Raw genomic sequence first — 55,813 nt, forward strand, 5'->3', positions numbered from 1 at the left:
CTGGGTCACCGCACTGGGTCCTCTGAGTTTCGCCTTGGCCATGCCAGTCAAGAAACCGGATGACGCTGAAACTCAAGTGTTCCAATTCTCTCTCGGCCAGACGTTCTAAGCGTCTGACCCAAGATAACGACAATGAATTTTGTAGGGGTGCATCGTGCGTAAGTTGACTCAATTGGTTCTCCTGGCCAGCGTACTGGTCGCTGGTCCGGCGTTCGCCGACATGAAAATTGCTGTTCTGAACTATCAGATGGCTCTGCTGGAGTCCGATGCGGCCAAGAAATACGCCGTGGATGCCGAGAAGAAGTTCGGTCCTCAGCTGACGAAGCTCAAGACGCTGGAAAGCAGCGCCAAGGGCATTCAGGACCGTCTGATGGCCGGTGGCGACAAAATGCAGCAGGGCGAGCGCGAGCGTCTGGAGCTTGAATTCAAGCAAAAGGCCCGTGACTTCCAGTTCCAGTCCAAGGAGCTGAACGAAGCCAAAGCCGTTGCCGACCGTGAAATGCTGAAGCAGCTCAAGCCGAAACTGGACAGCGCTGTGGAAGAAGTCATCAAGAAAGGTGCTTTTGACCTGGTCTTCGAGCGTGGCGCAGTGATTGATGTCAAGCCTCAGTACGACATCACTCGCCAGGTTATCGAGCGCATGAATCAGCTGAAGTAACTATGACAGCGACTATAAAGCTCGGCCAATTGGCCGAGTTCCTCGGCGCCACGCTACGTGGCGACCCGGAGAAAGAAATTACTGGGCTAGCCACTTTGCAAGAGGCTGGCCCAGCTCAGTTGAGCTTTCTCGCAAACCCTCAATACCGTAAGTACCTGGCAGATAGTCAGGCCGCAGCTCTGTTACTGAAGGCTGCTGATGCTGAAGGTTTTGCCGGTAATGCGCTGATGGTGCCTGATCCGTATCTGGCCTACGCGCGCGTTTCCCACCTGTTCGATCCAAAGCCGAAAGCGGCTGCCGGCATTCACCCGACAGCCGTTGTGGCCGAGGACGCGGTGGTTGACCCGGCTGCGAGTATTGGTGCCTTTGCGGTGATCGAAAGCGCGGCACGTATTGCTGCGGGTGTGACCATCGGTGCGCATTGCTTCATCGGTGCCCGTTGCGAAATTGGCGAAGGCGGCTGGCTGGCCCCGCGGGTCACGCTGTACCACGACGTGCGCATCGGCAAGCGTGTGGTCATTCAGTCAGGTGCCGTGCTTGGTGGCGAAGGTTTCGGTTTTGCCAATGAGAAAGGTGTCTGGCAGAAAATTGCCCAGATCGGTGGTGTGTTGGTCGGTGACGATGTGGAGATTGGTGTGAATACCGCTATCGACCGCGGCGCATTGGCCGATACCGTTCTCGGTAATGGTGTGAAGCTCGACAACCAGATCCAGATCGCCCACAACGTTCAGGTCGGTGATCACACCGCCATGGCCGCCTGCGTCGGGATCTCCGGCAGCACCAAAATCGGCAAGCATTGCATGCTCGCTGGCGGTGTAGGGCTGGTGGGGCATATCGAAATTTGCGACAACGTTTTCATCACCGGGATGACCATGGTGACCCACTCGATTACCGAAAAGGGTTCCTATTCTTCCGGAACGGCAATGCAGCCAGCAGCCGAATGGCGCAAAAGCGCGGCTCGCATCCGTCAGCTCGATGACATCGCGCGGCGCCTGCGACAGCTGGAAAAGCGTGTAGGGGAAGTGACCCCTGACGGTAATGCTTCATCAGATGGCTGATACCATTTCCATATCAAGTGTGCACAGCCGTTAGACTGCTTGCTTGATTTGCTAGAGGGGCGTGTGTCAGTCGCGCGCTCCCAATCTTTACATAGGCTTCCCCCCGAAATGATGGACATCAACGAGATTCGCGAATACCTGCCTCACCGTTACCCGTTCCTGCTGGTGGACCGGGTAGTGGAGCTGGATGTTGAAGGCAAGCGCATTCGCGCCTACAAGAATGTCAGCATCAATGAACCGTTCTTCAATGGTCACTTCCCTGCGCATCCAATCATGCCGGGCGTATTGATCATCGAAGCAATGGCTCAGGCTGCCGGGATCCTTGGTTTCAAAATGCTCGACGTGAAACCGGCTGACGGCACGCTCTATTACTTCGTCGGGTCCGACAAGCTGCGCTTCCGCCAGCCGGTTTTGCCGGGCGATCAGCTGATCCTTGAGGCCAAGTTCATCAGCTGCAAGCGTCAGATCTGGAAGTTCGAGTGCCAGGCTTCGGTCGATGGCAAGCCTGTCTGCTCGGCTGAAATCATCTGTGCGGAACGCAAGCTATGAGTTTGATTGACCCTCGTGCAATCATCGATCCGACAGCCGTTCTGGCTGACGGCGTCGAGGTCGGCCCGTGGTCGATCGTCGGCGCAGGTGTGGAAATCGGCGAGGGGACAGTCATCGGGCCGCACGTGATTCTCAAGGGCCCGACCCGAATCGGTAAGCACAATCGCATCTACCAGTTTTCCTCGGTGGGCGAAGACACACCCGACCTGAAGTACAAGGGCGAGGAAACCCGCCTGGTGATCGGTGATCACAACGTCATCCGTGAAGGCGTGACGATTCACCGTGGCACCATCCAGGACCGCTCGGAAACGACCCTGGGCGACCACAATCTGATCATGGCCTATGCCCACATAGGCCACGACAGCGTTATCGGCAACCATTGCATCCTGGTGAACAACACCGCACTGGCGGGCCATGTGCATGTGGAAGACTGGGCGATCCTTTCCGGTTTTACCCTGGTTCACCAGTATTGCCACATTGGCGCCCACAGCTTTTCAGGTATGGGTACAGCGATCGGCAAGGATGTTCCTGCGTATGTCACGGTGTTCGGCAACCCTGCCGAAGCCCGGAGCATGAACTTCGAGGGCATGCGCCGTCGGGGCTTCAGCGAAGATGCGATTCACGCGCTGCGTCGTGCCTACAAGGTGGTGTACCGCCAGGGCCTGACCGTGGAGCAGGCGCTCGCCGAACTGGCGGAGCCTTCTGCGCAGTTCCCGGAAGTAGCGGTGTTCCGTGACTCCATCCAGTCTTCGACCCGCGGCATCACCCGCTAACCATGGCCAATCTGCGTATTGCGCTGGTAGCAGGTGAGGCTTCCGGTGACATTCTGGGTGCGGGTCTCATGCGCGCGCTCAAGGCTCGCCACCCGGCGGTCGAGTTCATCGGTGTCGGTGGTCCGTTGATGCAGGCTGAAGGCCTGACCTCGTATTTTCCGATGGAGCGTCTGTCCGTCATGGGCCTGGTGGAAGTGCTGGGCCGATTGCGCGAGTTGCTGGCTCGGCGCAAGAAGCTGGTCGCCGACCTGATCGACGCGAAACCCGATGTATTCATCGGTATCGACGCGCCGGACTTCAACCTCAATATCGAACTCAAGCTGCGCCAGGCCGGGATCAAGACGGTGCATTACGTCAGCCCGTCGGTTTGGGCCTGGCGTCAGAAACGCGTGCTGAAGATTCGCGAAGGCTGCGACCTGATGCTCACGCTGTTCCCGTTCGAAGCCAGATTCTACGAAGAGAAAGGCGTGCCGGTGCGTTTCGTCGGCCATACCCTGGCCGATGCCATTCCACTGCAAGCCGATCGCGCTGCTGCGCGGGCCGAACTCGGTTTGCCTGACGGGCCGCTGGTGGCGTTGATGCCAGGCAGCCGTGGCGGTGAAGTTGGCCGGCTCGGTTCATTGTTTCTCGATACGGCGCAGCGCCTGCGTGCGTTGCGCCCGGGGGTGCGGTTTGTCATGCCGTGCGCCAGCGCGCAACGTCGCGCACAGCTCGAAGAACTGTTGGCCGGTCGCGATCTGCCGCTGACCCTGCTCGACGGGCAATCTCATCTGGCCCTGGCAGCGTGCGATGCGGTGTTGATTGCCTCCGGTACCGCGACGCTTGAAGCGTTGCTGTACAAGCGACCGATGGTGGTCGCCTATCGCCTGGCGCCGCTGACGTTCTGGATTCTCAAGCGCATGGTGAAAAGCCCCTACATTTCGTTGCCGAACCTGTTGGCCCAACGTCTGTTGGTGCCCGAGTTGTTGCAGGACGATGCCACGGTCGAAGCGCTGGCCCAGACCTTGTCGCCACTGATCGAGGATGGGGAAGAGCAGACCCGCGGTTTTGACGAGATTCACCGGACCCTGCGTCTGGATGCCTCCAACCAGGCTGCGGACGCAGTGCTGAACCTGATCGGCCAAGTAAAATGAGTAAAACGAATATGCAGATGGGGCTGGATTTCACCTTGGTCGCTGAAATCGAAGAGTTGGTTGCCGGTGTCGATGAGGTGGGTCGCGGCCCGCTCTGTGGTGCGGTGGTGACAGCGGCGGTGATCCTCGATCCGAACCGCCCGATCCTCGGCCTGAATGACTCGAAGAAGCTCACCGAAGCCCGTCGCGAAAAGCTCTACGACGAAATCTGCGAAAAAGCCCTGAGCTGGTGCATCGCTCGCGCCGAAGTCGAAGAAATCGACGAACTGAATATCCTGAACGCCACCATGTTGGCCATGCAGCGCGCGGTCGCCGGGCTGCACGTTCAGCCGAAGCTGGCGATGATCGACGGCAATCGTTGCCCGAAACTGCCGATGCGCTCCGAAGCCGTGGTCAAGGGCGATAGCAAGGTTCCAGCCATCGCCGCCGCATCGATTCTGGCCAAGGTCAGCCGTGATCGTGAAATGGCCGCGTTCGAATTGATCTACCCGGGTTACGGCATCGGCGGGCACAAAGGCTACCCGACGCCTGTTCATCTGGAAGCGCTGGCACGGCTTGGGCCGACCCCGATTCATCGGCGTTCGTTTGCCCCGGTGCGGCTGGCGTATGAGGCGCTAGAGAGCGCCGTAGAGAGTTAGTCGCAAGGCTGATTTTTTTTACCAAGGCCCGGTACAATCCGGGCCTTGTTGTCTTCATGTTTATAGACAGGATCACTATGCCGGCTTCATTCGTTCACCTACGCCTGCACACTGAATACTCCCTGGTCGACGGTCTGGTGCGGATCAAACCGCTGGTCAAGACCCTGGTGGGCATGAACATGCCTGCCGTGGCGGTCACCGACCAGAACAACATGTGTTCCCTGGTCAAATTCTATAAAAACGCCATGGGTGCCGGGATCAAGCCGATCTGCGGCGCCGACCTGTGGCTGTCGAACAAGGATCCGGACAACCCCCTGAGCCGGATCAGCCTGCTGGTGATGAACGCCGAAGGCTATCGCAACCTCACCGAACTGATTTCCCGCGGCTTTATCGATGGTCAGCGCAACGGCGCGATCATCATCGAGCGCGAATGGGTTGCTGAAGCCAACTCGGGCTTGATCATGCTGTCGGCGGCCAAAGAAGGCGAGATCGGCCAGGCCATGCTCAGCGGCAACCCCGCCGAGGCCGAAACCCTGGCCCGCGAATGGATGGACGTGTTTCCGGATCGTTTCTATCTGGAAATCCAGCGCACCAACCGCCCCAACGATGAAGAACAACTGCACGGCGCCGTGGCCCTGGCCGAGAAGCTCGGTGCGCCGCTGGTGGCGACCAACGACGTGCGTTTCATCAAGCAGGAAGACTTCGCTGCCCATGAAACCCGCGTCTGCATCGGTGAAGGCCGCGCCCTCGACGATCCGCGGCGTTCGAAGAATTACAGCGATCAGCAGTATCTCAAAAGCGCCGAGGAAATGGCCGAGCTGTTCAGCGACATTCCCGAAGCGCTGGAAAACACCGTCGAGATCGCCAAGCGCTGCAACATTGAAGTGAAGCTGGGCACGCACTTCCTGCCCAACTTCCCGATCCCTGATGGCATGACCATCGACGAATACTTCCGCAAGGTGTCCTTCGACGGCCTGGAGGAGCGCCTTGCCGTTCTGCTGCCCAAGGACACCACTGAAGACTACGAGGCCAAGCGCCAGGTCTATGTCGACCGGCTGAATTTCGAGCTGGATATCATTATCCAGATGGGGTTCCCCGGTTACTTCCTGATCGTGATGGACTTTATCCAGTGGGCCAAGAACAACGGCGTGCCGGTGGGGCCTGGCCGTGGATCGGGTGCCGGGTCGCTGGTGGCCTATGTGCAGAAGATCACCGACCTCGACCCGCTGGAATATGACCTGCTGTTCGAACGTTTCCTCAACCCGGAACGGGTATCCATGCCCGACTTCGACGTCGACTTCTGCATGGACGGTCGCGACCGGGTAATCGACTACGTAGCCGAGAAGTACGGCCGCAATGCCGTGAGCCAGATCATCACCTTCGGTTCCATGGCGGCAAAGGCCGTGGTCCGCGACGTGGCGCGGGTTCAGGGCAAGTCCTATGGCCTGGCGGATCGCCTGTCGAAGATGATTCCGTTCGAAGTCGGCATGACCCTGGAAAAGGCCTATGAGCAGGAAGAGATCCTGCGCGATTTCATCAAGGTCGATGAAGAGGCCGCGGAAATCTGGGAGATGGCCCGCAAGCTCGAAGGCGTTGTGCGTAACGTCGGCAAGCACGCCGGTGGTGTGGTAATCGCCCCGACCAAGCTGACCGACTTCTCGCCGATCTATTGCGACGAAGCCGGTGATGGCCTGGTAACCCAGTTCGACAAGGATGACGTCGAGGCGGCCGGCCTGGTGAAGTTCGACTTCCTCGGCCTGCGGACCCTGACGATCATCGACTGGGCGCTGAAAACGATCAACCGCGACCGTGCCAAGGTCAACGAACCGCCGCTGGATATCGCGTTCATCCCGCTGGATGACAAACCGACCTACACCTTGCTGCAAAAAGCCGAAACCACGGCGGTGTTCCAGCTTGAATCCCGGGGCATGAAGGAGCTGATCAAAAAGCTCAAGCCCGACTGCCTGGAAGACTTGATCGCACTGGTGGCACTGTTCCGTCCGGGCCCGCTGCAATCGGGCATGGTGGACGACTTCATCAACCGTAAGCACGGTCGCGCCGAGCTGGCGTATCCGCACTCGGACTACCAGTACGAAGGCCTCAAGCCGGTACTGGCACCGACTTACGGCATCATCCTGTACCAGGAACAGGTGATGCAGATTGCCCAGGTCATGGCCGGTTACACCCTCGGTGGTGCGGACATGCTGCGTCGAGCCATGGGTAAGAAAAAACCCGAGGAAATGGCCAAGCAGCGCGGTGGCTTCATTGAAGGTTGCGCCACCAACAATATCGACGCGGACCTCGCCGGTAACATTTTCGACCTGGTGGAAAAATTCGCCGGTTACGGCTTCAACAAATCCCACTCCGCCGCCTATGGCCTGGTGTCGTACCAGACCGCATGGCTGAAGGCGCACTACCCGGCGCCGTTCATGGCCGCGGTACTCTCTGCGGATATGCACAACACCGACAAGGTCGTGACCTTGATCGAAGAAGTGCGGACGATGAAGCTGCGTCTCGACGCGCCGGACGTGAACACGTCCGAATTCAAGTTCACGGTGAACGATGAAGGCCGGATCATTTACGGCCTGGGCGCCATCAAGGGCGTGGGTGAAGGCCCCGTCGAGGCGATCACCGAAGCGCGTCTGGCCGGTCCGTTCAAGGATCTGTTCGATTTCTGCGCACGGGTCGACCTCAAGCGCATCAACAAGCGCACCCTCGACGGTTTGATCCGCAGCGGTGCGCTGGATCGCCTCGGGCCGTATTTCCACGACGAGCAGAAAGCCTACCAGGCCAACATCGACCGTAATCGCGCGGTGCTGCTGACCGCCATGGAAGAGGCGATCAAGGCGGCCGAACAGACCGCGCGCACCCAGGACAGCGGTCACTCCGACCTGTTTGGCGGTCTGTTTGTCGAAGAAGACGCCGACGTCTACGCCAATCACCGCAAGGCCAAGGAACTGACCCTCAAGGAGCGCCTGAAGGGGGAGAAAGATACCCTCGGCCTGTACCTGACCGGTCACCCGATCGACGAGTACGAAGGTGAAATCCGTCGCTTCGCCCGCCAGCGCATCATCGACCTGAAACCGGCGCGTGATACCCAGACCGTTGCCGGGATGATCATCGCCTTGCGGGTGATGAAGAACAAAAAGGGCGACAAGATGGGGTTCATCACCCTCGACGACCGCTCCGGACGGATCGAGGCCTCGCTGTTTTCCGAGGCGTTCCATTCCGCGCAGTCACTGTTGCAAACCGACGCGATGGTGGTGGTCGAAGGCGAGGTCAGCAACGACGATTTCTCCGGTGGCCTGAAGTTGCGGGTCAAGCGGGTGATGAGCATGGAGGATGCGCGCACCAATCTGGCCGAAAGCCTGCGCCTGAAGTTGCATACCAAGGACCTCAAGGGCGATCAGCTACGCTGGCTGGGTGAACTGTTGAAGCGTCACCGCGGCGCGTGCCCGATCACCTTGGACTACACCAGCCCCGATGCGAAGGCCTTGTTGCAGTTCGGCGAAGGCTGGCGAATCGATCCGGCGGATGCGTTGATTCAAGCCCTGCGTGACCAGTTCGGGCGAGACAACGTCTTCCTCCAATACCGTTGACGGTCAGTGCTATCAGATTGCCCTGACCTTGACCTGAATTTTTAATCTCGACCTCAACGCGCCTGTCCCTTAAGGTAGGGCGCGAATAGACAACCGGCCGGCCCAAGAACCCTTGGGACTCGACCCAAGACGGACGCCTATGAACCCGAATTTTCTAGATTTCGAACAGCCGATCGCCGACCTGCAAGCCAAGATCGAAGAGTTGCGCTTGGTCGGTAATGACAATTCGCTGAATATCGGCGATGAGATCTCCCGCCTGCAGGACAAGAGCAAAACGCTGACCGAAGACATCTTCGGCAAGCTGACCAGCTGGCAGATCGCACGTCTGGCGCGTCACCCGAAACGTCCGTATACCCTGGACTACATCGAACACATCTTCACCGAGTTCGACGAACTGCACGGTGACCGTCACTTCTCGGACGACGCTGCCATCGTTGGCGGTATTGCCCGTCTGGACGACAAGCCGGTGATGATCATCGGTCACCAGAAAGGCCGTGAAGTGCGCGAGAAAGTTCGCCGCAATTTCGGCATGCCGCGTCCGGAAGGCTACCGCAAGGCTTGCCGCCTGATGGAAATGGCCGAACGTTTCAAAATGCCGATCCTGACCTTCATCGACACTCCGGGCGCTTACCCTGGCATTGACGCTGAAGAGCGCAACCAGAGCGAAGCGATTGCCTGGAACCTGCGAGTGATGGCCCGCCTGAAAACCCCAATCATCGCCACCGTGATCGGTGAGGGTGGTTCCGGTGGTGCGCTGGCGATCGGCGTCTGCGACCAGTTGAACATGCTGCAATACTCGACCTACGCGGTGATTTCGCCGGAAGGTTGCGCTTCGATTCTGTGGAAAACCTCCGAGAAGGCACCGGATGCCGCAGAGGCGATGGGCATCACCGCCGAGCGCCTCAAAGGCCTGGGCATCGTGGACAAGGTGATTGGCGAGCCACTGGGCGGCGCGCACCGCGATCCGGCCGCTGCAGCCGCATCGATCCGCGCCGAGCTGAGCTCGCAACTGGCGATGCTGAAGAAGTTCGATAACGACGCGCTGCTCAAGCGCCGCTACGATCGACTGATGAGCTACGGTCTCTAAGCCGTACACGCAGTGCCCATGTGGGATCGAGCTTGCTCGCGATGAGGGTATGACAGTCGACGAATCTGTTGAATGTCAGGCCGCTATCGCGAGCAAGCTCGATCCCACATTTGATTTATGCAAGGTGATGGATATGAGTCGGTCCAATATTGATCTGCCCGCCAGACTCTTGTTGAATCTTGCCTCGTGGCGCAATGCTGCGACCTGGCGCATCGCCTTCTCCGGCGGCCTCGACTCCACTGTCCTGCTGCACCTTCTGGCAACACTCTCCAAAACCGAATACCTGCCGACGCTCAACGCCATCCATGTTCATCACGGCCTTCAAGCCGTAGCCGATACGTGGCCGGAACATTGTCGTGCCGTGTGCGCTGTGCTGGGCGTGCCGCTGCAAGTGGTTCGCGTGCAGGTGCAACCGGGTGCCAGCCTTGAACGAGCAGCTCGGGATGCGCGGTATCACGCCTTCACTGAAGCCCTTCAGGCCAACGAAGTGCTGCTGACGGCTCAGCATCGCGACGATCAGGCGGAAACGCTGCTGTTTCGCTTGTTGCGCGGAGCGGGCGTGCGCGGATTGTCCGGGATGCCGCGTCAGCGCCCTTTGGGCAAGGGGCATTTGCTGCGGCCAATGCTTGATGTCACGCGGGCTGAGTTGGAGGCTTATGCCAGTGCACATGACTTGAGCTGGATCGAAGATCCCTCGAACCAGGATCGGCAGTACTCGCGCAATTACCTTAGGCATCAAGTCTTGCCGGTGCTGATCCAGCGCTGGCCGCAAGCGGTGGCGACCATGGCCCGCAGCGCGACGCATTTGAATGAGGCGCAAGGACTGCTCGAAGAACTGGCGGACATGGATTTGCGTGAGGCCAGCTCTGCCAGTGAGTTTGCCTGGCTGGGCTTGCGGTCGCTTGAGCTGGCGCCGCTTGCGCATTTGTCTGATGCCCGGCAGCGCAATGCCTTGAGTCATTGGCTCGAACCGCTGACCCGCTTGCCGGACACTGACCATTGGTCGGGTTGGGAGGATTTGCGCGATGCCACCGGCGATGCCTGCCCGGTGTGGCGGCTGGCCGATGGCGAACTGCATCGGGCGGGCGGACGGATCTGGTGGCTGTCCGGCCACTGGCTGAGGCCTCTGCCCGGCGCCGGGGTGTGGCTGGATCCGGCTTCACCGCTGGCTATCCCGGGCAACGGCGTGCTTTCGCTGACCGGGCAAATCCCCGATGGCCCGCTGCATATCCGCTATCGTGAAGGGGGAGAGGTCATGGCATTGCCAGGCCGCGGCCATAGGGACCTGAAACGTTTGCTCAATGAAAGCGCTGTACCGTCCTTCGTACGCGGCAGATTGCCGCTGCTCTACAAAGACGGGCAACTGCTGGCGGTAGCGAACCTCAAGGGGCTCGATGGTGGTGCACTCGGCGACTGGCATTTGCATTGGCAGCCACTGAACGAAGATCAAGGTTTGAGCTGAAAGGGGCTTTCCGGTAGACTACGCTCCCTTCTTGATACAACTTCTGTGGATTCGCCTGAATTGCAGGAGTTGCCGATTACCAAGCAGTCTTTGCTGGGCGATTCCAAAAAATGTGTAGCGAGCAACGAACCGGTGTTTCATTTTCCGGTCTGTCCCAACGCGGCGGTTTTTTCGAAAGGTGCACTGTGATTAATGCAGGTGATCGGGGGCTTCGGCCTTCCTTCGCTTTCCCCGGCGGCTCGGACCGCTTTAACGCAGACTTCTAGGGTTTTTCATGACGCGCTACATATTCGTCACGGGCGGTGTTGTTTCTTCATTGGGGAAAGGCATTGCATCGGCATCATTGGCGGCCATCCTGGAGGCGCGGGGACTTAAGGTCACCATGCTGAAGCTGGACCCGTACATCAACGTCGACCCGGGCACGATGAGCCCGTTCCAGCACGGTGAAGTGTTCGTCACTCACGACGGCGCCGAGACCGACCTGGACCTGGGTCACTACGAGCGGTTCATCCGCACGACCATGACCCAGAACAACAACTTCACCACGGGCCGTGTCTACGAACACGTCCTGCGCAAGGAGCGCCGTGGTGACTACCTGGGTGCAACCATCCAGGTGATCCCGCACATCACCGACGAAATCAAGCGCCGAATCATCAAGGGTGCCGGCGACGCTGACGTGGCAATGGTCGAAATCGGTGGCACCGTGGGTGACATCGAGTCGCAACCGTTCCTCGAGGCGATCCGCCAACTGCGTTTCGAAGTCGGCGCCAAGCGCGCGATGCTGATGCACCTGACACTGGTGCCGTACATCGCCACTGCCGGCGAAACCAAGACCAAGCCTACCCAGCACTCGGTGAAGGAACTGCGTTCCATCGGCCTGCAACCAGACGTGCTGGTCTGCCGCTCCGACCACCCGATCGATGTGTCGTCGCGTCGCAAGATCGCGCAGTTCACCAATGTCGAAGAACGTGCGGTAATCGCGCTGGAAGACGCCGATACCATCTACAAGATCCCGGGCATCCTGCACTCCCAGGGCCTGGACGATTTCGTCGTCGAGCGTTTCGGCCTGCAATGCGGCGGTGCCGATCTGTCCGAGTGGGAAGCCGTGGTCGACGCCAAGCTCAACCCTGAGCACGAAGTCACCATTGCCATGGTCGGCAAGTACATGGAGCTGCTGGACGCCTACAAGTCGCTGATCGAAGCGATGAGTCACGCGGGCATCAGCAACCGTACCAAGGTCAACCTGCGCTACATCGATTCCGAAGACATCGAGAACCAGGGCACCGCGCTGCTCGAAGGCGTCGATGCCATCCTGGTACCGGGCGGCTTCGGTCTGCGTGGCGTTGAAGGCAAGATCACTGCCGTTCAATACGCTCGCGAAAACAAGGTTCCGTACCTGGGTATCTGCCTGGGCATGCAAGTGGCCGTTATCGAGTTCGCACGTAACGTGATGGGCTGGAAAGACGCCAACTCCACCGAGTTCGATCGTGCAAGCGGCCACCCGGTCGTGGGCCTGATCACCGAGTGGGAAGATGCCACCGGCGCCGTCGAAACCCGTACCGAAACCTCCGACCTGGGCGGCACCATGCGCCTGGGCGCGCAGGATTGCCTGCTGGAGCCGGGTTCCCTGGTCCACGGTTGCTACGGCAAAGACGTGATTGTCGAGCGTCATCGTCATCGCTACGAAGTGAACAACAACCTGCTGCCGCAAATCATGGAAGCCGGTTTGAAAATCTCCGGTCGTTCCGGTGATGGCGCACTGGTTGAAGTGGTTGAAGCTCCGGATCACCCATGGTTCGTCGCTTGCCAGTTCCACCCTGAGTTCACCTCGACGCCACGCGACGGTCACCCGCTGTTCAGCGGTTTCGTCAAGGCCGCGTTGGCTCAACACCAGAAGAAGGCGTAACCCCGATGGCACAGAAGATCATCCGCGTCGGCGACATCGAGATTGCCAACGACAAGCCCATGGTGCTGTTCGGCGGCATGAACGTGCTGGAAAGCCGTGACATGGCCATGCAGGTTTGCGAAGAGTATGTGAAGGTCACCGAAAAGCTCGGTATCCCTTACGTGTTCAAGGCCAGTTTCGACAAGGCCAACCGGTCTTCTGTGACCTCCTATCGTGGTCCTGGCCTGGAAGAAGGCATGCGCATCTTCCAGGACATCAAGCAAGCCTTCGGCGTGCCGATCATCACCGACGTCCACGAGCCTGACCAGGCCGCGGTCGTCGCTGAAGTCTGCGACATCATCCAGTTGCCGGCATTCCTGTCGCGCCAGACCGACCTCGTGGTCGCGATGGCCAAAACGGGCGCCGTGATCAACATCAAGAAAGCCCAGTTCCTCGCCCCCCAGGAAATGAAGCACATCCTGAACAAGTGCGTGGAAGCGGGTAACGATCAGTTGATCCTCTGCGAGCGTGGTTCGAGCTTCGGCTACAACAACCTCGTCGTCGACATGCTCGGCTTCGGCATCATGAAGCAGTTCGAATACCCGGTGTTCTTCGATGTGACCCACGCGCTGCAAATGCCTGGTGGTCGCTCCGATTCCGCCGGCGGTCGTCGCGCCCAGGTCACCGACCTGGCAAAAGCCGGTATGAGCCAGTCGCTGGCCGGCCTGTTCCTGGAAGCCCACCCGGATCCGGACAACGCCAAGTGCGACGGTCCTTGCGCCTTGCGCCTGGACAAACTGGAGCCATTCCTGGCCCAGCTCAAAGCTTTGGACGAACTGGTGAAGAGTTTTCCGACGGTAGAAACCGCGTAATCCTCAATTCTCCGGTAAAGTACCGCACGATTTAACGCTCAGGCCCTCGGGCCTGAGCCTTGTCGTCTGCAAGACTGCCCGCTGCACCTCACTTGCCGACGATCAAAGATTTCCTACAGCTGCGTCGTTTTCGTCAACTTTGGAGTGTTTACAACAATGGCTAAAATCGTCGACATCAAAGGTCGTGAAGTTCTCGACTCCCGTGGCAATCCCACCGTGGAAGCGGACGTGCTTCTCGACAACGGCATCATCGGCAGTGCCTGCGCGCCGTCCGGTGCTTCCACTGGCTCGCGTGAGGCGCTCGAGCTGCGCGATGGCGACAAGAGCCGTTACCTGGGCAAGGGCGTTCTGAAGGCCGTAGCCAACATCAACGGTCCGATCCGTGACCTGTTGAAAGGCATGGACCCAAGCGACCAGAAAGCGCTCGATCTGGCAATGATCAAGCTCGACGGTACTGAAAACAAAGGTTCCCTGGGCGCCAACGCGATCCTCGCCGTTTCCCTGGCCGCGGCCAAGGCAGCAGCACAGGACCAGGACCTGCCGCTGTACGCTCACATCGCCAACCTGAACGGCACCCCGGGTGTCTACTCGATGCCGGTTCCGATGATGAACATCATCAACGGCGGCGAGCACGCCGATAACAACGTCGACATCCAGGAATTCATGGTTCAGCCGGTTGGCGCCAAGTCTTTCTCGGAAGGTCTGCGCATGGGCACCGAGATTTTCCACCACCTCAAAGCCGTGCTGAAGGCCCGTGGCCTGAGCACTGCCGTCGGTGACGAAGGTGGTTTCGCGCCGAACCTGGCCTCCAACGAAGACGCTTTGAAAGTGATCTCCGAAGCCGTGGCCAACGCCGGTTACAAGCTGGGCACCGACGTGACCCTGGCCCTGGACTGCGCAGCCAGCGAGTTCTACGAAGACGGCAAGTACAACCTGTCCGGCGAAGGCCAGGTGTTCACCGCCGAAGGTTTCGCTGACTACCTCAAAGGCCTGACCGAGCGTTACCCGATCATCTCCATCGAAGATGGCCTGGACGAGTCCGACTGGGCTGGCTGGAAGATCCTCACCGACAAGATCGGCGAGAAGACTCAGCTGGTAGGCGACGACCTGTTCGTGACCAACACCAAGATCCTGAAAGAAGGCATCGACAAGAAGATCGCCAACTCGATCCTGATCAAGTTCAACCAGATCGGCACCCTGACCGAAACCCTGGAAGCCATCCAGATGGCCAAGGCCGCCGGTTACACCGCAGTGATCTCGCACCGCTCCGGCGAAACCGAAGACTCGACCATTGCCGACCTGGCCGTGGGCACCTCGGCTGGCCAGATCAAGACCGGCTCCCTGTGCCGTTCCGACCGCGTTTCCAAGTACAACCAACTGCTGCGTATCGAAGAGCAGTTGAACGGCAAAGCCAAGTACAACGGTCGCGGCGAGTTCCGCGGTTAAGCGGTAACTGGTAAAAAGACACCGGATTGTGTCGGAAAAATCGCTACAGCGACGTTTTTGCCACTAATCTGATGCCTTATATGCACAAGCCTGGTTCTTCCAGGCTTCGTGCTATCAGAAGCTTCACGTTTGGCATGGCTGTCTTTTTTCACTGGATACCTGATATTCGATGCGCAGTCCCAATTGGTTGTTCCTCATCCTGCTTTTGTTGCTGGCTGGCCTGCAGTACCGCCTGTGGGTGGGAAATGGCAGTCTGGCGCAAGTGGCCGAGTTGACTCAGCAGATTGCGGATCAGCAGGCTGAGAACCAGGCATTGCTGGAACGCAACCGGGTGATGGACGCCGAGGTCAGTGAGTTGAAAAAGGGCATGGAGACCGTCGAAGAACGGGCTCGTCATGAGTTGGGTATGGTCAAGGACGGTGAAACCCTTTACCAGTTGGCCCAATGATTAATTCGTTACCGGCCTTCTGGGCCGTGATTCCTGCCGCGGGCGTCGGTGCCCGTATGGCCGCGGACCGTCCCAAGCAGTATCTGCAACTGGGCGGGCGCACTATTCTCGAACACAGCCTTGGCTGTTTCCTTGATCATCCATGCCTGAAAGGTTTGGTGGTCAGTGTTGCTGTGGACGATCCTTATTGGCCGAACCTGGCGTGTGCCAGTGATCCGCGTATTGCCCGGGTCGAGGGCGGCGCCGAACGTTCCGGGTCGGTGCTCAACGCCTTGCTGCACTTGCATGCGCAGGGCGCTGATGATGAGGATTGGGTACTGGTTCACGATGCCGCACGGCCGAACCTCAGTCGTGACGATCTGGACAAACTGCTGGCTGAGCTGGCTGACGATCCTGTCGGCGGGCTGCTGGCGGTTCCTGCGCGGGATACGCTCAAGCGGGTCGACAAGCACGGTCGTGTGGTCGAAACCGTGGATCGCAGTGTGATCTGGCAGGCCTACACGCCGCAGATGTTCCGCCTTGGGGCGTTGCATCGCGCACTGGCTGACAGCCTGGTGGCCGATGCCGTTGTTACTGACGAAGCTTCGGCGATGGAGTGGGCCGGTTCGGCACCGCGACTGGTCGAAGGGCGAGCCGACAACCTCAAGGTCACGCGTCCCGAGGACCTTGAGTGGTTGCGGCAGCGTTGGGCCAATCGTCACTGATTGATTTGGGTTCAGTGTTGTCCCCAATCGCGAGCAAGCTCGCTCCCACAGGGATTGCTGGCGTTTGCAAGATTTGCGTTCGACCCCATCCACTGTGGGAGCGAGCTTGCTCGCGATAGCGGTAGTTCAAACAACAAATCCGGCACTGATTGACATCAGTTTCGGTATTCCGGCCTTTGCGCCAACCCTTCCTTCAAATAATCCACCAACTTGCGCACCTTCGGCGACAGATGCCGCTGCTGCGGATACAGCGCCCAAACCGCCGTGTTCGGCGGTTGATGCGCCTCCAGTAACGAAATCAACGCGCCGCTATTCAAATGTTCCAGCACGTAATAGTCCGGCAACTGACACAGCCCTACGCCTTGTAGCGCAGCATCCAGTACGGCTTGCCCACTGTTGCAGCGCCAGTTTCCTTGCACCCTTTGCGAAAACTCTCTCCCGTTCTGTTCCAGCTGCCATAGGTCCGAACTGCCGATGAGGCAGTTGTGGCGGCTCAGCTCCGACAGGCTGTGCGGGCGACCGTAGCGTTCAATGTAGGAGGGTGATGCACAGAGAAACATGCGTCGAGGCGCGAGGCGGGTGGCGACCAGCCGTGAGTCCTGCAAGCGCCCGAGGCGAATCGCCAGGTCGAGGCCTTCGTGCACCAGGTCAAGCTGGCGATTGCTCAGTTCGATGTCGATCCGCAGTTGCGGATACAGCCCCATGAAGCGGGTCACCAGCGGCACGATGAAGCGCTCGCCGTAAGCCACGGCGCAGGTCATGCGCAGCATGCCCTTGGGTTCGCTGGTCAAATCGCCCACCGCGCGCAACGCCTCTTCGCGGCCATCCTGCAAGCGCTGGCAATGTTGCAGGAAGGTTTGCCCGGCCTCGGTCAGCGTGACCCGGCGGGTGCTGCGGTAGAGCAGGCGGGTTTGCAGGCGCTCTTCGAGGCGTACGATTTGTCGACTGATATGGGAGGAAGAAACTCCCAGGCGTTGCGCGGCAGCGGTGAACTGGCTGCATTCGGCAACGGCGACAAACTCGTCGATCCCTTCCCAGCGATTTTCGGACATCAATGATTATCCCTGTGTGGCAATAATATTTTGCATTTGCATCGATTATTCATCGTTGAGCCATGTATTACACTCCTTGTCTCGTTTTAATTCACTGGAGAATCACCATGATCAAGTCGCGCGCCGCCGTTGCCTTCGAGGCCAAGAAGCCCCTCGAAATCGTTGAAGTCGATGTCGCCATGCCCAAGGCCGGCGAAGTCTTGCTGCGCGTGGTGGCCTCCGGTGTTTGCCATACCGATGCCTACACACTGTCCGGCGCTGATCCGGAAGGCATCTTCCCGTCGATCCTCGGCCATGAAGGTGGTGCGATCGTGGAAGCGATCGGCGAGGGCGTGACCTCCGTTGCAGTCGGTGATCATGTGATCCCGCTGTACACCCCGGAATGCCGCCAGTGCAAATTCTGCCTGTCGGGTAAAACCAACCTCTGCCAGGCGATTCGCGCGACCCAGGGCAAAGGCTTGATGCCGGACGGGACTTCGCGTTTTTCCTACAAGGGCGAAACGATTTTCCACTACATGGGTACTTCCACGTTCTCCGAGTACACCGTGCTTCCGGAGATTTCCGTTGCGAAAATCGCCAAGGAAGCGCCACTGGAAAAAGTCTGCCTGCTGGGCTGCGGTGTCACTACCGGTATCGGTGCAGTGCTCAACACCGCCAAGGTGAAACCGGGTGATACGGTCGCCATTTTCGGTCTTGGCGGCATCGGTCTGTCGGCTGTTATCGGCGCCGTAAAAGCCAAGGCTGCCCGCATCATCGCCATCGACATCAACCCGGCCAAATTCGAGATCGCCAAGCAACTGGGTGCAACCGATTGCGTGAACCCGAAAGACTTCGATCGTCCGATCCAGGAAGTCATCGTCGACATGACCGATGGCGGCGTGGATTTTTCCTTCGAGTGCATCGGTAACGTGCAACTGATGCGCGCCGCACTGGAGTGCTGCCACAAGGGTTGGGGCGAGTCAGTGATCATCGGCGTTGCCGGTGCCGGCCAGGAAATCTCGACCCGTCCGTTCCAGCTGGTCACCGGTCGCGTCTGGCGGGGTTCGGCGTTCGGCGGCGTGCGCGGCCGTACCGAGTTGCCAAGCTATGTGGAAATGGCCGAAACCGGTGAGATTCCGCTGGATACCTTCATCACCCACACCATGGGCCTGGAAGATATCAACAAGGCGTTTGACCTTATGCACGAAGGGAAAAGCATTCGCTCCGTCATCCATTTCTGAGGTCCGCCATGAGCCTGGAAAACATCTCCTGCCAGAAAAGCTTCGGCGGCTGGCACAAACGCTATCGCCATCGCTCGGAAGTGCTCGGCTGCGACATGGTGTTCGCCGTCTACCTGCCGCCGCAAGCGGAGCAGGGCGGCAAGCTGCCGGTGTTGTACTGGTTGTCCGGCCTGACCTGCACCGACGAGAACTTCATGCAGAAGGCCGGCGCCATGCGCATGGCCGCGGAGCTCGGGCTGATCATCGTCGCACCGGACACCAGCCCTCGCGGTCCTGAAGTGCCGGGCGATCCGGATGGTGCCTGGGACTTTGGCCTCGGCGCCGGGTTTTACCTGAATGCCACTCAGGAGCCTTGGTCGCGTCACTATCGGATGCATGACTATGTCGTGCAGGAATTGCCGACATTGGTCGAAGCCCATTTCCCGGCGTCGGACAGGCGCGGTATCAGTGGCCATTCCATGGGCGGCCACGGTGCGCTGGTCTGCGCCTTGCGCAATCCGGGGCGCTATCTGTCGGTGTCGGCGTTCTCGCCAATCAACAACCCGATGGATTGCCCGTGGGGGCAGAAAGCCTTTTCCCGCTATCTGGGAGAGGACCGTTCGAAATGGCGCGAATGGGATGCCTGCGCGTTGATTGCCGAGGTCGATGAAAAGCTGCCGCTGTTGGTCGACCAAGGTGATCGCGACGACTTCCTCGCCAACCAGCTCAAGCCGGAAGCCTTGCAGCAGGCGGCCAAACTGACCGCTCACCCGCTGACGTTGCGCCTGCAACCGGGCTATGACCACAGCTATTTCTTCATTGCCAGTTTCATCGATGAGCACTTGCGGCATCACGCGCATGCTCTGGTTGGCTAATGCAGGTAGAATCACGCCCTGACAAAAATCGGGGCGTTTTTTTATGCGTATTGGCCACGGCTATGATGTGCACCGTTTCGCTGAAGGCGATTTCATCACTCTGGGCGGTGTGCGCATTGCACACAGCTTCGGGCTGCTCGCCCACTCTGACGGTGACGTCCTCTTGCACGCCTTGAGCGATGCCTTGCTCGGCGCCGCGGCGCTGGGCGACATCGGCAAGCATTTCCCGGATACCGACCCGCAATTCAAGGGCGCCGACAGCCGTGCGCTGTTGCGTCACGTCGTCGCACTGGTCCATGCCAAAGGCTGGAAAGTCGGCAACGTCGATAACACCATCGTCGCCCAGGCGCCGAAAATGGCCCCGCATATCGAATCGATGCGCGCGCTGATTGCCGCGGATCTTCAAGTAGAGTTGGATCAAGTGAACGTGAAAGCTACCACCACCGAAAAGCTCGGCTTTGTCGGTCGCGAAGAAGGCATTGCCGTGCACTCCGTTGCCTTGTTGCTGCGCGCATGAACGAACTGCAATTGCTCGGCCCGCGGGCGTACGGTGAGGCCCTCGGCACGGCGGTCCTGAAAGCGATCGCCGAAGATTTCCAGGTCGACGAAGTCCTCGACATTCCCCTCAGCGGCGAGGGCGAACACCTGTGGATCTGGGTGGAAAAGCGTGGTCTGAATACTGAAGAAGCGGCGCGACGGATTGCCAAGGCTGCCGGCGTGCCATTGCGCACCGTCAGTTATGCCGGGCTCAAGGACCGTCAGGCGTTGACTCGCCAGTGGTTCAGCGTGCAATTGCCGGGCAAGGCCGACCCTGATCTGTCGGCTGCGGAAAACGATACGCTGAAGATCCTCAAGACCGCCCGCCACAAGCGCAAACTGCAACGCGGTGCCCACTCGGCCAACGGTTTTACGTTGCGCCTTACGCAATTCGCTGGCGACAAGGCTGCGCTTGAAGAGCGTCTGCAACTGATCGCCAAACAAGGCATCCCCAATTATTTCGGCGCCCAGCGTTTCGGCCATGACGGCGGCAACGTCGTCGATGCTCGCGCCTGGGCCGCGCGCAAGGCCTTGCCGGAGCAGCGCAACGTGCGCTCGCGTCTGCTCTCCACGGCGCGCAGTTTTCTATTCAATCAGGTGCTGGCCGCACGAGTTGCCGATGGCACCTGGCAGCGTGCCCAGGTGGGCGATCTGCTGGCGTTCACCGACAGCCGCAGCTTTTTCCCGGCAGGCGAAGCCGAGTGCAGCGACCCGCGCCTGGCGATTCTCGATCTGCACCCGACCGGCCCGCAGTGGGGCGAAGGTGACTCGCCGGCCACGGGTGTTGTCCATGAACTGGAGCAGGCAATCGCCGCGCGCGAAGCAGACCTTCGCGATTGGTTGATTAACGCCGGTATGAGCCACGAACGTCGCATCCTGCGGCTGCCCATTGGCGGGTTGACGTGGCATTATCCCGAGCCTGACATTCTGCAACTGGAATTCGTCCTGCCGGCCGGATGCTTCGCCACCGTATTGGTGCGCGAGCTTGTTGATCTGGTGCCGGTGGGGCAGACGGACAGCCCATGCGTATTCTGATTTCTAACGACGATGGGGTAACCGCACCCGGTCTCGCCGCGCTTTATGCTGCGCTGGCGGATTACACCGAGTGCGTGGTTATCGCCCCGGACCAGGACAAGAGCGGCGCCAGCAGTTCGCTGACGCTCGACCGTCCGTTGCACCCGCAAACCCTGGCCAACGGCTTTATCAGCCTCAACGGCACGCCAACCGATTGTGTGCACCTGGGCCTCAACGGCCTGCTGGAGCGCGAAGCGGACATGGTGGTTTCCGGAATAAACCTGGGTGCGAACCTGGGGGACGATGTCCTGTATTCCGGCACGGTGGCGGCGGCCCTCGAGGGGCGTTTCCTGAATCACCCCTCGTTTGCCTTTTCGCTGGTCTCACGCCAGGTAGAGAACCTTCCCACAGCTGCCCATTTCGCGCGCAAACTGGTTGAAGCCCATGCTGACCTGGATCTGCCACCGCGTACGGTACTGAACGTGAACATTCCCAATTTGCCGCTGGACCGCATCCGCGGTATCCAGCTGACCCGCCTGGGCCATCGCGCCCGAGCCGCGGCACCGATGAAAGTGGTGGATCCGCGGGGCAAGTCCGGTTACTGGATCGCGGCGGCCGGGGATGCCGAAGATGGCGGCCCGGGTACCGATTTCCATGCAGTGATGCAGGGTTATGTTTCGATCACGCCGCTGCAACTGGATCGCACCTTCAATGATGCCTTCAGAAGTCTGGACGGCTGGCTGGAGGGGCTGCGCTGATGGGTCGCGAACAAGACGATATGCTGCGTCGCGGCATCGGCATGACCTCCCAGCGAACCCGGGAGCGGCTGATCCAGCGCCTGTACGAAGAAGGCATCTCCAACGCCAGGGTACTGGAGGTCATTCGCCGGACCCCGCGCCACCTGTTCGTCGACGAAGCGCTGGCGCACCGTGCCTATGAAGACACCGCGCTGCCGATTGGCAACAACCAGACCATCTCCCAGCCTTATATGGTGGCGCGCATGAGCGAGCTGCTGCTGGAGGCCGGTCCCCTCGACAAGGTGCTGGAGATCGGCACCGGGTCGGGTTATCAGACGGCGGTGCTGTCGCAACTGGTCGAGCGTGTGTTCTCGGTCGAGCGCATCAAGGTTCTGCAGGATCGGGCAAAGGAACGCCTGGTCGAACTGAACCTGCGCAACGTAGTGTTCCGCTGGGGCGATGGCTGGGAGGGCTGGCCGGCACTGGCACCATACAACGGGATTATCGTCACCGCAGTGGCAACCGACGTGCCCCAGGCATTGCTTGACCAGTTGGCACCGGGAGGCCGAATGGTGATCCCGGTCGGGGCCGGCGAAGTCCAGCAATTGATGCTGATCATCCGCGAGGAACAAGGTTTTTCCAGGCATGTCCTGGGGGCTGTGCGCTTCGTGCCACTGCTCAATGGGCCACTGGCCTGAGCATTTGTTTCGGCACGCTGAATTCTCTTCGATTGCCTTTGTCTTACAGCGGCATCGTTGTGTTAAACGGGATTCATCGTCAGGCAGCAAACGTGTGCGCGGCACCGATTCGCTACATTAAAGGTAAAGCGTGCACGGCCCGTTATACTTGCGACAGTTCATGCCGGACTCCGGCATTTCACATTTTCAGCCACCACAGAGGGAGCGGCGGGTGAGTCTCACAGTCATTGCGCAGCGTATGAGTAAAACGAGCTTTCAGCGCCTGGTGACTGGCCTTGTCTTGAGCACTTTGCTGGTCGGTTGTTCCAGCAACAAGTCCAGCGATGTTCGTGTCGTGGACCGTAACAATGCCGCGGCTCAGCGTCCAGCCGTGACCACCGGGCAATACATTGTTCGGCCCAAGGACACCCTGTTCTCCATCGCCTTCCGTTACGGCTGGGACTACAAGGCCCTGGCGGCACGCAACAACATTCCTGCGCCTTACACCATCCGTCCGGGTCAGACGATTCGCTTTGATGGTCGTACAAATTCAACGTCGACGGCGGTGGTCAGTTCGTCCAGTTCAACACCTTCGTCGTCGAGTAAAACCACGGTCATCCGTCGTTCGGCAAACGGTACGACCACCAGCACAACGACGGTTGTACCGTCCGTCGCGAGCAAGCCAGCCCCTGCTCCTTTGCCACCTCCCGGGCCAGCCCCGACCGGCTGGGGATGGCCATCTAATGGCATTCTGATTGGAAAATTCTCTTCAAACGGTAGTTTGAATAAAGGAATTGATATCGCCGGAGATTTGGGACAGCCTGTTTTAGCTGCGTCTGATGGGACGGTGGTATACGCCGGGAGTGGCTTAAGGGGCTACGGCGAATTAGTGATCATCAAGCACAGTGAAACCTACGTCAGTGCCTACGGACATAACCGCAGGCTGTTGGTTCGGGAGGGGCAGCAGGTCAAGGTCGGACAGACAATTGCCGAAATGGGGTCAACGGGTACAGACCGGGTGAAACTGCATTTTGAGATTCGCCGCCAAGGTAAACCTGTAGATCCGCTGCAATTCCTGCCACGCCGTTGATCGCTACCAGCCTGTTCCGTCGCGTAGAGGGGACAGGCTCCAGCGTTGCCAGGGAGAAAGGCGCCGCTTGAGCTTGAGGTCGAACTCACCAAAGGACTATAACAATGGCTCTCAGTAAAGAAGTGCCGGAGTTTGACATCGACGATGAGGTTCTCCTGATGGAGAGCAGCATCGATACGGATTCGATGTCGAATGATGAAGGGGCGGCTCCACCTTCCGTTCGTGCCAAATCCAAACACTCCGCATCCTTGAAACAGCACAAGTACATTGACTACACGCGGGCACTTGATGCCACGCAGTTGTATCTCAATGAAATTGGTTTCTCTCCCCTGCTATCACCCGAAGAAGAAGTTCATTTTGCGCGCCTGTCGCAAAGTGGCGATCCGGCCGGGCGCAAACGCATGATTGAAAGCAACCTGCGACTGGTGGTGAAAATCGCCCGACGCTACGTCAATCGTGGGTTGTCGCTACTGGACCTGATCGAAGAGGGCAACCTCGGCTTGATCCGGGCGGTGGAGAAGTTCGATCCGGAACGCGGTTTCCGCTTCTCGACCTACGCGACCTGGTGGATTCGCCAGACCATCGAACGCGCAATCATGAATCAGACCCGGACCATCCGGCTGCCGATCCATGTGGTCAAGGAGCTGAACGTGTACCTGCGGGCCGCGCGGGAGCTGACGCAAAAACTCGACCATGAACCCTCACCCGAAGAAATCGCCAACCTGCTGGAAAAACCGGTGGGAGAGGTCAAGCGTATGCTAGGCCTTAACGAACGGGTTTCTTCGGTCGACGTCTCGCTGGGTCCGGATTCGGATAAAACCCTGCTGGACACCCTGACTGACGACCGTCCAACCGATCCATGCGAACTGTTGCAGGACGACGATCTGTCCCAGAGCATCGATCAATGGCTCTCGGAACTGACCGACAAGCAACGCGAAGTGGTTGTACGCCGCTTCGGCCTGCGCGGCCATGAAAGCAGCACCCTTGAAGACGTCGGCCTGGAAATCGGCCTGACCCGGGAGCGGGTCAGACAGATTCAGGTGGAGGGCTTGAAGCGGCTACGCGAGATCCTGGAAAAAAAATGGTCTGTCGAGCGAGTCGCTGTTCCAATAAGGCACTCACTGCGATGGCATGAAAAACCCCGACTGGCTCGGGGTTTTTTATTGCCTGGCCAGGAGACCGAGTCCCCTCGGGATTTTGGTTTCGTGCTGTAAGCCTAGGCTTACTCTTGCGTAAGTGTTCGTTATTTTTACACCCCGGCAGTCGTCCATTCGGAGCGCTGACTGCCTATATATGTTTGATTTATATTAATATTTTTTAGTATTAATGATGTGTGACACCAGAATCTCGCGCCAAGGGCCGATTGATCCCGGAGGGGAACACTCTAGTATTGAGGTTGTGTCGACGGACAGACACGTCCTTCATGGATGAGGGATATGGATATCGCAGGACGCGATTCATCAGGACGATGAAAAGGAATACAGGGAATAGGGAAAAAATGTGGGCGGGTCAAACCGCCCCTTTTTTTGCCCGCAGAAAAGCAAAAAGGCCCTTGTGGGGCCTTTTTCGCGAACGCGGGGGTAATCAGCGTTCGAGGTCTGCGATCTTGCCTGGCTTGCCGTCCCATTCTGCGGAATCGGGCATTGGATCTTTGCGTTCGGTGATGTTTGGCCAGATATCGGCCAACTCAGCGTTCAGCTCGATGAAGTTTTCCATGCCGGCCGGAACTTCATCTTCAGAGAAGATAGCCACGGCAGGGCATTCAGGTTCGCACAGCGCGCAATCGATGCACTCATCCGGGTGGATCACCAGGAAATTCGGGCCTTCGTAAAAGCAGTCCACCGGACAGACTTCTACGCAGTCGGTGTACTTGCACTTGATGCAGTTGTCGGTGACGACGAAGGTCATTTCTAATTTTCTCCTCAGGCGCGGCTTGCTGCGCCCCTTCTCGTAGGGGTCGCCAGGTTCGGGAGCGATAGTCTGCTGGCCAGGCTATTAGCCAGCAGCATCCCAAACCGCGCGAGATTCTAACAGCTTGCAAGCCGCTGCGTTAGATCCGTGTCTTTAGTGTATAGAGCATTTCGAGAGCACGACGTGGCGTCATGTCGTCCAGGTCGAGCTTGGCCAGGTCATCCAGCACCGGGTGCGGCAGGCTGGCGAACAGGTCGCTTTGTTGCGGCGCGACCGGTTTGCCTTTGGCCGGTGCCGGTGTTTCGTGGGGCAGGGCGGTGTCTTCCAGGCGGCTCAGATGCTCGCGAGCACGGGTGATGACCTCGCTCGGTACGCCTGCCAGCTGCGCAACGGCCAGGCCATAACTCTGGCTGGCCGGCCCGGGCAATACGTGGTGCAGGAATACGATGCGCTCGTTGTGCTCGGTGGCATTGAGGTGCACGTTGGCCACCAGCGGCTGGGCTTCCGGCAGGACGGTCAGTTCAAAGTAGTGGGTGGCGAACAGCGTGTAGGCACGCAGATGCGCCAGGCGCTCGGCCGCCGCCCATGCCAGGGACAGACCGTCGAAGGTGCTGGTGCCGCGCCCGACTTCGTCCATCAGCACCAGGCTGCGCTCGGTGGCGTTGTGCAGGATGTTCGCGGTTTCGCTCATTTCCACCATGAAGGTCGAACGCCCGCCGGCCAGGTCATCGCTGGAGCCGATCCGGGTGAAGATGCGGTCGACCAGCGACAATTCGCAACTGGCCGCTGGCACGAAGCTGCCGATGTGCGCCAGGAGCACAATCAATGCGGTCTGACGCATGTAGGTGGATTTACCGCCCATGTTCGGACCGGTGATCACCAGCATGCGGGTGTTGTCGTCCAGGCTCAGGTCGTTGGCCACGAACGGCGTGGTCAGCACTTGTTCGACCACCGGGTGACGACCCTGGCTGATGCGCATGCACGGCTCGCTGACGAAGCGCGGGCAGTTCAGATCGAGGTTCAGTGCACGTTCGGCCAGGTTGCTCAAGACGTCCAGCTCGGCCAGGGCGCCGGCGGTGTCCTGCAACGGTGGCAGCTGGCTGATCAGATCTTCGAGCAACGCTTCGTACAGCATCTTCTCTCGGGCCAGGGCGCGACTCTTGGCTGACAGTGCCTTGTCTTCGAATGCCTTGAGTTCCGGCGTAATGAAGCGTTCGGCGCCTTTGAGCGTCTGGCGGCGAATATAGTCGGCCGGTGCCGATTCCGCCTGCTTGCTTGGCAGCTCGATGAAGTAACCGTGGATGCGGTTGTAACCAACCTTCAGATGCGACAGGCCGGTGCGGGCCTTTTCCCGTGCCTCGAGGTCGATCAGGAACTGTCCGGCGTTTTCGCTCAGCGACTGCAATTCGTCGAGTTCGCTGTCGTAGCCGGTTTTTAGCACGCCCCCGTCACGAATGACCGCGGGCGGGTTGTCGATGATGGCTTTTTCCAGCAGTGCCGCCAGTTCCGGGTAGGTGCTGGCGATGGTGGCGAGTTGCTGGAGGTGTGGGGCTTCGAGCTCCGTCATTGCCACTTGCAGTTCGGGCAGTGCGCCGAGGGCGTCACGCAAGCGGGCGAGGTCGCGGGGGCGGGCATTACGCAGGCCGATCCGCGCAAGAATCCGCTCGATGTCGCCGATTTCCTTGAGCTGCGGTTGCAGTCTTTCGAAGCGATAACCGTCGAGCAGGCAGGTGATCGAGCTCTGGCGTGCCAACAGCACCGTCAAGTCGCGCAATGGGCGATTCAGCCAGCGGGTCAGCAGGCGGCTGCCCATGGCGGTCTGGCAACGATCCACCACCGATTGCAGGGTGTTGTCGCGGCCTCCGGCCAGGTTGGTGTCGAGCTCCAGGTTGCGACGGCTGGCGCCATCGAGCACCACGGTGTCGTCCAGGCGTTCATGACGCAAGCTGCGCAAGTGGGGCAGGGCGGTTCGCTGGGTTTCCTTGGCGTAGGCCAGCAGGCAACCGGCGGCACCGATCGCCAGGGTCAGGTTTTCGCAGCCAAAGCCCTTGAGGTCCTGGGTCGAGAATTGCTGGCACAGGCTTTTGAGCGCCGAATCGCGCTCGAAATCCCACGGCGCACGGCGACGTACGCCGCGGCGTTTTTCCGCCGGCAAGTCCTTGGGCCAGTCATCCGGGATCAGCAACTCCACCGGGTTGACCCGCTCCAGTTCCGCCAGCAGGTTTTCCCAACCCTTGATCTCCAGCACGCTGAAGTTGCCGCTGGTGATGTCCAGCACTGCCAGGCCGAACAGGCGCTCATCGCCCAGGACGGCGGCGATCAGGTTGTCCCTGCGCTCGTCGAGCAGCGCCTCGTCACTCACCGTCCCAGGCGTGATGATGCGTACCACCTGCCGCTCCACCGGCCCTTTGCTGGTGGCCGGGTCGCCGACCTGCTCGCAGATCACCACCGATTCGCCAAGCTTCACCAGTTTTGCCAGGTAACCCTCGGCGGCGTGGTAAGGAATCCCGCACATCGGAATCGCCTGGCCAGCCGACTGCCCGCGGGCCGTCAGGGTGATGTCCAGCAACTTGGCGGCCTTCTTCGCGTCTTCATAGAAGATCTCGTAGAAGTCGCCCATGCGGTAGAACATCAGCTGGTCCGGGTGCTGGTTTTTCAGGCGCCAGTACTGCTGCATCATCGGGGTGTGGCTGGATAAGTCAGAAATTGCTTTATTCATCAGTGGCTTAGCGCTGTCTGCTAAAAAGCGTGGGGCAAAAATGGGGCATTTCATCGTGAAAATGTTGATGCGCGCCATTGTGCCTGCACGGTTGGAAATGTGCCGTGAGGTTACCATACGGTGTCGCTGCGCTCACTTCTGGATGGTGGGCGGGCGATGGCGAAAAGTATGGCCGTGTGCTATCTAGGTTGAAATCTATTGATCCAGCCAGGCGCAAAAATGAGAGAAGCTTTTTCAGAGCATTTTGTAGGGGAACCGGAGCGCCAAGAAAAGCTTTGGGCGGATTGCATTTTTGTGCTGGATACGAATGTGTTGCTTGACCTCTATAGATTTTCCGATTCTGCAAGGGAAGCTCTATTTAAGGTTATGGAGTTTTTGGGGGAGCGCCTTTGGATTCCATATCAAGTGGCGGCGGAGTACTTTGAAAACCGCTTAACGGTAATCGAGGCTCAGTCCAAGGCCTATGCTGAATCAATCTCAGGGTTGAAAGTCGCGAAAGAAAAATTTAATTCTGGATCGAGACATCCTTTTGTTTCTGATGAGGTTTTTAATAATTTCATTTCTTCCTACGACCTAATGATAAAAGAATTAGAGAGCAGGCAGGAGACATACCTTTCGTACGTTGGTAATGATGTTATAAAGACAAAAATTGGTACTCTTTTGAATGGGCGAGTGGGTCAGCCATATTCCGAAGAGCGGTTGCTTGCGGTAGCTGACGAGGGTGAAAAAAGATATCTGGAAAATATACCGCCTGGATTTCAGGATTTCGGAAAAATGCCTGAGGCTACTACAAATAAACTTCGGCTAAAAAAGTTTGGCGATCTGATCCTCTGGAAGCAAGTGATTGAAAAGGCAGTTGCCGATAATAAATCGGTTATTTTAGTCACTGGTGAAAAAAAGGATGATTGGTGGCTAAAATCTAACAAAGGGTTGGTGAGCGCTTTGCCGGCATTAACTAAAGAATTTATGGATGCGGCAAAGCAAGATTTTTATCTTTATGCAACAGATAGGTTTTTGCTTAAGGCTAATGAATTTTTGGCGCAGAGCACTTCAGATGGCGTTGTAGAGGAAGTTAGAGCAATTAATAAGGCAGATGCAGATCTGAATGATAATTTTGAAAGCGCGCTGCTGGATCAGGCAATAAATGTCGCATGGCCTGAGATCCCTTCTGGCGCTTCGTGGGTCAGTGCTAAGACGTGGGCTGATAGAGCAGCAAAGTCTCCGTGGCATCAGCGTCCGACTGACCATTCTCGAAACTTTGCATTGAACTTTTCAATGAGTAAGCAGAAACAACTTCGGGATAAAATTCGTGATATGCGAGTTAGGTTGGATGACCTGAGAGCTGAGCATGAAGACTTAATTGATCTTCAAGAAAATCTGTTTGCGTCCGGCTTTACACTCGATGATGAAAGACTCCAAAAATGCAAGAAGCGCGTGTTGACAATAGAAACTATGATTTCCGCGCATGAAGTGGAGTTCGTGGCTTTGCGCGAAGAAATGCACGCTGTGAACGCTCATTATAAGTCTCTGTTAGGTGATGGTGCGGATGAGTAATGCTAGGGGCGCGTTTTCTTGCTATTAAGTTCTGTCCAGATTTTATCTAACTCTGCGGCGGACTCATCCTCCATCCATTTTGCATAGACTTGCACGAGCATGGTGAAGTCTATGTGGCCCATTTGCTTCGCAATAAAGGCTAGGTTTCCACGTGCGGTAAGGAGCCAGCAGGCGTAGGTATGCCGAGTCTGGTAGGGGCGGCGTGGGCGAATACCTGACCGCTTTTGGATGGCTGCCCATTTAGTGTTCCAAGAGGTCGGAACAAACCAGTGGTTGATGATTTTCTTTCGGGCCTGCGTTGTTGGAGAGAGCAGTGGGGTTATCGTTTCGATTCGGCTTTCGTGACGGTTTGTAAACACCTCGATCTGTCGCGGTGTGCAATTAGCCACTAGGCTCATGAGTGTTTTGCAGGCCTCAACTGCCGGTGGCATTAGAAGCACTGATCGAGACTTACCAGTCTTCGGAACTTTGAATGTTCCGTCTGCAGTGATCGCCCTGGTGATGTTGATCTGGCCAGTAGTCAAATCTACATCTTCAACGGCTAACGCGCACAACTCACCTGGGCGAAGGCCGGTGTAGACCGCCAGCGTGATCGCTGCGGAGTCCTGTGCGTGTAGGCAGCCCTTGCTGAGTAGTTGTTCGAACTCGGTTTTGGTCAACGGATCTGGTTCGCGATCGGTCATTGCAAATCGTGTGCATGCGGCGGATAGGCCTTTTCGGCAATAGCTATTGTTTTCACACCACCCCAAAAATCCGGCGAACGTCGCCAGGTAGTGATTCGCAGTTGATGGGGCGCGATCTGCGATCAGTTGAATCCTGAGTCGCTGTATGTCCTCGGGCAGGAGGATGCCTGCCAATCTGTCCGGGCCAAGCAGTTCGGTACATATGTCGAGTGCGTAGCTGTATTTCTCTTCGGTCATCGGAGTGAGGTCGACCGCCTTCAATGGTTTGTACCGAGCAACCAGAGTGGCCAGGCGCTCGTCTTTTACATTGCTGTAGTTGGTCGCATTCTTTGAGTCGGGAAAGTGCCGGCCGTAATCAAAACGGCCGGTCTTGATTTCGTGGGTGATTGCCGCCCGGAGTAGGGCGGCGTGTTTGATGTTGGCTTTGGTGACAGGGAGACCCAGTGATTCGCGGCAACGAATTCGTCGCCACATGAACACGATGCGTATGTAGCCACCGTGTATCTCCAGTCCTCTGTGTTTGGCCAGCTCGGCTTCTAGGCCGCTTCCTGCGGTGCGCTCTCGGCCCACTTGTCGTACTCCGTCATGTTGATTGCGATGCGGCCGTCTGGTGTTTTGCGCCAGATGCGGCCTTGGGCCCAGGTCCCGTTCTTCACTTTGTGACGTATGGCGTCTTCGCTGTAGCCGGTGAGTTCGGATGCTCGGTTGATCATTACCCAGCGCGGAAGGCTCATGGCGCTTGCTCCCCTGCGCGCCGGGCGACGCCCTCGGCCTGGCGTTGCTTGCTGCACGTTTCGTGGTTGCCATGTGCCCGCGACGTGTTGCACTTGTCGCAAATGGTTTGTAAATCGAGGGGTGGCATTTGCCCGTGGCGGATACGTACTGTTCGGCGAAGGGCGTTCATGCGACCTCCGCTGGCAGTTGGCCCAGATCGACGGCCTGGCGATTCATGTCAAGTTCGAAGGCTTCGCGCAGCGCGTCGCGTAGGTGTCGGTAGCCTTCGGTGTCTGCGTCGTGCGGGAAGCTGATCGAGCTCAGCTCCGGCTCGGCATAGAACGTTCCTCGCTTATCTAGCCATTCGATTATCTGGGTATCCAGTGAGTTGCCGTTGAGCGCTGCCGCGGAGCTGATGCTATCCAGCAAGCGATAAGCCAAGGTGCCAACGAAGTGGGCTTGGTTAATGGCTTTCACGCGATAAGCCTCGGTACCGGGGAATGCATCCCATGTGTCTTTAGCCAGTCTGAGGGTGGTGGCAATCTCTAGCAGCGTCAGGTGGTCGCTCTTGAGGAAAGGGGTAGCGCGTATAGCGCGGGCTTGGCGAGCCAGTTCCGCCAGTCGTTTTTGGTCGGAGCAGTGCAGGCGATTCAGATCGGCGATGTCGCTGTTCAAGGCTTCGATGCGAAGCGAATGCAGGGCATTGCGCTCGTCCAAGCCTCTGCTGTAGCTGCGGGCGAGTGCGCGCAGGGCTGCTTCACGAATGAAGTAGGCCATCAACAGCAGGCCAATGGCTGAACAAGTGGCGATGATGATCAGGTGTTGTGTTTGCATGTGCTGTGTTCCTCGGTAGAGCCCGCCGCCGGGATCATTGGTGAGAGGCCGGCGGCGGGGGGGCAGTGGTGGTTAGCCCAAGTTGAAGCTGCCGATGGTCAACTTCGCGCCGCCGCCGACTTCCTGCTGAACGACATCCTTGAATTCTTGTGCGAGGTCCTCGCGCAGCTGCTCTTCGCCAATCCAGCGCAGGCGCAGTAGGGGCTTGTCACCGCCGGTGAGGACAGCAACACGGAGTCGGATGATCTGGACCTTCAGCCCTTCGTATGGCTCGACGGTGAATAGGAATTCGGCTGGCAGGCCTTCCGAGGATTTGGCTTCGATCTGGTCCATCGCCGAACGGGATGCGCTCAGGTCGCCAACGACATGTTCGCTCTTGCGTGCTTGCTCGATGCTGATGGAGCGGATCGCGCTCGCGGCTTTGCGCAGATCGATGTGGCTATCGTCCGCTGCAAGGGCTTGGAGGTTCGACGCCCAATCCTCAATCCAGTCGCTCAGGTCTTTCTGCACGAATTGGATGGTGGCGGCACGCTCGAGCGCTCGGAAGGCGGCAGTCTTTCTCAGGTTGAGGGTGGCGGTGAAATCGCCGTGCCCAGGCTCTTTGGCATTGCCCAGGTTAAAAATCACGGTGCAAGACATGGCTTCGGCATCGACAAAACCAGATGCGACGACTTCGGCGCTTTGCTCCATCACGTAGTTGCCGAAGTCCAGCAACGAGTGGGTGGTGAGCGCGCCGCGAAAGCGACTGCGAGCGGCTTGGAATTTCTCGATGCTGTGGATCTTTTGATCAGACGGCAGCACCAGCACCGGGGTGAAGGTGCTCAGCGTTTTAGCATAGGCCAGTACGGCGGTGTCTTGAATCAGCTGAATTGCTTTGGCTTCCATTGGATCGATTTCCTTTTGGTGAGAGGTACGGAGTGGGGCGGTTTAGGACTTCGCGTGAATCGGTGCGGCATCTCGGTTGAACAACTGGCCTGCGCGTGGGGCTTCGGCAAACAAGGTCAGTCGGCCGCCCTCGTTGACATGCATCGGCGTGTCGAGGGTGGTGTCTTCGCTACGGCTGCCGCGTTTGGTTGGAACCTTGTAGGCGAGCTTGTGGTTGACTGTTACCTGGTGGCTGTCGGCAATCTGTTTCAGGGTGAAGGTCAGCGTGACGGAGCCAACCTTGCCGTTATCGACAACGCCCGATGCCACTTCGGAAAGGGCGTGGCCGATCTGGTTCGCGAAGACGCCCGCGTTGAGTTCGCCGATGAATTCGGCTGTATCTGTAGGTTTCATGTGCTGTGCCTTATTGAGTGCGAGTTGTTTGCCCCTGGACGGCAAGGGCCACCGGTAAATCAGGCGGCTGCCGTCAACGCTTGGGCGTCGAGGTAGTCGGCAAGGTCGTGCAGGTAGACCACCGGCTTGGCCCGGGTGGAGCCGTGCAGGCGTTTGACCGTGAGCTTGATGCGGCCCTTCTTGATCTCGGTCAGCAAGTGGCGATCGGTGCGGATGTGTGAGAAATAGTGTTCGCGAACCGCTGCCAGCGTCGGGCACGGTGTTGCGAACTGGCGCCGAAGCTGGTCGAGGGTGTTGCTCATGCCGCGCCCTCCCCGAACCCCTCCGATGGGGGCAGCAACTTGAGGCGGATCAATTCGGCAAGGCCTTCTTTGCTTTTACCCATGGCGGCCGCATACACGTTGCCTTGTTGGTCGGCGACCACGGCGCCGTAGGGGTACTCAGGGGATTTTGTCGGGGTGACGTAGGCGATTTGCCCCTCACTAATGACCGCGTCGACGCAGCGGAATACCTCAGCCAGCTCCGCGCTGACCGGAGGCAGCGATTCCAGCAGCTGTAAGGCTTCGGTTGATGCACCAATCAGCGTGGCGCGGCTGATGACTGTAGGGTGGTTGAGGAACATCGGGATCAGCTTCAGTGCGCCGATGGCTTGGGTAATGGCGTTCTGGCTCATGCTGCGGCGTCCTTGTGCGTAATGGTGATGTTCAGTTTCTTGGCGACCCACTCAACGCCCGCTTCTTTCACCATTACCACCGCGTAGTGGCGGTGCTGGTTGATGGCAGGGACCCAGGTACTGCGTGGGTCGGAGAACAGGTAACCGCGATCACGGTGTTTGCTGGCGAGCTCGCCGTTGTGGGTGAGGACGCCCAGCTCCCGCAACCTGGTGCGGAGGGCGCGGGGTTTAAGGCCGAGTACGGCTGCCGTTTCGTCCAGGGTGCGATTCATGGCGCGGTCCTCAGGCTGCTACGTTGTCAGGGCGGGCTGTCAGGGCGCCGAAGAACTCGTCTAGCTGTCCGAAAAGGTCGTCGAGCGCGCCCTCGTTGTGCAGCACCAGGTCGTTGTCCTGAATGCCGATGCCCGTTTCGCTGACGTGCGGATTGACCTCTGTCGCGTCAGCTCGAAGGACGTGGATCACGATGCCGCCACGCTTGCGGACAAAGTCGGCTTCGTTCTCAAAACGCAGATCACTGATGACGAAACCGGTCGCGGTGTCGTGCGCTTGGCCTAGGAATTCGAGGTTCTGTTCGGCCAGTAGCAGCCATAGCTCTGGGTGGACCATGTTGCGGCCCCATTCGGTGCCCATGGACTGCATCAGCTCGCGAGCGGAGCGACCGAGCCAGCCGATGGGTTGCTCTTTGCGATCGTCGTCAAAGTCGCACGGACTCAGGTTAAAGATGTTCATCAGGCCTTCGCGGAGTGGGTCTGCGAATGCGTAGGTCTGGAAACCGTGGATGTTGGCCAGGTGATTGGCGGCAGTGGTTTTGCCGGTGCGTGCGCGGCCGGCAAGCCCGATCAATAGTTGCTTCATGCTGCGTCACCTCCCCATGGGAAAGTGTCGGCGCTAGCGATGAGCTGTGCTGCCGCCTTGCTGCGTACATTGGTGATGACGAGCAGGCCAGTCGTTTGCTGAATGGCGATTACGGCTGCGCGGTTGGTCGCTGCTGTCGGGTGTAGATAAACGGGGCAGCGGGTGTTGCTGTGCTGTGGGGTTTGCATGGCTCGTACTCTTGGTGAGAGGTAGATACGAGTGCAAAATTAGCAACAGCTAAATAAACTTGCAATAGCAAATGCTAATTTAGTTTTGCGATGTGCAAAAAAAACCCGCACATGGCGGGTTCTTTGAGATGTGGTCGGTTACAGCAGTACGGAATACCAGAAGACTTTGCCGATCACGATGATTTCGTTTTTGAGCAGTTCGGTCGCACTGTACTCTTCATCTGGATGCTCTTCCCGGTTATAGCTGCGCATCCTGATGCCTCCACCCGGTAGCCGGTACAGCGTCTTCACTCGCAACTGGCCTCCATGATTCAGCGCGTACATTTTTCCATCGGTGATGGTTGTGCAGCCCTGGTCAACTCCTACGGTGCTTCCGTGAGGAAGAACGGGTTCCATGCTGTTGCCGTTGACCGTTACGCAGACCGCTTCATTTGCCTGGACGTTTTGCCGCCTTAGGGTCATTTTTCCGAAGCGAAGTTTTTGCTTGTGCGACTGATGTACTGCGGTTCTGCCGCTCCCAGCGGATAGTTCAACTTCCTTAAGAAACGGCACATAAACCTCGTCATCATCCAAGGGGGTATCGTCGTCCCAAACATCAATGGGGCCGAGATACTCGGCATTGCTTGGGACGATTTCATTCTCTGGCGTTTGCGGCGCTCTGGATGTGGGGGCGCGCATCGAGCTGGACGGCGCTGTTAATGTGCCCTCGGCAAGACCAATTTTCGCTTCAAGATTTGCAGCAGCTTTCTCTCCGAGCGATCTATGCCCGTTGAGCAATTGCGACAGGTATGAGGCGTCTAGGTTGTATTGGTCGGCGAACTCTTTCTGGGTTTTTTCGCCCATCAAGTCGCGCAGCACCTGAACTCGCATCTTCTTTATATCCATTCCCTAATCATCGCTTTCCGTTAGCAAACAGTAAATTACGGTTTGCTATTGCCGAAAACATTAGCAATTGCTAATCTCGGCGCTCAGAAGGAGGTGCATATGACCTTGCACGAGTATTTGAAGAGTCTTGATAAAGCCGCGTTGGATGCGTTCGCGGGCCGTTGCGGCACGTCCGCTGGCCAGTTGAAGCAGGTCGCTTATGGCAACCGTCGAGCTGGCGCCGCTTTGGCGGTCGGTATCGAGCGAGAGTCGGCAGGTTCAGTCACTTGCGAGCAACTTCGTGCAGACATTGACTGGGCTTACCTTCGCGGTTCCAAAGCTGCTTAAAAGGTGCCGGGTTGGGGCCTCTCACCAAAGATCCCCCAGCCCAGCTACGACGACACACAGCACATGTACATCGGTCGTGGTCGTAGGATAGGGATTACCCCGTCTTATGGCTACACCGTAAACGGGGGATTTACGGTTATGAGTCGCACAGATCTATTGCCGGACGCGGGTCCGGTCCTTCCTTTGCGCCAGGCGATTTACCGCGCTGGTCGTGACTACAAGGGCGGAATTACCGCCCTTGCCTTTGACATGGTGTTGGACAACGACACCCTCCAGAAGAAACTCAAACTCGATGAAGAGCGGCGCTGGCTGAACCCTGATGAGCTTGAGGAAGTGATCCGGCTGACGGGCGACTCACGCTTGCTTGACGCGCTGATGCGGCCAGCTGGCGCGGTCTGGTATCGCCCAGTGCCGGTACCAGCCACCCGTGATGCTCTGAAGGCCGTCGGTAAGTTGCTCGGCGAAACCGGTGAGTTCGTGGCAGCGATGCACGACGGCGCAGCCGACAACGTCTGGGAGCTACGCGAGGTCGTGGACCTGGAGCAACGCGGCATGGACGTGATTCGCGAAATCCTCGGCATCATGGCGGGTGCCCGTCAGGCGATGGAGGATCGCAACCATGGCTGACGAAATCGATCGTGCTAATGACCAGGCGCAGTACCTGCTCGACGTTGCCCTTCAGCGCAGTCGCCGTGTGCCTTCGAACCGCGTGAGCGCTCAGTTTTGTGCTGATTGCGACGAGCCCATCCCGTTACGCCGACAACAGTCGATTGAGGGTTGCCAAACCTGTGTTGACTGTCAGGGGTTGCGGGAGGCTCGGCGATGACTGAACCGGCCAAAGGAATAGCCATCGCCACATGGGCAAAACGTTACATCAACACTTTCGATCTCGCCCTGGTATCAATCGAGCCAGGTGAAAAAGCCCCAAAGGGCTTGGGGTGGAACAAACCGGGCGGCTACTTTACCGAGGCCGCCAAGGCTGAAGCATTCTGGGAACGAAACCCTAATCACAACCTCGGCGTCGTCCTTGGGCCGAGCCGTATCTGTTCGCTGGACGTCGATGACGTTCAGTGGACGCGGCATGTGCTGTATGAGCTGCTGGGTGTCGATCTGGATGCCATGGCGTTGGTGTATCCGACCATTGTCGGTAACCCTGCGCGCTTCCGGGTGCTGTTCAAGCTGCCGGAAGGCATTGAGCTGACCCGGCATTCTCTCTCATGGCCGAATGAAAAGGACCCTGACGGTTCAATTCACAAAGGCCTGATGGACAAAGCCAAGGCTGCGAAAGAGCAGGGCGATGGTATCGGGGAGGCTGCAGCACGCACGGAGGCTGAAGAGTACAAGCGCTTCACGGTGTTCGAACTGCGTGCTGGCCTGGTACAGGACGTGTTCCCTCCTTCGATTCATCCGGGTACCGGCAAGCCTTACACCTGGCGGACGCCGCCCAGCGCCACGGACGGTTTGCCGACGCTGACTGTCGACCTGCTGGCTATCTGGCAAAACTGGGACATCTTCAAGCGTGATGCAGAGGCAGCGTGCCCGTGGGCGATCAAGGCAACCGTGCCGCCGGCGAAGGTCAGTAAGCGTTCAGCGCCGGCTGCGGGTAAGCAGCCGTCGGTGATCGATGAGTTCAACCGCTGCCACGACATCGAGGAGCTGCTGCGTAGCCACGGCTACATCAAGCGGGGCAGCAAGTGGCTTTACCCGCAGAGCAGCACTGGGCTGCCCGGCGTGACGATCAGTGAGGGCAAGGTCTATTCCCACCACGGTGCCGATCCGCTTGCGAACGGGCATCAGAATGACGCCTTCGAGGTGTTCTGTTTACTCGAGCACGGCGGCGACCAGTCGAAGGCGGTGAAGGATGCCGCGCGTATGTTGGGTATGCAGCGTTCATCTCGGCCTGATCCGCGGGATCTTCCCCCGCCCCAATCCGATGAGATGAGCGAGCCGAGCTGTGCGAACGACGACATCAGCGAGGCCGCTCCAGCTCCTGACGGGGGCGCGGGGGAGTCGCTGACGCTTGACCAGTTGTTGCGGCGTTTTGCGCTGGTCGAGGGCACCACGCAAGTGTGGGACTGCGATCAGTCGCGGGTGATGAAGAAGGCCGCATTTGAAGCTCGGGTGGGCAAGCCACTTGCGAAGGCGTGGCTGGATGACATGGGCAAACGGTTGATTGCGGATGATCACGTCCGCGACATCGAGCAAGCGCGGCGCATGGCGGGCAAGAAGGGCGGTGCGTTCGGCATGCCACCGACTGACCGATATGTGTACATCGACGGCACCAAGGACGTCTGGGATCGGGAAAAGAAGCGGCGTATTGCCGAGGGCGCGGTGAAGATGGCGCTGGGCGACACTTATCCGCTGTGGCTGAACAGCAGTGAGCGGCGCACTGTGGATGTCGAACATATCGTGTTTGATCCGACCATGAGCAAGGATCCTGCGGTGTACATCAATACCTTTGATGGCCTACCGCTCGAACCGGTCAGGGATGACGCAGCCTGCGCCAATCTGCGTTGGCTGATTTCGTTTTTGTGCAACCACGATGAAGCGGCGCACCAATGGTTGACCCGCTGGCTGGCGTACCCGTTGCAACACCTGGGCGCCAAGATGGACACCGCCGTGCTGATGCACTCGATCATGGAGGGCTCAGGCAAAAGCCTGCTGTTCGCAGATGCACTGGGTATGTTGTACGGCCAGTACGCGGCCACGGTCGGTCAGACGCAGCTGGAGAGCAACTTCAACGCCTGGCAAAGCCGAAAATTGTGGTCGGTGTTTGAAGAGGTAGTGAGTCGCGATCAGCGATACAACCAAGTGGGCAAGATCAAGCACCTGATCACCGGCAAGACGGTGCGGATGGAATCGAAGTTCATCAACGGTTGGGAGGAAGCCAACCATATGAACGCGGTGTTCCTGAGCAACGAAATTTTGCCGTGGCCGATCAGCGACAGTGACCGGCGGATGTTGGTGATGTGGCCTATGGAAACCTTGCCGGTCGAGCGGCAAAAGGCAATCGGGCGGGAGCTGGAACAGGGTGGCGTCGCGGCGCTGTACGGTTGGTTGTTGTCGGTCGATCTGGGCGACTTCAACCAGCGGACGCGACCGCCATCGACGGACGCACGTGAGCGCCTGGTGGCCTTGAGTCGGGCTGGATGGCAGACGTTCTTGCATCTGTGGAAGTACAGCGAGCTGGGTCAGGGGCTTTGGGGGCCGTGTCTGTCGACCGACCTCTATTCGCTGTTCCTCGAATGGTGTCAGCGCAACAAAGAGCATGTGATGAGTCAGACGAAGTTCTCGCTGTTCATCAGTTCTGAGGTCGATAAAACCCGCGCGATTCCCTGGACCGACGGCAACAATCGGCGCTTTGGCGCGTTCTTCTTTCCTGTCGATCCGGACGCTTCCCCGCCCCCATCACTGAAGGCGGCCGAGCTGGGCAAGCAGGTCGAAAACTGGCGGGCCAAGGCGAAGCTCGCGGGCTGGCATGTGGACGGTTGGGACCACATCAAGGCGGCTGCCGCATGACTACATCTAAAAGTGTGTCGGGTGTGTCGGGTGTGTGTTGGGTTGATTTCGGATACCTCACACAGATTGGAGCCTTCTATTTCGGCAGTTTGCGGGCTTTGTGTTGGGTGTGTTGGGTTTCGCTACGCATGCGCGCATGCGTGACGTTGGATGTTCGGTTTCTGATGGCTGATTATTTTCTTCATGCGAGAAAGGAAATACTCAACAAACCCAACACACTAAACACAACTCGATTAAAGCTATTGATTTTAAAGGGTTTTGTTTGTGTTGGGTTTGTGTCGGGGTGGGTGCTTTTTGTGTCGGGTTCGGTTTTCGGGGGAGTAGGGCGATGATCGAGGCAATGGAAGTACTGCTGAAGCACTGGGGCGAGCAACTTCGGCTCAATGGCGAAAGCGGCGGCATGGGCAGCCCAATGGCAACGATCATGGAGTGGGGTGGCTGCGCACCACGCGGCACGCCCGGGTCCCGAGTCATCCTCGGCGCTGGAGCAGGGCCTGATGCAGTTGCACAAGAGATCGCCGCCGCTCTGTCGGAGATCGGGCGTCAGGGTGAGCAGGGTGATCGGCTGATGCGGTTGGCGGGCCTGCGTTACGGCGATGATCCGGCGCCAACCTGGCTGATGCAGTTGCATCTGCTTGGGATGGAGTCGAGAGCGAAACAGACTTACTACGACCAGGTGCACCGTCTGCATGAGCAGCTGCTGGAAGTGCTGGTCGAGCGTGCTGACGCCCGTAAGTGGCTTACCGCTGGTCGGGGCGTTTTGCCTCAAAGTCTACTCAAAGTTGCGTCAAAGTTGCGTCGAGTCGGATAACCGAAAATGACCTCTTTTCGGTTCCGTACTCAGGGGGTAAAAAGTCCCCACGATATGGAATTTGCGCCTTGGCGCTGACCTCGCACGTGCTGTGCAGCTTCACCCGGCCCTCCCTGCGCCGGTCACCCAACCCCGCTTCGGCGGGGTTTTTCATTCTTGCTGCCGGCCCTGGCTTGGGCCGCCAGTTACGCCCGAGACATAGGTTTATTTCTTCCATTGCCGAGGAGGCAACGAATGTCGACTGAACAGGAGATGCAGCAGTCGCTGGCCAATCTTCCAACCTGGCTACTGATTCTGGTGGCGCTCGCCGGTTTAACAGGGGAGATGTGGCGCGCTGATGCGGCAGGGATGGCGGTGCCGGTGTTGATCAAGCGGGTGCTATTGCGCTTCGGTGCTTCGGCGGTGTTTGGTCTGGCAACGGTGTTGCTCGCCACGGCGCTGGGTTGCAGTCTGATGACCGCTGCAGCGATTGGGAGTGTGGTGGCTTGTCTCGGTGCCGATGTGGCCAGCGGGTTGTACGCTCGGTGGTTGGCGAAACGGGCTGGGATCTGCGAGGTCCCTCCGAGCGGTGGCGGGCAGTGATGAAATCGCCGGGGACCCTGGGGGTATTCGACGGGTACGGGGTCGCAAACCCGCGGGAAAGTGTTAGCGGCAGGGTTGCCAGCTTACTGAAATTCAATCCATTGAAATTGAAAGGTTTGCATTGAAAAGCCGTTGAAAAGGAGGGCTTATGACAGAACCAATGTACCTGTCAAAGAGCGCCTTTGCGGCTCGGATCGGCAGGGCACCCAGCTACATCACCTGGTTGAAAAACAACAACCGACTGGTACTCACCGCCGATGGTAAGCAAGTGGATGTCATGGCCAGCGAAGCGTTGATTCGTGACACCGCTGACCCGAGCAAAACCGCCGTTGCTGATCGGCACCACCAAGATCGGCTTCAGCGTGACGTGTATAGCCAGCTCACCAGCCAGGTCGAGCCGACTCCCATGGCTGCGTCGCCGCCAGTGATTGTCCCCACGGGGCAGCTGCCGGACTTCCAGAAAGCCCGCGCACTGCGGGAACACAACTTGGCCCAGCTCGCCGAGATCGAGTTGCACAAGGCCAAGGGTTCACTGGTGTCGGCGACAGCGGTGCAGACCGGCGCCTACAACGCTGGTCGGATGCTCCGCGATCAGTTGCTGGGTATGCCTCCACAGCTGGCACCCGAACTGGCCTCCATGACCGACCCTTGGGAAATCGAAAAGCACCTGACGGCGGCGATCCGTCGCTCGCTGGAAGACGCCGAACGCATGTCTTCAGCAGACCTTGAACACGCACTGACCACGAGTTGACCTATGCCCACGGACATTCCTGACGGTGCAGAGGTGTACCGCGAGGCGTATTTCCGTGGGCTGCGGCCCGACCCGGATGTCTGGATCGATCAGTGGGCCGATGAGTACATGCGGATCCCGCGTGACACCGGCGCCGCTGAGCCCGGCCAGTACCGTACCTCGCGCACACCGTATGCCCGCGAGCCCATGCGTTGCCTGTCGCCGGCTCACCCCTGCAAACGCGTGATCACCATGGTCGCGTCGCAGCTGATGAAAACCCAGATAGGTCTGAACTGGATTGGCGGCCTGATGCACATGGCGCCGTCGAACATCCTGGCACTGTTGCCCAGTCTGGGCCTGGCCAAGCGGGTGTCCTCGCGGATCAGCAAAACCATCAAGGCAACACCGGTATTGCGCGAGCGAGTCGCGGCTAACCGCTCCCGCGACTCGCGCAATACCATGGACACCAAGGAGTTTGAGGGCGGGACGTTGTACGTCACCACCGCCGGCTCGGCGGCCAACCTGTCAGAGTTGTCGGCGCGCTACGTGTACGGCGATGAGATCGACCGTTGGGAAGTGGACATCGGCGAGGAGGGTGACCCTATCGAGTTGGCGGAAACCCGGGGCAGTACCTTCGGTCGCAACGCCAAGTTCTACTTTTCCAGCTCACCCACGATCAAGGGCGCCTCGCGAATTTCCGACCTGTTCGATGGCAGTGACCAGCGTCACTACTATGTGCCGTGTCCGAGCTGCGGCCACATGCAAACCCTGGAATGGGAGCGCCTGCATTACTCGAAGGATTACAGTGTGGTGCACTATCAGTGCGCTGGCCCTGACTGCGACGTGTTGATTGAGGAGTTCCACAAGGGCGAGATGCTCACCAATGGCGAGTGGCGTGCCCACGCCGAAGGCGATGGCGAGACGGTCGGGTTTCATCTCAACGCGCTGTATTCACCACTCGGTTGGATGGACTGGAAGTCGCTGGCCAAGCAATTCGAGAAGGCCAAAAAGGCCCAGGCAAAAGGCGATCTGGAACCCATGCAGGTGTTTTACAACACCCGTTTGGCGAAGGTTTGGGACGCGGCTCAAGAGCAGACCAAAGCCAATGTGTTGCGAGCACGGGCGCGCTTGGAACTCTTCGGCCTCGGTTCGATGCCGGCGGCGGTGCTGATGATCACCGGTGCCGTCGACGTGCAGGCCAATCGCCTGGAGTTCATGGCCATGGGCTGGGGCGTCGGCATGGAACGCTGGGTCATCGACTACCAGATCGTTTCGGGCGACCCCGCTGATGAGCGTACCTGGGCCGCACTGGACGAACTGCTCAAGGCCAAGTATCGCCATCCGTGCGGTGTCGGTCTCGGCATTCTTGCAGTGGCGGTCGACTCCGGTGGCCACCACACTGACGAGGTTTACCAGTTCTGCCGCGTGCGCCGCTGGCGCAATGTGTTCGCCATCAAGGGGGCGAGCAAACCCGGCAAGCCGGTCATTGCTCAGCGCCCGTCCATGGTCGACGTGACCTGGAAAGGCCAGACCGAACGCAATGGCGCCGAGCTGTGGTTCGTAGGTACCGATACTGCAAAGGATTGGATCTACAACCGTTATCCATTCGAAGCCGGCCCGGGCGCATTGCACTTCGCCAATGACCTGCCCGACGACTTCTTCGATCAGTGCGTCGCGGAGCGCAAGGTGGCGCGCTACATCCGTGGACACAAGCGTATCGAATGGGTCAAGGGCAAGGCCGAGCGCAACGAAGCGCTCGACCTGATGGTGTATTGCCTGGCCATGGCGCATTACCTGGGCCTCAACCGCTACAAGGAACACGACTGGGAGCGGGTGCGTCAGTCTCTGGCGCAGTCAGGCTTGTTCGACGACGCGCTGGGTATCAAGCCCGTGCAAGGCGAGCGTCTCAGCAATACCGAGCAGGCTACCCCTGCTGTACCACAACCGGCTCCGCAACCCGTTGCTCCCGTCGTGCCATCGCGACAAGCCGCTCCGCCACCTCAACGCCGCAGCTCCAGCAGCGGTTACCTGAAGAGACGCTGATATGTCATTTACCCAAAAGCACCTCGACGCGGTTGAGGCGGCCATCGCGCGCGGTGAAAAAACCGTGCGTTACACCGACCGCACCGTGGAATACCGCTCTGTCGACGAGCTGCTCAAAGCCCGCGACGAGATCCGCACCTCACTGGTGAACTCGGCCGGGCCGCGCTCGCGCGTCGTTCGGCTTTGCCACGGAGGCAAAGGACTCTAATGGCCCGCTATCCGACGCTCACCCGTAACGGATTCGTGTTGCCGTCGAACATCAAGGCCAGTTACGAAGGCGCCGGAGAGGGCCGCCGCTCCACTGGCTGGGATGCGCCGGACAACGGGATCAACAGCATAAACACCCCGGCGCTGCGCAATCTGCGCTCACGGTCGCGGGCAGCGGTTCGCAATGATCCGTATGCCTATAACGTGATCGACAAGCGCGTCAGCAACCTGATCGGTACCGGTATCACACCGCGACCGAAAACCGACAACGAAGCCCTGCGCAAATTGCTGCAGGAACTTTGGGACGACTGGGTCGATGAATCGGACGCCGATGAGCGCACCGACTTCAACGGTCAGCAGGCGCTGGTGGCCCGCACGGTGGAAACCTCGGGTGAATGTTTTGTGCGGTTGCGTCCGCGTGGCCTGGACGAAGGCCTCGCGGTGCCGTTGCAGCTGCAAATCCTGGCTCCGGAGTTTGTGCCGCACGACAAGTTCGAGACCACCCGGGAAGGCAACTTCATCCGCGCCGGCATCGAGTTCACCCCCGGCGGCAAACGCGTGGCGTACTGGATGTACCTGGCGCATCCACGCGATACCTCATCGTTGAATGCAGGTTACAACCAACTGGTGCGCGTGCCGGCCGCGCAGGTGCTGCATATCTTCGAACCGGTCGAACCGGGCCAGCTGCGCGGTGTGCCGCGCTTGTCGCCAGTGTTGAAGCGCCTGCGCAGTCTCGACAACTACGACGACGCGGTGCTGTTCCGGCAGGAAGTGGCCAACCTGTTTGCCGGCTTTATCAGCCGGCCAGCCCCAGAATCCGGCCCCGTGCCAAGGGACCCGGTCACCGGCCAGCCACTGACCCTAGATCGCGACGGCTTCACGCCGATGGTTGCGCTGGAGCCCGGCACCATGCAGGAACTGGGGCCGGGTGAAGAGGTTGAGTTCTCGAAACCACCGGACGCGGGCAACAACTATCCCGACTTCATGCGGCAGCAGCTGATGGCGGCCGCAGCAGGGACCGGGACGCCATACGAAATCCTCACCGGCGACATGCGCGAGGTCAACGACCGGGCGCTGCGGGTCGTACTCAACGAGTTTCGGCGCCGTCTGGAACAACAGCAGTTCAGCGTGTACGTGCACCAGCTGTGCCGTCCGGTCCGGGCGGCCTGGATGGACATGGCGGTGTTGTCGGGTGTCCTCCAGCTGGATGACTACGCCCAGCGACGTCGCGAGTACCTGCGCACCCGTTGGGTACCGCAAGGCTGGGCCTACATCCAGCCGGTGCAGGACGTACAGGCGCGCCGAATGGAAGTGCAGGCCGGCTTCGCCTCACGCAGTGAAATGGTCCTGCGCACCGGTTATGACGCTGAAACGGTCGACGCCGAAAACGCCGCCGACCTGGCCCGCGCCACTGCGCTTGGCCTCAATTACACCACTCTTGAAGCGTTCGTCCCCGTCGACGACAAGGAGCAACCATGAGCAAGAAGGCGCGGCCACGCGTTTACAACCGGGCGGGTAAACGCGTGCCCGTGCAGGACAAGAGCTGGTACGCGCTGCAGGCCAGCGGCGAGGCTGCCGAGCGGGTCATCGAAGTGTTTGTCTATGGCGAGATCGGCGCCTGGGGCATTACCGCGAATCAGTTTGTGCAAGACCTGCGCGCCATGGACGACGGCGTGTCCCCAGTGATCGCCGCGTTCAACAGCATCGGTGGCGACCTGTTCGACGGGCTGGCGATGCACAACGCGCTGTCGCGTTTGGGTGAGCGTTGTACTGGTCGCATCGATGCGTTGGCGGCCAGTGCGGCCAGCGTGGCGGTATGCGGCGCACACCGCGTCGTGATCGCATCCAACGCCATGCTGATGATCCACAACCCATGGACCTACGCGGCCGGTGATGCCGACGACTTCCGTAAAGTGGCCGACGTCCTCGATCAGACGATGGAGGCCATCATTGCGGCCTACAAGGCCAAGGCTCCAGACATTGATGAGGAGGAGTTGCGGCGTCTGGTCGCTGCCGAAACCTGGTTGACCGCCAGTGAAGCGGTGGCCTTGGGGTTGGCCGATGAGGTCGGCGATGGCGTTACGGTCAAAGCTTGCCTCGGCCAAGGGGCCGTGCTGCAGCGTTACCAGCATGCGCCGGCCGAATTGCTCGCCCAGTTGGACGAGCCACCCGAGCCGGATCCCGAGTTAGAGCCCGACGATCCGCCCTTGGTACCGCCGGTGGTCGACTCGGCCAAGCTGGCCCTGATGATCACGCAGCGATGCTCCGAGTCAGGCATCAGCAACCTGGTCGAGCCGCTGCTCAGCTCCACCCGGCTTGAAAGCGAAGAGATCGTCCAGGCAGGCCTGACGCGGGCCAAGGCCGTGAACGACCTGTGTGTGGCGGCGCGCTTGCCGGAGTTCAGCGTCGAGTATGTCGCGGCGGGCCTGGACGTTGCGGCGGTCCGAGCGCGTCTGTTCGACAAGATCGTCAGCAGCGGCAAGGGCTTTGAAATCGACAACAGCTTGCCGCTGGACAATGACCCCGCACCTAAGGTGCAGGCCAAACAACTTGATCAACCTTCCATCTGGTCCGCGCGCCAAGCCGCGCAGTCCGGTCAATCCCGACCCGCAACAGGAGCAAGACGATGAGTATCCAACGAGAGCCAATGCATGCAGGCGAATTTCTCCTGTCCGAAGCGGCGGGCACCATTTCCCGCGAAGCCATCAATGTCGCCGCCGGTCCTGCATTGGAACCGGGGCAGATCCTCGGCCTGATCAGCTTGACCGGTGAGTTCGCCCCCTACAACCCGACCGCCGAAGACGGCAGCGAAAATGCGATCGCCATTCTCTACGGCCCGTTGGGCGAGTCGGATGTGGTCCGACGCGGGCGGGCAGTGGTGCGGCTGGCTGAAGTCAGCGAAGCCCATCTGACGGGGCTGGATCCTGCTGCTGAAAAGGCGTTGGCCACTCACTTCCTGATCGTTCGCTAAGACGGTCAACCTGATTACCCAACCCGCCGAGTGCGGGTTTTTGCATTCTGGAGATTGCTTCATGGCTGACATTGAAATCTTTAACGACGATGCGTTTTCGGTCTCCTCGCTGACCGCCGCCATCAATGAACAGGAATACCTGCCGGGCCGCATCAGCAGCCTCGGCCTGTTCCAGGAGGAGGGCATCACCACCCTGACCGTGCAGATCGAAAAGGACGGCGACACCCTGGCCTTGGTGCCAGCCGGTGAACGCGGCACCTCCGGCCTGGTGGTCGGCGGAACCAAGCGCAACCTGATTCCGTTCAACACCGTGCACCTGCCGCAGCGCTTTGCGATCAAGGCCGACGAGATCCAGGGCATTCGTGCCTTCGGTACCCGTTCTGAATTGCAGGCAGTGCAGGACGTGGTCAACAAGCGCCTGGCCAAAGCGCGTCGACAGCTAGATGCCACGCACGAATTCCAGCGCATGGGCGCGCTGAACGGCCAAATCCTCGACGCGGACGGCACCACCGTCTTGCTCGACATCTACAAAACCTTTGGTGTGACCCGCAAGAAAATGTCCATGGGGCTGAACAGTCCGGACACCGAACTTCGCGTCAAGTGTGGTGATGCGCTGGACCTGCAGGAGGAAGCCCTGGGCAGTATCACCAGCACGGGCTCGCGTGCGCTGTGCGGTAAGAATTTCTGGAACAAGCTGCTGGTCCACAAGTCGGTCAAAGAGACCTACCTCAACAGTCAGCAGGCCGCTGCTTTGCGTGGCGATGCCCGTGAAAGTTTCGAGTTCGGCGGCATCGTCTGGGAGCGCTATCGCGGCAAGATCGCCGGTGTGACCTTCATCCACGACGACAAGGCGCTGCTGATTCCCGAAGGCGTGCCGGACCTGTACATCTCGGTGTTTGCGCCGGCGGACTACATGGAAACGGTCAACACCGAAGGCGTGCCGTACTACAGCAAGATCGAGCCGCTGCCGTTCAACAAAGGCATGGCCGGTGAAGCTCAGTCGAACCCGCTACACCTGTGCACGCGCCCGCTCGCGCAGATCCTCCTGGAGCTCTGACCGTGGCCTTTCGTGACCTGGTCGCCGAGGTCGACGCGGTGGTGTTCGAAACGCTGGGCGACAGCGCACGGATCGAAGGCCGGGACGAGCCGGTCCTCGGCATGTTCGCGGCGCCCTGGCTGCAGCCGAAGTTCGGCAAGCTCAACACCGGATTGCGCGAGCCCCGCTTTGAAATCCGTGTCAGCGATTCCCACGGCCTCGAACAGGGCCTGTTGGTCAGCGTCGATCTGCCGGCCCTGGACGGCGGTGGCGATTATGACCTGCTGCAGCTGGAGCCCAGCGGTGACGGTTTGGTCGCTTTGATCCTGAGGATGCGTGCATGAGCGTTGGTAGCTATTACAAGTCGTCGGCCGGTGGTGGGATGGTCACCATTCAGTCGTCGTCGGCAGATCTGCAAGCGTTCCAGGACTTCGCCAAGGTGGTGCCCAAGGCAGCCGCGGCCGCGCATCGTCGAGCGATCAACAAGACGCTGGGCTGGTTGCGCACGCACATCGCTCGGGCGGTCAGTCGACAGGAACGCATCGCCGTCGCGGCGGTGCGTCAACGGTTGCGCAGCTATCCGGTCACCGGTGGGGCCATGAGCGGCAAGCTGTGGTTTGGCTTGAACGCCATCGAGTCCAGCCGGATCGGCCGCGCGCGGCAGACTGGCAGCGGCGTGTCGGTAGCCGGGCGCCGTTACCAGGGGGCGTTCCTCAAACAGGTCTACGGCAACAAACCGGACATCTGGATCCGCACCGCGAGCAAGCATTTCGATGCGGACGATTATCCGGACAGTGCGGTGTCATCAGGGCGCGGGCCGAGTTCGGGTTGGGTCGCTGAAAATGGAAGTCGGTTTCCACTGGCCAAGGCCAAGGTGTCCCTGGAGCAGGCGCGGCCACATTTCGACAGCTGGGTGCGCAAGGCGGATGAGCGCTTGCTACAGATCCTGCAGCAGGAGCTCAACTTCGAGCTGCAAAAGTACCTGAGGAGTTAATGCCGTGTCGGAAGAGCCTTTTAGCCTGGATCAGCTTTACCGGGCCATTGAGCAACAACTGCTGGCGAAGTTACCGGGTGTGTGTGCGGTGACGGCCTGGCCGAACATTAAAGATCGTGTAGCGCTGCCGGCGGTGTTTCTAGAGATGGCCGAGATTGAACCGGGCGTCGATATCGGCACCGGGGAAACGACCTTGGTGTGCAGGTTCGAGGCACGCATCGTCGTCGATCCGATCAAGCCGCACCATCATCAGCAGGCCGTACAACTGGCCACCCAGCTCGCGGTGGTTCTGCGGGCGCAGACCTGGGGGCTGGCGGTTGAACCGGCGGTATTCATTCAGGCCGGGCAGGATTGGACCCGGCCCGAACTGGATGGCTACACCGTCTGGTTGGTGGAGTGGCATCAGCAAATTTACCTCGGTGCACAGCAATGGCCATGGCCGGATGAGCAACCGGGTTCGCTGTGGTTCGGCTTCAATTACGACCGCAAAGAGGAGTTCTTTCCAGCGGATGACGTGCCGTGAGTTACGCACAGGCTCAACATGACCGGATGTTGGCCGGTGTGGTCAAGGATTGTTATGTGGTGGCAGTGGACCTGACCGCTTCCCCGCCAGTGTGTCGGGTGTCAGACGGCGAGTGGGTCAGTGCCTGGGTACGCTGGCACAGCATTGCCGCTGGTAAGGCGCGACACTGGCGAGCGCCAAGCCTGGGCGAGCAAGGGGCATTGGTCAGTGCCAGTGGTGACGTGTCGCAAGGTACGTTCATTCCTGGGCTATACGGCAACGCCGGCGCACCACCGGATAACCGCGATCATGTCGAGGTTTGGCGCTTCGATGATGGTGGTTCGCTGGTCTATGACTGGCAGGCCAAGAGCTACAGCATCACCCTGCCGAGCGGTACGGTGACCATCAAAGTCGCCAGCACGGAGGTGATCGTAACGGACAGCGCCGTCAACGTGACCACCGGAAACATCAACCTGAAAGCGGCGGTGCGGATCGAAGGCGCGTTACACGTCACGAGCGGCATTACCAGTGCTGGCGCGATCATCGACGCCACCGGCAACAGCAACCACCACACACACTGAGGTCAAAATGATCGACGAACCGATTTCGGAAAAGCCGGCGTTTGACGTTGAGACAATCGTGAAGCTTTTGGAAGGACAGATTGCCCAGCATTACGACGCGTATCGAATGCTTAGTCGCTGGCCAATCGTCTTGCGAGAGGCTAATCCCGAAGATGTTGCCAAAGCGCTGGTTCGGGTGTTGAGTCATGGCCAATACGTGCGGCGCGAACAGCGCTCGATAGTGACCAACATCACCATCACTTGCAGCGGTGGCGATCCGGTCGCGATTGCAGATGCGGTGGCAAAAACTGTCACGGCCAGGTGCTCGTAGTTTTCAACCCTCTATTTCTATCCGCCCGCCTAACGCGGGCTTTTTTATGCCTGGAGTAAACACATGGCCAAGAGCGATTCGACAGTCACCGATTCACCCGCGAGCCCTGAACCATTGCCGCAGCCGATATCGCTTCCGATGCCGATGAAGTTTCGCGACAAGGTCTACACCTCCCGCGAGTTGATCCTGCCTGAGACCCAGCGCAGTTTGCCGGTGGCGAAGGGCCTGGTCGAAGTACCGGGCGCCGACATCGAGGCGGTCAAGTTTCTGAAAGCCCATGACGAATTCGAACTGCTGAAGGAGTAACGCGGATGATCGGAATGGATCGCCACACCGGCCAGCCCATTTCCGGCATCGAGCATTTGCGGCAGTCCATCGGCGACATTCTGGGCACGCCACTGGGCAGCCGGCGGCATCGGCCAGAGTACGGCAGCACGCTCCCGCGCTTTGTCGACCTGCCCGTTAACGAGGGCTGGAAAAGCTCAGTGCAGGCGGAAGCCGCCAGAGCCTTGGGGCGCTGGGAGCCGCGTTTGAAGCTGGACCAGGTGCGGGTCATTTCGGTGATCGGCGGGCAAATCAATCTGAAAATCGCCGGCAAATATCAAGGCGACGGCGTGCTGTTGGAGGTGGGCGTATGAGCATCGTTGATCTGTCGTCGCTACCTGCGCCGAGCGTGCTGGAGCCATTGGATTTCGAAGCGGTGTATGAGGAAGGCCTCGGGGTCTTTCGTGGCTACATGGGCGATAACTGGAGCGCCGCGCTGGAAAGCGATCCGGTCACCAAGGTGTTGGAGGTCGGGGCCTACATCAAGGTCGGTAACCGCGCCCGGGTCAACGACGCCGGCAAGGCGCTGTTACTGGCCCACGCCATCCGCGACGACCTCGATCACTTGGGGGCCAACGTCAATCTCAAGCGGCTGGTGATTCAGTCCGAGGATCTGCTGGCGGTGCCTCCGGTACCGGAGGTCAGGGAAGAAGACGATCCGTTCCGTGAACGCATTCAGTTGGCCTACGAAGGGCTGACCACCGCTGGCCCGCGTGCAAGCTACATCTTGCACGCGCGTAATGCGTCGGGCCTGGTCGCGGATGCCACGGCGGAAAGCCCGGCACCGTGCAACGTTACGGTCACGGTGCTGAGTTCCGAGGGCAAAGGCGTGGCTAGTCCTGAGCTGCTGGCCACGGTCAAGGCGGCGCTGAATGACGAGGACGTCAGGCCGGTGGGTGATCGGCTGACCGTACAAAGCGCGCAGATTATCGACTACCGCATCGATGCCATTCTGCACATGAGCAGTGTCGGGCCTGAGGCGGATGCTAGCCTGGCCGAGGCCAAAAGCCGCATTAACGCCTGGATCAATCCACGCAAGCGGCTCGGGGTCGAAGTGGCGCGTTCGGCTGTGGATGCGCAACTGCATATCGCCGGCGTGTCTCGGGTTGAGCTGGTCGGCTGGGTGGACCTGGCCCCGACCAAGGCACAGGCGGCGTTCTGCACCGAAGTCACAGTGAATCTGGCGGGCTGACATGAATAGCCTACTGCCGAGCAATAGCACGCAACTGGAGCGCGCCCTAGAAGCGGCGTTCTATGAAAAAACCATTGTTCCGCTACGCACGCTCTACAACGCCGACACCTGCCCAGTGCATTTACTGCCGCACCTTGCGTGGGCCTGGTCGGTCGATCGCTGGGATTACCGGTGGAGCGAGGCGACCAAGCGCGCCGCGATCAAGGCGTCGTATTACATCCATGCCCACAAGGGCACCATCGGCGCCTTGCGCCGGGTGGTCGAACCCCTGGGCTATCTGATCGAGATTATCGAGTGGTTCAACACGGTGCCGGAGGGGGTGCCGGGCACCTTCGCGCTCAAGGTTGGCGTGCTGGACACCGGGATCACTGAGGAAATGTATCAGGAGCTGGAGCGCCTGATCGACGATGCCAAGCCGGTGACCCGGCATCTGACGGGCTTGGCGATCAGCCTCGAAAGCCAAGGCGTTTTGAACGTCGCGGTCAGCGTTTACGAAGGCGACGAAATCGACGTTTACCCACCGGTTGCGCGTGACATCGAGGTCAGCGGCACCCTCGGCGTAGTTGGCCGCGAACACTCCATAGACACCCTGGACGTTTATTATGATTGATGCGAATTCGCAGTTTTTCGCCACCCTCACGAATGTGGGGATGGCCAAGCAGGCAAACGCCGACGCGCTCGGCGTTGCTTGGACGTTTGCCCAAATGGGCGTGGGCGATGCCAACGAAACCGACCCGATCCCTAGTGCGGCGCAGACCCAACTGATCAATGAGCGCCGCCGCCGGCCGCTGAATCAGGTACGGGTCGACCCGGTCAATCCGGCGGTGATCATCGCCGAGCAGATTATCCCGGCCGATGAGGGGGGGTGGTGGATTCGCGAAATTGGCCTCTATGATGCGGACGGCGATCTGGTCGCGGTGGCAAACTGCGCGCCGAGTTACAAGCCGGTGCTGTCGCAAGGCTCGGGCCGCACGCAGGTGGTGCGGATGAACTTCATCGTGGCCAGCACCGGCAACATCACGCTAAAGATTGACCCGGCGGTGGTGTTGGCAACCCGTGAATACGTTGATACGCGGATCATCGAAGAGCTAAATAAGCTCGACAGCAAGCAATCGGTGCGCGTGGCCACCACGGCCAACATCGTGCTGGCCGGGCTTCAGACTGTCGACGGCGTGGCCTTGGCGGCGGGTGATCGCGTACTGGTGAAAAACCAAGTCGTGGCCAAGGACAATGGCATTTGGCTGGTGGCGGCGCTGGCGTGGAAGCGCGCGGCGGATGCCGAAAGCAACGCCGAAATCACCTCGGCGCTGTTGACGTCGGTCGAGCAGGGCACCACGCAAGCCGACACCCGTTGGCAGTTGGTCACCGATGGGGCGATTGTGGTCGGTACCACGGCGCTGACGTTCCAGAACGTGACGCAAGGCTTTGCGCCGATCAACTCGCCGGCCTTGGTCAACCCCACGGCGAACACGCCGGCGCAGTTCGACAGTTCGCTGTTGCTGATCAACGGGGCGTTTCTGAAGCGGCGCGGGGTGGAGTTCGGCGACTACACCAACTACTCGGCGTCTGCGGTGCTGACGTTCGCTGATGTTGGCAAGGTGGCGGCCTTTGCTTCTGCCACCAGCGGGGCAATGGTGGCCACGCTGCCCACTGGGGTGATCCCGCGCGGCGCCGTGGTTGAGGTTGTCTGCGGGCAGGGCACGGTCACGGTCACGGCTGGCGGTACCGACATCATCGACGCCGTGAACTACGTCGGAAACATCGCGATGGGGCTGGGCGACACCGCCCGGTTTATTCGCATTGGTACGCTGTGGCGGCTGGTTGGTGGCTCGGTATCGCTCAAGTATGCCGGGGTTATGTTAGGTGCGAACTGGTTCACTCAGCCACAGTTCACCGGCGATAAGTCCTTGGCCACTTGCGAGTTCGTAATGCGTGAAAAAGGCGGCTACAGCGGTTTTACCGCGTTAGCTGCCTCTCGCTCCGTCACGGCGGCGGATGCCGGAAAGCTTTTGTGGGTTTCGACTCCTGGTATGACGCTCACGCTCCCGACGCCAGTGGGCCTAGGGTTTCCGCAAGGAATCTCGATTACAGTTTTCGCGACAACTGTCCCTATGACGATTGTGACAGGCGCTGGCGCAACGCTTAACAACGCAGTCGGGACCGTTAGTTCTATTGTGCTTCTTCCGGGGCAAAGCCTGACGCTGGTGGCGATCGGCACCAATGGTTGGCAGCTTGTATCGTCGACAAGTGGTCTAGGGACTAACGCCGATTTCGCCGCATTGCTGGCCTCTTCTGGATGGAAGAACAGCCCTGCTGGGGATGTTGAGCAATGGGGCATTCTTCCCGCAATTGCGGCTAACAGCTCAGTATTGATTACCTTCCCGAAGGCTTTTCCAGCCAACGTGTTTGCCGTCGCCCCATCACCTGGTGCAACCGGTGCGGCGTCGCCAGGTGTCGGATACCAAAACGTGTCGCTTACGCAAGTGCGGTTCTGGAATCTGTCAGCCAGCGCTGCGACTTTGCAGGGCTCATGGCGAGCCTTCGGTAACTAAGGGGATTCTTATGTTTGCTTCAAAATCAACTCGCGGGTTTTACGAGCCAGACCGCCAGTCGCCCATTCCAGAGGATGCGGTGGAAATTCCGGATGAGCTACATGCTGAGCTGCTGGCCGGCGAGGTGCTAGGGCTGGTTATCAACTTTGACAATGACGGTTATCCGTTTTTGGCCGACCCGCCGCCGCCATCGCCGGAAGAACAGGCCGCTACCGAGCGCGCCTGGCGCGATGCGCTGCTGTCGGCGACCGATGGTGTCGTGACCCGGCACCGTGACGAGGGCGAGGAAGGGCTAGCGACCACCCTCACGGCCGAGCGGTACAGCGAGCTATTGACGTATCGCCGACAATTGCGCGAATGGCCGCAAGGCGCCGAGTTTCCCCTGGTGGATCATCGCCCGATCGCGCCGCCCTGGCTGGCCGAGCAAACCCAATAAACGCCCCGCACTGACGGGGCGTTTTCTTTTCCGTTACGCGTAACACGATCACCCCTCACAGCCTCGCTCATGCGGGGCTTTTTCGTTACTGGAGACTGACATATGAGCTTTTTTCACGGCGTCACGACCGCGCTGATCGAGACGGGGGCGCGCACTATCTCGCTGCCGTCGTCCTCGATCATCGGCCTGTGCGACACCTTCACCCCGGGCATTCTCGGCGGCGGTACGGCCAAGGCTGGCGATCTGGTATTGCTCACGTCTGAGCGCGAAGCCATTGCCGCGTTCGGTGCGGGCTCGGCGATCGCCAAGGCGGCAGCGGCCATCTACGTGCGCGCCAAGGCGGTGATCGTCGCGGTGGGCGTGCCCAAGCTCGAAGACGAAGCGCTGCAAACGTCGGCCATCATCGGTGGTGTGTTGGCCTCCGGCCAGCGGACCGGTTTGCAGGCGCTGCTCGACGGCAAGAGCGTGCACAACGCCCAGCCCAAGTTGCTGATTGCTCCGGGGCATTCCGCCACCCAGGCGGTGGCGACCGCTATGGATGCCTTGGCCGGCAAGCTGCGTGCGATCGCTATCGTGGATGGCCCGAACACCACCGACGAAGCGGTGATGGAATATGCCGAGAACTTCGGCAGCAAGCGCATTTACATGGTCGATCCGGGTGTGCAGTTCTGGGACACGATCGAGAGTGCGACAGTCGATGCGCCGGGCTCGGCCTGGGTCGCTGGGTTGTTCGCCTGGACCGATGCCAACTACGGCTACTGGGCGTCGCCGTCGAACAAAGAGTTTGTCGGCATCACCGGCACCAAGCGGCCGATTGAATACCTCGACGGCGACGAAACTTGCCGGGCCAACCTGCTGAACAACGCGTTCATCGCGACGATCATTCGTGACGGCGGTTATCGCCTGTGG

61 protein-coding genes and 1 pseudogene (2 of these 62 cut by a window edge) are annotated in these 55,813 nt (G+C 59.5%); 49 read left to right on the forward strand and 13 right to left on the reverse strand.

Annotated features, from left to right (window positions below):
• From bamA to ispD, 15 genes are all read left to right on the forward strand, one after another.
• Window positions 1-109, forward strand: the final stretch of a protein-coding gene (gene bamA, locus PSJE_RS15420; RefSeq protein ID WP_057716169.1) for an outer membrane protein assembly factor BamA. 2,267 nt of this gene lie to the left of the window's left edge; 109 of the gene's 2,376 nt are visible here — the last part of the coding sequence; its start codon lies beyond the left edge, outside the window; its stop codon occupies window positions 107-109.
• A gap of 45 nt (window positions 110-154) precedes the next feature.
• A complete protein-coding gene (locus PSJE_RS15425; protein ID WP_007990260.1) occupies window positions 155-658 on the forward strand; it encodes an OmpH/Skp family outer membrane protein in 504 nt (167 codons plus the stop codon).
• A gap of 2 nt (window positions 659-660) precedes the next feature.
• Window positions 661-1,716 (forward strand): UDP-3-O-(3-hydroxymyristoyl)glucosamine N-acyltransferase, encoded by a 1,056-nt coding sequence (lpxD, locus tag PSJE_RS15430; RefSeq protein WP_090453388.1) that lies wholly within the window; start codon window positions 661-663, stop codon window positions 1,714-1,716.
• A gap of 108 nt (window positions 1,717-1,824) precedes the next feature.
• Complete coding sequence (gene fabZ / locus PSJE_RS15435) at window positions 1,825-2,265, forward strand: 3-hydroxyacyl-ACP dehydratase FabZ (protein ID WP_007978374.1); 441 nt, start codon at window positions 1,825-1,827, stop codon at window positions 2,263-2,265.
• Complete coding sequence (lpxA, locus tag PSJE_RS15440; protein WP_057716167.1) at window positions 2,262-3,038, forward strand: acyl-ACP--UDP-N-acetylglucosamine O-acyltransferase; 777 nt, start codon at window positions 2,262-2,264, stop codon at window positions 3,036-3,038. Before fabZ ends, lpxA begins: the two co-directional genes overlap by 4 nt.
• A 2-nt stretch (window positions 3,039-3,040) precedes the next feature.
• Window positions 3,041-4,171, forward strand: coding sequence for a lipid-A-disaccharide synthase (lpxB, locus tag PSJE_RS15445; RefSeq protein WP_090453390.1), 1,131 nt, complete (start codon window positions 3,041-3,043; stop codon window positions 4,169-4,171).
• Window positions 4,172-4,182: 11 nt separating this feature from the next.
• A complete protein-coding gene (gene rnhB, locus PSJE_RS15450; RefSeq protein WP_090453392.1) occupies window positions 4,183-4,809 on the forward strand; it encodes a ribonuclease HII in 627 nt (208 codons plus the stop codon).
• A 77-nt stretch (window positions 4,810-4,886) separates the two neighbouring features.
• Window positions 4,887-8,408, forward strand: a complete 3,522-nt coding sequence (gene dnaE, locus PSJE_RS15455; RefSeq protein ID WP_057716164.1) for a DNA polymerase III subunit alpha — start codon at window positions 4,887-4,889, stop codon at window positions 8,406-8,408.
• Window positions 8,409-8,547: 139 nt separating this feature from the next.
• Window positions 8,548-9,495: an acetyl-CoA carboxylase carboxyltransferase subunit alpha gene (locus tag PSJE_RS15460; protein WP_057716163.1), complete on the forward strand. Its 948-nt coding sequence runs from the start codon at window positions 8,548-8,550 to the stop codon at window positions 9,493-9,495.
• Between the two features lie 133 nt (window positions 9,496-9,628).
• Window positions 9,629-10,957, forward strand: a complete 1,329-nt coding sequence (tilS, locus tag PSJE_RS15465) for a tRNA lysidine(34) synthetase TilS (protein ID WP_090453394.1) — start codon at window positions 9,629-9,631, stop codon at window positions 10,955-10,957.
• 274 nt (window positions 10,958-11,231) lie between these two features.
• A complete protein-coding gene (locus tag PSJE_RS15470) occupies window positions 11,232-12,863 on the forward strand; it encodes a CTP synthase (RefSeq protein ID WP_057716161.1) in 1,632 nt (543 codons plus the stop codon).
• Between the two features lie 5 nt (window positions 12,864-12,868).
• Entirely contained in the window at window positions 12,869-13,714 is an 846-nt protein-coding gene (gene kdsA, locus PSJE_RS15475) for a 3-deoxy-8-phosphooctulonate synthase (protein ID WP_015093773.1), read from the forward strand.
• 156 nt (window positions 13,715-13,870) lie between these two features.
• Window positions 13,871-15,160: a phosphopyruvate hydratase gene (gene eno / locus PSJE_RS15480; RefSeq protein WP_008019783.1), complete on the forward strand. Its 1,290-nt coding sequence runs from the start codon at window positions 13,871-13,873 to the stop codon at window positions 15,158-15,160.
• A 169-nt stretch (window positions 15,161-15,329) separates the two neighbouring features.
• Entirely contained in the window at window positions 15,330-15,608 is a 279-nt protein-coding gene (gene ftsB / locus PSJE_RS15485; RefSeq protein ID WP_007970710.1) for a cell division protein FtsB, read from the forward strand.
• Window positions 15,605-16,312: a 2-C-methyl-D-erythritol 4-phosphate cytidylyltransferase gene (gene ispD / locus PSJE_RS15490; RefSeq protein WP_090453396.1), complete on the forward strand. Its 708-nt coding sequence runs from the start codon at window positions 15,605-15,607 to the stop codon at window positions 16,310-16,312. Before ftsB ends, ispD begins: the two co-directional genes overlap by 4 nt.
• Before the next feature lie 155 nt (window positions 16,313-16,467).
• Here ispD and PSJE_RS15495 read toward each other — a convergent pair whose 3' ends face one another.
• Window positions 16,468-17,364: a LysR family transcriptional regulator gene (locus PSJE_RS15495; RefSeq protein ID WP_090453398.1), complete on the reverse strand. Its 897-nt coding sequence runs from the start codon at window positions 17,362-17,364 to the stop codon at window positions 16,468-16,470.
• 107 nt (window positions 17,365-17,471) lie between these two features.
• Here PSJE_RS15495 and PSJE_RS15500 point away from each other — a divergent pair, with 107 nt between their 5' ends.
• The 8 genes and pseudogenes from PSJE_RS15500 to rpoS all read left to right on the forward strand — a co-directional run bounded on the left by PSJE_RS15500 (window position 17,472) and on the right by rpoS (window position 24,606).
• Entirely contained in the window at window positions 17,472-18,584 is a 1,113-nt protein-coding gene (locus PSJE_RS15500; RefSeq protein WP_015093777.1) for an S-(hydroxymethyl)glutathione dehydrogenase/class III alcohol dehydrogenase, read from the forward strand.
• Between the two features lie 8 nt (window positions 18,585-18,592).
• Window positions 18,593-19,438, forward strand: coding sequence for an S-formylglutathione hydrolase (gene fghA, locus PSJE_RS15505; RefSeq protein WP_090453400.1), 846 nt, complete (start codon window positions 18,593-18,595; stop codon window positions 19,436-19,438).
• Between the two features lie 43 nt (window positions 19,439-19,481).
• Window positions 19,482-19,955 (forward strand): 2-C-methyl-D-erythritol 2,4-cyclodiphosphate synthase, encoded by a 474-nt coding sequence (ispF, locus tag PSJE_RS15510; protein WP_007970721.1) that lies wholly within the window; start codon window positions 19,482-19,484, stop codon window positions 19,953-19,955.
• Complete coding sequence (truD, locus tag PSJE_RS15515) at window positions 19,952-21,010, forward strand: tRNA pseudouridine(13) synthase TruD (RefSeq protein WP_090453402.1); 1,059 nt, start codon at window positions 19,952-19,954, stop codon at window positions 21,008-21,010. Before ispF ends, truD begins: the two co-directional genes overlap by 4 nt.
• Entirely contained in the window at window positions 20,998-21,747 is a 750-nt protein-coding gene (gene surE, locus PSJE_RS15520) for a 5'/3'-nucleotidase SurE (protein WP_057716156.1), read from the forward strand. The genes truD and surE overlap by 13 nt, the downstream gene beginning before the upstream one ends.
• Before the next feature lie 41 nt (window positions 21,748-21,788).
• Window positions 21,789-22,424, forward strand: coding sequence for a protein-L-isoaspartate(D-aspartate) O-methyltransferase (locus PSJE_RS15525; protein ID WP_172435346.1), 636 nt, complete (start codon window positions 21,789-21,791; stop codon window positions 22,422-22,424).
• Window positions 22,425-22,635: 211 nt separating this feature from the next.
• The gene (locus PSJE_RS15530; RefSeq protein ID WP_090453404.1) at window positions 22,636-23,493 is read left to right on the forward strand and encodes a peptidoglycan DD-metalloendopeptidase family protein; all 858 of its coding nucleotides are present in this window, start codon (window positions 22,636-22,638) and stop codon (window positions 23,491-23,493) included.
• A 104-nt stretch (window positions 23,494-23,597) separates the two neighbouring features.
• Window positions 23,598-24,606: pseudogene (rpoS, locus tag PSJE_RS15535) on the forward strand (RNA polymerase sigma factor RpoS).
• A gap of 471 nt (window positions 24,607-25,077) precedes the next feature.
• Here rpoS and fdxA read toward each other — a convergent pair.
• Together fdxA and mutS are read right to left on the reverse strand one after the other, a co-directional pair.
• Window positions 25,078-25,401, reverse strand: coding sequence for a ferredoxin FdxA (fdxA, locus tag PSJE_RS15540; protein ID WP_007970729.1), 324 nt, complete (start codon window positions 25,399-25,401; stop codon window positions 25,078-25,080).
• Between the two features lie 142 nt (window positions 25,402-25,543).
• Window positions 25,544-28,111, reverse strand: a complete 2,568-nt coding sequence (gene mutS, locus PSJE_RS15545; RefSeq protein ID WP_208601470.1) for a DNA mismatch repair protein MutS — start codon at window positions 28,109-28,111, stop codon at window positions 25,544-25,546.
• A gap of 231 nt (window positions 28,112-28,342) precedes the next feature.
• Here mutS and PSJE_RS15550 point away from each other — a divergent pair, with 231 nt between their 5' ends.
• Window positions 28,343-29,677, forward strand: coding sequence for a PIN-like domain-containing protein (locus tag PSJE_RS15550; protein ID WP_090453406.1), 1,335 nt, complete (start codon window positions 28,343-28,345; stop codon window positions 29,675-29,677).
• Window positions 29,678-29,679: 2 nt separating this feature from the next.
• Here the strand turns inward: PSJE_RS15550 and PSJE_RS15555 are convergent, their stop codons facing one another.
• The 10 genes from PSJE_RS15555 to PSJE_RS15605 all read right to left on the reverse strand — a co-directional run bounded on the left by PSJE_RS15555 (window position 29,680) and on the right by PSJE_RS15605 (window position 35,787).
• Window positions 29,680-30,930, reverse strand: coding sequence for a site-specific integrase (locus PSJE_RS15555; RefSeq protein ID WP_090453408.1), 1,251 nt, complete (start codon window positions 30,928-30,930; stop codon window positions 29,680-29,682).
• A complete protein-coding gene (locus PSJE_RS15560) occupies window positions 30,897-31,094 on the reverse strand; it encodes a hypothetical protein (RefSeq protein ID WP_056856218.1) in 198 nt (65 codons plus the stop codon). The genes PSJE_RS15555 and PSJE_RS15560 overlap by 34 nt, the downstream gene beginning before the upstream one ends.
• Before the next feature lie 166 nt (window positions 31,095-31,260).
• Window positions 31,261-31,908: a hypothetical protein gene (locus PSJE_RS15565; protein ID WP_090453410.1), complete on the reverse strand. Its 648-nt coding sequence runs from the start codon at window positions 31,906-31,908 to the stop codon at window positions 31,261-31,263.
• 72 nt (window positions 31,909-31,980) lie between these two features.
• A complete protein-coding gene (locus PSJE_RS15570) occupies window positions 31,981-32,793 on the reverse strand; it encodes a DUF2303 family protein (protein WP_090453412.1) in 813 nt (270 codons plus the stop codon).
• 42 nt (window positions 32,794-32,835) lie between these two features.
• Window positions 32,836-33,186: a hypothetical protein gene (locus PSJE_RS15575; RefSeq protein WP_090453414.1), complete on the reverse strand. Its 351-nt coding sequence runs from the start codon at window positions 33,184-33,186 to the stop codon at window positions 32,836-32,838.
• Between the two features lie 59 nt (window positions 33,187-33,245).
• Window positions 33,246-33,488: a pyocin activator PrtN family protein gene (locus PSJE_RS15580; protein ID WP_090453416.1), complete on the reverse strand. Its 243-nt coding sequence runs from the start codon at window positions 33,486-33,488 to the stop codon at window positions 33,246-33,248.
• Window positions 33,485-33,859, reverse strand: a complete 375-nt coding sequence (locus PSJE_RS15585) for a hypothetical protein (protein ID WP_090453418.1) — start codon at window positions 33,857-33,859, stop codon at window positions 33,485-33,487. The genes PSJE_RS15580 and PSJE_RS15585 overlap by 4 nt, the downstream gene beginning before the upstream one ends.
• Window positions 33,856-34,131 (reverse strand): hypothetical protein, encoded by a 276-nt coding sequence (locus PSJE_RS15590; protein WP_090453420.1) that lies wholly within the window; start codon window positions 34,129-34,131, stop codon window positions 33,856-33,858. Before PSJE_RS15590 ends, PSJE_RS15585 begins: the two co-directional genes overlap by 4 nt.
• Before the next feature lie 10 nt (window positions 34,132-34,141).
• Entirely contained in the window at window positions 34,142-34,714 is a 573-nt protein-coding gene (locus PSJE_RS15595) for a deoxynucleotide monophosphate kinase family protein (RefSeq protein ID WP_090453422.1), read from the reverse strand.
• 326 nt (window positions 34,715-35,040) lie between these two features.
• Window positions 35,041-35,787, reverse strand: a complete 747-nt coding sequence (locus PSJE_RS15605) for a S24 family peptidase (protein ID WP_235863932.1) — start codon at window positions 35,785-35,787, stop codon at window positions 35,041-35,043.
• Window positions 35,788-35,886: 99 nt separating this feature from the next.
• On the opposite strand from PSJE_RS15605, the gene PSJE_RS15610 reads away from it, so the two are divergent.
• From PSJE_RS15610 to PSJE_RS15730, 25 genes are all read left to right on the forward strand, one after another.
• Window positions 35,887-36,114, forward strand: a complete 228-nt coding sequence (locus PSJE_RS15610; RefSeq protein WP_090453426.1) for a transcriptional regulator — start codon at window positions 35,887-35,889, stop codon at window positions 36,112-36,114.
• Between the two features lie 138 nt (window positions 36,115-36,252).
• Entirely contained in the window at window positions 36,253-36,741 is a 489-nt protein-coding gene (locus PSJE_RS15615) for a phage regulatory CII family protein (protein ID WP_008048886.1), read from the forward strand.
• Window positions 36,734-36,940, forward strand: coding sequence for a TraR/DksA C4-type zinc finger protein (locus PSJE_RS15620; RefSeq protein ID WP_008048893.1), 207 nt, complete (start codon window positions 36,734-36,736; stop codon window positions 36,938-36,940). Before PSJE_RS15615 ends, PSJE_RS15620 begins: the two co-directional genes overlap by 8 nt.
• Window positions 36,937-39,633 (forward strand): DUF5906 domain-containing protein, encoded by a 2,697-nt coding sequence (locus PSJE_RS15625; RefSeq protein ID WP_090453428.1) that lies wholly within the window; start codon window positions 36,937-36,939, stop codon window positions 39,631-39,633. The genes PSJE_RS15620 and PSJE_RS15625 overlap by 4 nt, the downstream gene beginning before the upstream one ends.
• A 328-nt stretch (window positions 39,634-39,961) precedes the next feature.
• Complete coding sequence (locus PSJE_RS15630) at window positions 39,962-40,444, forward strand: hypothetical protein (RefSeq protein ID WP_090453430.1); 483 nt, start codon at window positions 39,962-39,964, stop codon at window positions 40,442-40,444.
• A 234-nt stretch (window positions 40,445-40,678) separates the two neighbouring features.
• Window positions 40,679-41,026 (forward strand): phage holin family protein, encoded by a 348-nt coding sequence (locus tag PSJE_RS15635; protein WP_090453432.1) that lies wholly within the window; start codon window positions 40,679-40,681, stop codon window positions 41,024-41,026.
• A gap of 148 nt (window positions 41,027-41,174) precedes the next feature.
• Window positions 41,175-41,777, forward strand: a complete 603-nt coding sequence (locus PSJE_RS15640; RefSeq protein ID WP_090453434.1) for a terminase small subunit — start codon at window positions 41,175-41,177, stop codon at window positions 41,775-41,777.
• A 3-nt stretch (window positions 41,778-41,780) separates the two neighbouring features.
• The gene (locus PSJE_RS15645; RefSeq protein ID WP_090453436.1) at window positions 41,781-43,799 is read left to right on the forward strand and encodes a phage terminase large subunit family protein; all 2,019 of its coding nucleotides are present in this window, start codon (window positions 41,781-41,783) and stop codon (window positions 43,797-43,799) included.
• Window position 43,800: 1 nt separating this feature from the next.
• The gene (locus PSJE_RS15650) at window positions 43,801-44,007 is read left to right on the forward strand and encodes a phage head-tail joining protein (RefSeq protein WP_008048905.1); all 207 of its coding nucleotides are present in this window, start codon (window positions 43,801-43,803) and stop codon (window positions 44,005-44,007) included.
• Window positions 44,007-45,485, forward strand: a complete 1,479-nt coding sequence (locus PSJE_RS15655) for a phage portal protein (RefSeq protein WP_090453438.1) — start codon at window positions 44,007-44,009, stop codon at window positions 45,483-45,485. Before PSJE_RS15650 ends, PSJE_RS15655 begins: the two co-directional genes overlap by 1 nt.
• Window positions 45,482-46,636, forward strand: a complete 1,155-nt coding sequence (locus PSJE_RS15660) for a head maturation protease, ClpP-related (RefSeq protein WP_090453440.1) — start codon at window positions 45,482-45,484, stop codon at window positions 46,634-46,636. Before PSJE_RS15655 ends, PSJE_RS15660 begins: the two co-directional genes overlap by 4 nt.
• Entirely contained in the window at window positions 46,633-46,977 is a 345-nt protein-coding gene (locus PSJE_RS15665) for a head decoration protein (protein WP_090453442.1), read from the forward strand. The genes PSJE_RS15660 and PSJE_RS15665 overlap by 4 nt, the downstream gene beginning before the upstream one ends.
• Before the next feature lie 61 nt (window positions 46,978-47,038).
• Window positions 47,039-48,034: a major capsid protein gene (locus PSJE_RS15670; RefSeq protein ID WP_090453444.1), complete on the forward strand. Its 996-nt coding sequence runs from the start codon at window positions 47,039-47,041 to the stop codon at window positions 48,032-48,034.
• Between the two features lie 2 nt (window positions 48,035-48,036).
• Window positions 48,037-48,357, forward strand: a complete 321-nt coding sequence (locus PSJE_RS15675) for a head-tail joining protein (RefSeq protein ID WP_090453445.1) — start codon at window positions 48,037-48,039, stop codon at window positions 48,355-48,357.
• On the forward strand, window positions 48,354-49,007 hold the full coding sequence (locus PSJE_RS15680) for a hypothetical protein (protein ID WP_090453447.1): 654 nt from the start codon (window positions 48,354-48,356) through the stop codon (window positions 49,005-49,007). The genes PSJE_RS15675 and PSJE_RS15680 overlap by 4 nt, the downstream gene beginning before the upstream one ends.
• Before the next feature lie 4 nt (window positions 49,008-49,011).
• Complete coding sequence (locus tag PSJE_RS15685) at window positions 49,012-49,530, forward strand: hypothetical protein (RefSeq protein ID WP_090453449.1); 519 nt, start codon at window positions 49,012-49,014, stop codon at window positions 49,528-49,530.
• Window positions 49,527-50,090 (forward strand): phage baseplate assembly protein V, encoded by a 564-nt coding sequence (locus PSJE_RS15690; protein WP_090453451.1) that lies wholly within the window; start codon window positions 49,527-49,529, stop codon window positions 50,088-50,090. The genes PSJE_RS15685 and PSJE_RS15690 overlap by 4 nt, the downstream gene beginning before the upstream one ends.
• 7 nt (window positions 50,091-50,097) lie before the next feature.
• Window positions 50,098-50,400, forward strand: a complete 303-nt coding sequence (locus PSJE_RS15695; protein WP_090453453.1) for a hypothetical protein — start codon at window positions 50,098-50,100, stop codon at window positions 50,398-50,400.
• A 63-nt stretch (window positions 50,401-50,463) separates the two neighbouring features.
• Window positions 50,464-50,706, forward strand: a complete 243-nt coding sequence (locus tag PSJE_RS15700) for a hypothetical protein (protein ID WP_090453455.1) — start codon at window positions 50,464-50,466, stop codon at window positions 50,704-50,706.
• 5 nt (window positions 50,707-50,711) lie between these two features.
• The gene (locus PSJE_RS15705; RefSeq protein ID WP_090453457.1) at window positions 50,712-51,038 is read left to right on the forward strand and encodes a GPW/gp25 family protein; all 327 of its coding nucleotides are present in this window, start codon (window positions 50,712-50,714) and stop codon (window positions 51,036-51,038) included.
• On the forward strand, window positions 51,035-51,916 hold the full coding sequence (locus PSJE_RS15710) for a baseplate assembly protein (RefSeq protein WP_090453459.1): 882 nt from the start codon (window positions 51,035-51,037) through the stop codon (window positions 51,914-51,916). The genes PSJE_RS15705 and PSJE_RS15710 overlap by 4 nt, the downstream gene beginning before the upstream one ends.
• A 1-nt stretch (window position 51,917) precedes the next feature.
• The gene (locus PSJE_RS15715) at window positions 51,918-52,526 is read left to right on the forward strand and encodes a phage tail protein I (protein WP_090453461.1); all 609 of its coding nucleotides are present in this window, start codon (window positions 51,918-51,920) and stop codon (window positions 52,524-52,526) included.
• Window positions 52,519-54,468 carry a phage tail protein gene (locus tag PSJE_RS31650; protein WP_235863933.1) on the forward strand — a complete coding sequence of 650 codons (1,950 nt, stop codon included), beginning with the start codon at window positions 52,519-52,521 and terminating at the stop codon, window positions 54,466-54,468. Before PSJE_RS15715 ends, PSJE_RS31650 begins: the two co-directional genes overlap by 8 nt.
• Window positions 54,469-54,478: 10 nt before the next feature.
• Entirely contained in the window at window positions 54,479-54,904 is a 426-nt protein-coding gene (locus PSJE_RS15725; protein WP_090453463.1) for a tail fiber assembly protein, read from the forward strand.
• Window positions 54,905-55,006: 102 nt separating this feature from the next.
• Window positions 55,007-55,813, forward strand: partial view of a phage tail sheath subtilisin-like domain-containing protein gene (locus PSJE_RS15730; RefSeq protein WP_090453465.1) — the 5' portion only. It continues 357 nt past the right edge of the window; only the first 807 of its 1,164 coding nucleotides appear in the window; the start codon lies at window positions 55,007-55,009; its stop codon lies beyond the right edge, outside the window.

This window comes from Pseudomonas jessenii, from assembly GCF_002236115.1.
Classification (GTDB): Bacteria; Pseudomonadota; Gammaproteobacteria; order Pseudomonadales; family Pseudomonadaceae; genus Aquipseudomonas; species Aquipseudomonas jessenii.

Excerpts from the sequence above, each read along its gene's own strand:
- lpxD (WP_090453388.1), top strand. The coding sequence starts at position 661 with ATGACAGCGACTATAAAGCTCGGCCAATTGGCCGAGTTCCTCGGCGCC.
- fabZ (WP_007978374.1), top strand. The coding sequence starts at position 1,825 with ATGATGGACATCAACGAGATTCGCGAATACCTGCCTCACCGTTACCCG.
- lpxA (WP_057716167.1), top strand. The coding sequence starts at position 2,262 with ATGAGTTTGATTGACCCTCGTGCAATCATCGATCCGACAGCCGTTCTG.
- lpxB (WP_090453390.1), top strand. The coding sequence starts at position 3,041 with ATGGCCAATCTGCGTATTGCGCTGGTAGCAGGTGAGGCTTCCGGTGAC.
- rnhB (WP_090453392.1), top strand. The coding sequence starts at position 4,183 with ATGCAGATGGGGCTGGATTTCACCTTGGTCGCTGAAATCGAAGAGTTG.
- dnaE (WP_057716164.1), top strand. The coding sequence starts at position 4,887 with ATGCCGGCTTCATTCGTTCACCTACGCCTGCACACTGAATACTCCCTG.
- PSJE_RS15460 (WP_057716163.1), top strand. The coding sequence starts at position 8,548 with ATGAACCCGAATTTTCTAGATTTCGAACAGCCGATCGCCGACCTGCAA.
- tilS (WP_090453394.1), top strand. The coding sequence starts at position 9,629 with ATGAGTCGGTCCAATATTGATCTGCCCGCCAGACTCTTGTTGAATCTT.
- PSJE_RS15470 (WP_057716161.1), top strand. The coding sequence starts at position 11,232 with ATGACGCGCTACATATTCGTCACGGGCGGTGTTGTTTCTTCATTGGGG.
- kdsA (WP_015093773.1), top strand. The coding sequence starts at position 12,869 with ATGGCACAGAAGATCATCCGCGTCGGCGACATCGAGATTGCCAACGAC.
- eno (WP_008019783.1), top strand. The coding sequence starts at position 13,871 with ATGGCTAAAATCGTCGACATCAAAGGTCGTGAAGTTCTCGACTCCCGT.
- ftsB (WP_007970710.1), top strand. The coding sequence starts at position 15,330 with ATGCGCAGTCCCAATTGGTTGTTCCTCATCCTGCTTTTGTTGCTGGCT.
- ispD (WP_090453396.1), top strand. The coding sequence starts at position 15,605 with ATGATTAATTCGTTACCGGCCTTCTGGGCCGTGATTCCTGCCGCGGGC.
- PSJE_RS15495 (WP_090453398.1), bottom strand. The coding sequence starts at position 17,364 with ATGTCCGAAAATCGCTGGGAAGGGATCGACGAGTTTGTCGCCGTTGCC.
- PSJE_RS15500 (WP_015093777.1), top strand. The coding sequence starts at position 17,472 with ATGATCAAGTCGCGCGCCGCCGTTGCCTTCGAGGCCAAGAAGCCCCTC.
- fghA (WP_090453400.1), top strand. The coding sequence starts at position 18,593 with ATGAGCCTGGAAAACATCTCCTGCCAGAAAAGCTTCGGCGGCTGGCAC.
- ispF (WP_007970721.1), top strand. The coding sequence starts at position 19,482 with ATGCGTATTGGCCACGGCTATGATGTGCACCGTTTCGCTGAAGGCGAT.
- truD (WP_090453402.1), top strand. The coding sequence starts at position 19,952 with ATGAACGAACTGCAATTGCTCGGCCCGCGGGCGTACGGTGAGGCCCTC.
- surE (WP_057716156.1), top strand. The coding sequence starts at position 20,998 with ATGCGTATTCTGATTTCTAACGACGATGGGGTAACCGCACCCGGTCTC.
- PSJE_RS15525 (WP_172435346.1), top strand. The coding sequence starts at position 21,789 with ATGACCTCCCAGCGAACCCGGGAGCGGCTGATCCAGCGCCTGTACGAA.
- fdxA (WP_007970729.1), bottom strand. The coding sequence starts at position 25,401 with ATGACCTTCGTCGTCACCGACAACTGCATCAAGTGCAAGTACACCGAC.
- PSJE_RS15550 (WP_090453406.1), top strand. The coding sequence starts at position 28,343 with ATGAGAGAAGCTTTTTCAGAGCATTTTGTAGGGGAACCGGAGCGCCAA.
- PSJE_RS15560 (WP_056856218.1), bottom strand. The coding sequence starts at position 31,094 with ATGAGCCTTCCGCGCTGGGTAATGATCAACCGAGCATCCGAACTCACC.
- PSJE_RS15565 (WP_090453410.1), bottom strand. The coding sequence starts at position 31,908 with ATGCAAACACAACACCTGATCATCATCGCCACTTGTTCAGCCATTGGC.
- PSJE_RS15570 (WP_090453412.1), bottom strand. The coding sequence starts at position 32,793 with ATGGAAGCCAAAGCAATTCAGCTGATTCAAGACACCGCCGTACTGGCC.
- PSJE_RS15575 (WP_090453414.1), bottom strand. The coding sequence starts at position 33,186 with ATGAAACCTACAGATACAGCCGAATTCATCGGCGAACTCAACGCGGGC.
- PSJE_RS15580 (WP_090453416.1), bottom strand. The coding sequence starts at position 33,488 with ATGAGCAACACCCTCGACCAGCTTCGGCGCCAGTTCGCAACACCGTGC.
- PSJE_RS15585 (WP_090453418.1), bottom strand. The coding sequence starts at position 33,859 with ATGAGCCAGAACGCCATTACCCAAGCCATCGGCGCACTGAAGCTGATC.
- PSJE_RS15590 (WP_090453420.1), bottom strand. The coding sequence starts at position 34,131 with ATGAATCGCACCCTGGACGAAACGGCAGCCGTACTCGGCCTTAAACCC.
- PSJE_RS15595 (WP_090453422.1), bottom strand. The coding sequence starts at position 34,714 with ATGAAGCAACTATTGATCGGGCTTGCCGGCCGCGCACGCACCGGCAAA.
- PSJE_RS15605 (WP_235863932.1), bottom strand. The coding sequence starts at position 35,787 with ATGGATATAAAGAAGATGCGAGTTCAGGTGCTGCGCGACTTGATGGGC.
- PSJE_RS15610 (WP_090453426.1), top strand. The coding sequence starts at position 35,887 with ATGACCTTGCACGAGTATTTGAAGAGTCTTGATAAAGCCGCGTTGGAT.
- PSJE_RS15615 (WP_008048886.1), top strand. The coding sequence starts at position 36,253 with ATGAGTCGCACAGATCTATTGCCGGACGCGGGTCCGGTCCTTCCTTTG.
- PSJE_RS15620 (WP_008048893.1), top strand. The coding sequence starts at position 36,734 with ATGGCTGACGAAATCGATCGTGCTAATGACCAGGCGCAGTACCTGCTC.
- PSJE_RS15625 (WP_090453428.1), top strand. The coding sequence starts at position 36,937 with ATGACTGAACCGGCCAAAGGAATAGCCATCGCCACATGGGCAAAACGT.
- PSJE_RS15630 (WP_090453430.1), top strand. The coding sequence starts at position 39,962 with ATGATCGAGGCAATGGAAGTACTGCTGAAGCACTGGGGCGAGCAACTT.
- PSJE_RS15635 (WP_090453432.1), top strand. The coding sequence starts at position 40,679 with ATGTCGACTGAACAGGAGATGCAGCAGTCGCTGGCCAATCTTCCAACC.
- PSJE_RS15640 (WP_090453434.1), top strand. The coding sequence starts at position 41,175 with ATGACAGAACCAATGTACCTGTCAAAGAGCGCCTTTGCGGCTCGGATC.
- PSJE_RS15645 (WP_090453436.1), top strand. The coding sequence starts at position 41,781 with ATGCCCACGGACATTCCTGACGGTGCAGAGGTGTACCGCGAGGCGTAT.
- PSJE_RS15650 (WP_008048905.1), top strand. The coding sequence starts at position 43,801 with ATGTCATTTACCCAAAAGCACCTCGACGCGGTTGAGGCGGCCATCGCG.
- PSJE_RS15655 (WP_090453438.1), top strand. The coding sequence starts at position 44,007 with ATGGCCCGCTATCCGACGCTCACCCGTAACGGATTCGTGTTGCCGTCG.
- PSJE_RS15660 (WP_090453440.1), top strand. The coding sequence starts at position 45,482 with ATGAGCAAGAAGGCGCGGCCACGCGTTTACAACCGGGCGGGTAAACGC.
- PSJE_RS15665 (WP_090453442.1), top strand. The coding sequence starts at position 46,633 with ATGAGTATCCAACGAGAGCCAATGCATGCAGGCGAATTTCTCCTGTCC.
- PSJE_RS15670 (WP_090453444.1), top strand. The coding sequence starts at position 47,039 with ATGGCTGACATTGAAATCTTTAACGACGATGCGTTTTCGGTCTCCTCG.
- PSJE_RS15680 (WP_090453447.1), top strand. The coding sequence starts at position 48,354 with ATGAGCGTTGGTAGCTATTACAAGTCGTCGGCCGGTGGTGGGATGGTC.
- PSJE_RS15695 (WP_090453453.1), top strand. The coding sequence starts at position 50,098 with ATGATCGACGAACCGATTTCGGAAAAGCCGGCGTTTGACGTTGAGACA.
- PSJE_RS15700 (WP_090453455.1), top strand. The coding sequence starts at position 50,464 with ATGGCCAAGAGCGATTCGACAGTCACCGATTCACCCGCGAGCCCTGAA.
- PSJE_RS15705 (WP_090453457.1), top strand. The coding sequence starts at position 50,712 with ATGATCGGAATGGATCGCCACACCGGCCAGCCCATTTCCGGCATCGAG.
- PSJE_RS15710 (WP_090453459.1), top strand. The coding sequence starts at position 51,035 with ATGAGCATCGTTGATCTGTCGTCGCTACCTGCGCCGAGCGTGCTGGAG.
- PSJE_RS15715 (WP_090453461.1), top strand. The coding sequence starts at position 51,918 with ATGAATAGCCTACTGCCGAGCAATAGCACGCAACTGGAGCGCGCCCTA.
- PSJE_RS31650 (WP_235863933.1), top strand. The coding sequence starts at position 52,519 with ATGATTGATGCGAATTCGCAGTTTTTCGCCACCCTCACGAATGTGGGG.
- PSJE_RS15725 (WP_090453463.1), top strand. The coding sequence starts at position 54,479 with ATGTTTGCTTCAAAATCAACTCGCGGGTTTTACGAGCCAGACCGCCAG.